Below are 56,376 nucleotides of genomic sequence, written 5' to 3'. Positions count from 1 at the left end.
AGACATGGACAGTGGCGCCATCATCCTTGACGCGAAATTGCATAATCCACCTCCTTCACCATTCCACCCTGGCGCGTGCACGCACAGCGCCATATATCGCCATCATTTCGCAAATGTCATCACAAGTGTTCGTCCGCCGTCCTCGGTCAGCAAGGACGAGCAGATCCGGTTGATCAGGCCGAGCCCGCGGCCCCGCTTGGCATCGCAATCCACGGTTCGGCTAAGCTGCTCGGCCAGGTCGAAGCCGCGCCCCTGATCCGAAACCAGCACGGAAATGTAGCCGTTGCCCCGGGGAACCACATTGATTTCGATCCGGCGGCAGGCCAGGACCGGATCAGCCAAACGTTCCTGCATCACCTGCCGGAACAGCTGGAAGCCCTTGGAGTTGATCCGCAGATGGGCGGGAACATCCAGGTTGCCGTGCATCACGGCATTGCTGATAGCCTCGCCCAGGCAGATATCGACGAAATCGGCCGCTTCGCCCGCCGCCAGCAGCGGATTGGTCCGGATGGCCTGGCTGACCAGTTCGAGGGTGCTCAGCGCATAGACCGAACTGGTCTTCAGCGACAAGGCCAGACCGCCCGCGCGAGCCGTCTCGAAACAGCGAAGCCCCACCCCCAGCAATCCCTCGACACCCAATTCGATGAACCCGCCATAAGGCGAAGCCAAACCGGCGCGCACATTGGCCTCGTCGGCGTTGCCCATCAGCAGGAGATCACCGTCCACCCCTTCGGGAATACTCGCCAACCGCAATCCAAGGGCGGCGCATTGCGCCCCCACATCCTCCGTGCCCCCCCCCTGACAGACAAGGGTGAGGGGCCGCTGTGGACTGCAAATGGAGACGGCATCCAATCCGGATGAGGTCCGAGCAACCATGGTCAGCCTCCAAGCCGCCGGATGCAGACCGCGGTCAGGTCGTCCTCCAAGGGCGTCCGGACCCGTTCGTACAAACCGTCGATCAGATGTTCAACCCGAAGCCCGCCATCAGCGCCCAGGATATCGCGCATCAGACGCCCTAACCCTTCTTCGCCAAAAGTCTTTTCATCGCCCACCGGCGCATCGGTAATGGCGTCGCTGTACATGAGCAAGCTGGCGCCCGGCGGAAATTCCTCGCGATGCTCGGAATATTCCGGCGTGCGGCTGAGCCCGAGGGGAACGCCGCTGGCGTCCAGGAAACGGAAATCGCCCCCCGTCAGCAGCACGGGGGCCGGTGCTCCGGCCGAGGCCCACTCGATCTCGCCCCGCTCGGTATCCACCGTGCAGATAAACATGGTGGCGAATTGGCCGCGACCCAAAAGGCCGCGCAGCGCCATCCCCAGGATCTTCAGCAGAAAGCCCGGCTTCAGCCTGGGATCCCAGTGGTCGCTGATCAGGGCATGCAGCCGGAAGACGTTCAGGGCGGCACCGATTCCATGGCCGCTGAAGTCGAAACTGTAGAAGCTCATGCGGTTGTCGCCGCAATCCATACACCCCCACAGATCGCCGCCAATCCCGGAAGACGGTTCGAAAAAGGCCTCGACCTCGATGCCCATTTCCTCCAGCCGGGGATCGACGCGCTCGGGGCGCGGCAGCAGATCGAACTGCATCCGCCGGGCGGCCTCCACCTCCTCCACCAGATGGCGCTGCTGATCCGCGATGCGCTCGATCAGGGCCTGGCGCTCCAACTGGCTGGCCATGCGGGAAATGGCATAGCGAATGGCGCGTCCCACCGTCTTTTCGGGATCATCGCTCTTGATCAGATAGTCCTGGGCGCCGACCTCCAGCGCATAGGTGGCGAAACGCGGATCGTCCATGCCGGTCATGATGATCAGCGGCGTCTTGGGCGCCGCCTCCTGCATGCGCGACACCGTGGAAATCCCCGAAGAATCCGGCAGGCTGAGATCCAGCAGCACCACATCCACCTCGGCACCACTGGCGATATGGGCGATGGCGGCCGCCAGGGTGGTGACATGGGCGACCAGGAACAGCGGCGCGGAGGACATCCGCAACGCGAATTCCACCAGCTTGGCGTCGCCGGGCTCGTCTTCCACCAGCAGCACCTGCAGCCGGTCCTTGTTGGGACGCCAAACCGTCAACTGGGGGACGAAGGAGGACTGGCGAAGAATCTGGTCCACACCCCAGCCGACGGATCGACTCGGCAATTTGACCAGACGCCCCCCCACCTTTGGCGCCAAGGTGCCCGCCAAATCATTCATTTCGCCATCCCCGTCAGACCCCGAAAGCGTATAATCCCTTCGTCATACATCTAATCCTAACGCATAGGCATGACAAAGGTCCATTCCATGCATCAACCGATCGTAAATGACTGACGAACACAGATGAATTCAGTCTCGTCCCGACCCCGGCTGGTCAAGTTGCGAACCGTCGGTCAGATGCAGATCACGCTCGTTGACCAGGCAGCCGACAGCGGCAACCCGACGCCCCCCCAGCGGCTCCACCACCGACTGCACCATGCAGGCCTGTGAGCAGACCTCGGCGCAGACCAGCGAACGATTCTGCCATTGCTCGGAGGCCGCCAGGTCCACATAGCCCTTCATGGCCGTGATCTCCGCCGCAGAATAGCGCCCTCCCAGGGTCTGCGCGTAATCGGCGCGCATGCGATCGGGCGTGATATCGGAACAGCCACAATTCGCCACCAGTCCGACAAAGCGCCCCATTCGGACGAAATGGGCGGGCTGGTCCGGCGGCGGCAAGGCACAACCCGCAAGCAGCAGAAGACAGGCGGCAAGGACAGCTTTCATGATCACCGTCTTTTTGATCTTGTCCAATGATCATATCCCCGTTCGCCTCGTCCGGCAAAGTCCGTTGCGCAGTCTCACCCCTGGGATTAAGGCGTGAAATCCGCACACGGCAGGACTATACTTTCGCACCCGGTTTCGTAGCCGCGACGCAAGACGCGGGCGGGAGTGGGGTGCCGCGGGGCGAGGAGCCTTTCGGGTAATCTCAGCGATCCGGTGTGTCCTCTTTCATGATCCTCAGCAAGCCCATCCTGTCGACCATCGGCCTTGGCCTTGTCGCCGTCGTGAGCATCGTGACGCTATCCCTTCCCGATCTTCCGCTTCATGCCATCGGCGCCATGGCGCTGGTGATGCTGGCCCTCCTTTACCTGACGGCGCGCTCGCTGTCCGGGGCCTTCAAGGCGCTGCGTCAGATGGAGGAGGAGCGCGATTCCCTGAAGGCCCGCCTCGCCACCCTCGAGGAAAGCGAGTCCCGGTATCGGGAACTGTCGGAAACCATCGCCGACTGGTACTGGGAGACGGATTCCGAGCAGCGTTTCACCTGGATTTCCGACGAATTCGAAACCACCATCGGCATCCCTCCCACCAACCTGCTGGGCAAGCGCCGCTGGGACGTGGCCAGCGAGCGAATGGAGATCGATTCCGAGCAGTGGCAGGCCCATATCGCCGATCTCACCGCCCATCGCCCGTTCCGCGACTTCAAATACTGGCTGGAGGATGGCGGCCGGCGGCCGCGCTGGGTCAAGGTCAATGGCATCCCTCGCTTCCATCCCGATGGCAGTTTCGCGGGCTATCGCGGGACCGGCACCGATATCACCGCCGCGGTGGAAACCGCCCATCGCATGCACATGCTGAACCGGGCGGTGGAACAAAGCCCCGTCTCCATCGTCATCACCGACCTGTCGGCCAAGATTCAGTATGTGAACAGCGAGTTCATCAAGATCACCGGCTATGACGCCGACGAAGTCATGGGCCGCAATCCACGCATCCTGAAATCCGACAAGACCCCGCCCGAGACCTACGCCGCCATGTGGGCGGCGCTGAGCGCCGGGGAAAAATGGGAAGGGGAGTTGATCAACCGGCGCAAGACTGGCGAACTCTATTGGGAACTGGCCTCGATTCAGCCGATCCAGAATGTGGAAGGCGAAATCACCAACTTCCTCGCCATCAAGACCGACATCACCCAGCAGAAACTGAACGAAGCCCGTCTCGCCGACCTGGTCGAGGAACTGCACCGCTCCAACCAGGAGCTTGAACAGTTCGCCTATGTGGCGTCGCACGACCTGCGCCAGCCGCTACGCATGATCAGCGGCTATCTCGGCATGCTGTTCAAGACCCTGCAGCCCAGCCTCAACGACGACACCCGCACCTTCTTCGGTTTCGCCATCGATGGCGCCAAGCGGTTGGATCGCATGATCATCGACCTGCTGGAGTATTCCCGCATCGGCCGCCAGAACGATCCATTGGAACCCATCGACCTCAACCAGGTCCTGCAGGACGCCACCCGACATCTGGAAGTGGCCATTGCCGAGCAACAAGGTGACGTGGTGGTGGCCGCCCACCTGCCCACCGTGTCCGGCGATCGCTCCGAACTGGTGCGGCTGTTCCAGAACCTCATTGGCAACGCCATCAAGTATTGCGCCCCCGACCGGCCGCCCCGGGTCAAGGTCTCCTGCGCCGACACTGGCGCCGAATGGGTCATGAGCGTGACCGACAACGGCATCGGCATCGCCGAGGGCGACCTGCAGCGGGTCTTCGGCGTCTTCCAGCGTCTGGTCACCCGCGAACAGTACGAAGGCACCGGCATCGGCCTAGCGGTCTGCCGCAAGATCGCCGAGCATCATGGCGGCCGCATCTGGGTGGAGTCGGTCCCCGACCAGGGCAGCACCTTCCTGGTGGCCTTTCCCAAGGGCGGTCCGGTTCACCAGGCCGACAAAAGCGGCATCAACGCTCACATCTAGACGCGGTACCCAGGTACCGCAACAATAAGTCTTTGAATTTAAATGATTTAATTGGCATTGACAGAATATCCCCCTGTGGCATACTCCGCGCCCTCGACGCCGGGGATTCGCTCCGGCATCGCCAACTGGTTTTGCCGTGGGTGCCATGAAGACCTATAACGCCAAACCGTCCGAAGTTGAAAAGAAGTGGGTTGTGATCGACGCGGACGGCGTCGTGCTCGGCCGCCTCGCCAGCATCGTCTCGATGCGGCTGCGCGGTAAGCATCTTCCCACCTACACCCCGCATGTGGACATGGGCGACAACGTCATCGTCGTCAATGCCGAGAAGGTCAAGCTGACCGGCAACAAGCTCGCCGACAAGCGCTTCTACTGGCATACCGGCCATCCCGGCGGCATCAAGGACCGGACCATGGGTCAGCTGCTGTCCGGCCGCTTCCCCGAGCGGGTCATCGAAAAGGCCGTCGAGCGCATGATCACCCGTGGTCCGCTCGGCCGTCAGCAGATGAAGAACCTGCGCGTCTATGCCGGCCCCGCCCATCCGCACGAGGCTCAGGCGCCTGCCGCGCTGGATGTCGGCGCGCTGAACCCGAAGAATAAGAGGTAGTCCCATGGCCGATCTCTCCAGCTTGGCCGATCTGAAGGCCGCGACCCCGGCCCAGGCCCAGCCTGTCCACGTCCGCAAGGTCGATGCCCAGGGCCGCGCCTATGCCACCGGCAAGCGTAAGAACGCCGTCGCCCGCGTCTGGGTGAAGCCCGGTTCCGGCAAGATCATCGTCAACGGCCGCGAACTGCCGGTGTATTTCGCCCGGCCGGTGCTGCGCATGATCATCAACCAGCCGTTCCAGACCGCCCGGGTCGAGGGTCAGTTCGATGTGAACTGCACCGTCACCGGTGGTGGCCTGTCCGGTCAGGCCGGCGCCCTGCGCCACGGCATCAGCCGCGCCCTGACCTTCTTCGACCCGGCCCTGCGTCCGGCGTTGAAGGCTGGCGGCTTCCTGACCCGCGACCCCCGCGTGGTCGAGCGCAAGAAGTACGGCAAGCACAAGGCTCGCCGCTCCACCCAGTTCTCGAAGCGCTGATCGCGCTTCGTCCCCTGGTGGACAAGAAACAAGGGCCTGGAGGAAACTCCAGGCCCTTCGTCTTTGGGACATCGGAAAAGAGACGGTCAGTAGCCGACCTGATGCCCGTGCGAAAAACGGAAATAGGGGCACTCGCCGGTCTTGGTTTCCTGCTCATCCAGCCGCGCCGATGAATGGCTACAGCGGTCGTGGAGGAAATAGCGGCAGGCGCCGCAGCGAAGCTGGACGTTGCGCGGTTCCGTCAGCGCGATACGGGTGGCAAGCATAGTGGTCGGTCCTCTCCCTCTCCGGGGCTTGATCTAGGACAATTCCCCCGGCTCCGCAATACAGAGAACCCCTGAAACGGGCATAAATACTGGTTTTGATACCAATGAACCGCGCATATGCCAAAGCTTGGGCAAGGCGGTTCCATCGCGCCGAGGACCGTGTTACCAGTGGAGCATCATCATCCGCCGGAGAGGGATATGGGCATCGTCTACGTCGCCAGAAGCAAGGGGCTCCAGGCCTGGGGGGCCGATGTCGGGCTGGGCAAGAACACGCTCTACAAGATCGGCTATGCCGAGGACGCCGACCCGGCATCGATCCTGGCCGCCGGCCTGGCCGGTTTCTCCGACTGGGAACTGATCAAGGCCCAGGAGGTGGAGGATACCACCGAGCAGGCGCTGCTGGACCGCCTCGCCCGCAAGGAAAAGCTGGTTGACCCCAATTACTACCCGAAGATCAAGGGCGCCAGGGGCCTAGTTAAGATCGACCTGATGAAGGTGGAAAATTCCATGCGCATCCGCATCGCGCTGGAAACCAACCAGGAGCCCAAGACCTTGAAGGTCAAGCCCGCCGATATCGCCCAGTACCTGATTTCCAACGCCCTGGGGTGACAGGAAGAAGGGGCGGGACGGTCCGTCAATGGCCACCGTCGCCGCCGCAATGGCAAGGCCGAGTGTAAGTGCTATAGATTTACATCATCGTCATGGCCGGGCCTAACCCGGCCACCCACGTCTTTCCGTCTGGCGCGATACCGCCCGAATCACGTGGATGCCCGGAACAAGTCCGGGCACGACGCCTTCCATATTTATCGCGAACGCCCCCTACCCCACCAGTTCCGGTTCCGGAGTCTTGGTGGGCTTGGGCGGGGCGGAGATGCAGTCGAAGGCCAGCTTCTTGCTGGCCTCGTCCACCTTGACCCGCACGATACCGCCCTTGGCCAGCTTGCCGAACAGCAGTTCCTCGGCCAGGGGCTTCTTGATGTATTCCTGAATCACCCGGGCCAGTGGCCGGGCACCAAAAGCCTTGTCATACCCCTTGGTCGCCAGCCAGGCGCGCGCCTCGTCGGTGAGCTCGATGACCACGTCGCGGTCGCCCAGCTGGGTCTCCAGCTGCATGATGAACTTGTCCACCACCTGCGACACGATGTCCGGCGTCAGATTGGCGAAGCCGATGATGGAATCCAGCCGGTTGCGGAATTCCGGGGTGAACATGCGGTTGATGGCCTCGGTGTCGTCGCCTTCGCGGGAGTCCCGCTCGAAGCCGATGGTGGGCTTGGCCAGATCGGAGGCCCCGGCATTGGTGGTCATAATCAGGATGACGTTCCGGAAATCCACATTCTTGCCGTTGTGGTCGGTCAGCTTGCCGTGATCCATGACCTGCAACAGGATGTTGAACAGGTCGGGATGGGCCTTTTCGATCTCGTCGAGCAGCAGGACGCAATGGGGATGCTGGTCGATGGCGTCGGTCAGCAACCCGCCCTGGTCGAAGCCGACATAGCCGGGCGGGGCGCCGATCAGGCGCGAGACCGAATGCCGCTCCATGTATTCCGACATGTCGAAGCGAGTCAGCTCGATGCCCATGATCTTGGCCAACTGGCGCGCCACTTCGGTCTTGCCGACGCCGGTGGGGCCGGAGAACAGGTAGCAGCCGATGGGCTTTTCCGGTTCGCGCAAACCGGCACGGGCCAGCTTGATGGCCGAGGCCAGGGCGTCGATGGCCTTGTCCTGGCCGAACACCAGGGTTTTGAGGTCGCGGTCCAGGGTCTTGAGCGCGGCCATGTCGTCGGTCGAGACGCTTTTCGGGGGAATGCGGGCGATCTTGGCCACCACATCCTCGATATCCTTTACCGTCACGGTCTTGCGGCGCTTGGATTCCGGCAGCAGCATGCGGGACGCGCCCACTTCGTCGATGACGTCGATGGCCTTGTCGGGCAGCTTGCGGTCGTTGATGTATTTGGCCGAAAGCTCCACCGCCGCCTTGATGGCGTCGGGGGTGTAGCGGACCTTGTGGTGGCTCTCGTAATAGCTCTTGATGCCGTTCAGGATTTTGATGGTGTCGGGGATGCTGGGTTCGTTGACGTCGATCTTCTGGAAGCGCCGAACCAGGGCGCGATCCTTCTCGAAGTGATTGCGGAATTCCTTGTAGGTGGTCGAGCCGATGCAGCGCAGCGACCCCGCCGCCAGTGACGGCTTGAGCAGGTTGGACGCGTCCATGGAGCCGCCCGAGGTGGCCCCCGCACCGATTACCGTATGAATTTCATCGATGAACATGATGGCGCCGTCATAGTTCTCCAGCTCGGTCACCACCGCCTTCAGGCGTTCCTCGAAATCGCCGCGATAGCGGGTGCCCGCCAGCAGCGAGCCCATATCCAGCGCGAAGATGGTGGCGTCCTTCAGCACGTCGGGCACCTCGCCCTTGACGATGCGCAGCGCCAGGCCCTCGGCGATGGCGGTCTTGCCGACGCCGGGGTCGCCCACATAGAGCGGGTTGTTCTTGGAGCGGCGGCACAGGATCTGGATGGTGCGGTCGATCTCCTCGTCGCGGCCGATCAGCGGGTCGATCTTGCCCTGGGTCGCCTTCTTGTTGAGGTTGACGCAATAGGCGGTCAGGGCCTCCTGCCCCTTCTTCACCACCTTCTCGCCGCCAGAGTCCTCATCGGCGCCGTGCACTGTGCGGCTCTGGCCGCGTCCCGGCGCCTTGGCGACGCCATGGCTGATATAGTTGACGGCGTCGAGCCGGGTCATGTCCTGCATCTGCAGGAAATAGACGGCGTGGCTTTCCCGTTCCGAGAACAGCGCCACCACCACATTGGCGCCGGTCACTTCCTCGCGGCCCGATGACTGGACATGGATGGCGGCCCGCTGCACCACCCGCTGGAACCCGGCGGTGGGCTTGGGCTCGGTGGCCCGCGGGCTGACCAGATCCACCAGACTGGTGTCGATGAATTCGGTCAGGTCGCGCTTCAGCTTGTCGATATCGACGTTGCAGGCCCGCAGCACCGCGACCGCGTCCTGGTCCTCGGTCAGCGATAGCAGCAGGTGTTCAAGGGTGGCGTATTCGTGCCGCCGATCAGTGGCGTAGGACAAGGCACGGTGCAGGCTCTGCTCCAGGTTGCGCGACAGCATGGACCGCTCCTTTCTGGGTCATTCCTTCTCGATCGTACACTGCAGCGGATGTTGGTTCTGACGCGCCAGGTCCATGACCTGGGTCACCTTGGTCTCCGCTACCTCGTATGTGTAGACGCCGCAAATTCCCACGCCACGGGTATGAACGTGCAGCATGATGCGGGTCGCCTCTTCCCGGTTCTTGTTGAAGAACCGTTCCAGGACGTGAATGACGAATTCCATGGGGGTGTAGTCGTCATTCAGCATCAAAACCTTGTACATGGCCGGCTTCTTGGTCTTCGGCCGGGTCTTGATGACCACGCCCGTCTGATTGCCGTCGTCATGTCGCTTGTCGTTGCCGTCGTCGCTCATGGCCTCGCGTGCTCAGGAATTGTCCTCGTCACACCCTAATCATATTGGGTGTTTCAGGCCAAGGAAAAGGGGGGCTCTTGCATGGAACCATTCTAAACCGGCATTGCTGGCCGGGCTTGAAAAGCGAAACGGCCCGCCGGGGCATCCCCCGACGGGCCGTCCTGCAGACTGCGAAGGATCGCCGATCAGGCGGCCGACTTCACCAGCTTGTCCACGGCGACCTTGACCCGCTCGCCGATGGGGGCCAGGGCCTCTTCCACCAGCTTCAGCGACTGTTCCGACAGCTTGGTGGCCTCGGCGACGGCCTTGTCCACGTTGGACTTGGCGATGCCGGTCTGGACGTCGATCAATTCCTGCAGGGTCTTGACGCCCAGCAGGGCCTTGGAGGCGGCGACGTTTTCCTCGATGGCGGACTGGGTCAGGGCGATGAACGCCTTGGAGATGTCCTGGAGGCCCTTGCCGAAGATGTTGGAGGCCTTGACCACCGCTTCGACATTGTCCTTGCCGAGCGCGATGAAGTCCTCGTAGCCCTTGTAGGCGACGGACTGGGCCTTCACGGCGGCCTCGACCTGCTCCTTGGACAGGGAGACGGCCTTGTCGTAACCCTTTGCGGCGGCATCGGCCGAAGCCTTCACCACGGTGTCCAGGGTTTCCTTGCCAGCGGCGACGGCGGCGTCAACCTGTTCCTTGCCCAGGGCAATGGCCTTGTCGTAGCTCTTGGAAGCAACGTCGGTCGAGGCCTTCACCACGCTCTCGATGGTTTCCTTGCCGACGGCGACGGCGGCTTCCACATGTTCCTTGGACAGGGCCACGGCCTTGTCGTAGCCCTTGGCGGCCTTGTCGAAGCCCTTGGCGGCGGCGGTGGACGACGCCTTGACCACGGTCTCGATGGTTTCCTTGCCGACGCTGACCGCTTCCTCGATGCTCTTGACCGCTTCGGCCTGGGCGGCGACGACGGGAGCAATGGCGGTGGGGGCCTTGGTGGCCTTGGGGGCCGGGGCGGGGGCCTTGACGGCGGGAGTGGCGGCGGCGGTGGCCGGCTTGGCCTTCTGGGTGGTCATGGTCAGGTGGCTCCTGGGCTTTGGGGTGATGCAGCGATCCCGACCGGGATCATGCCGCAATGCAACATGACCTCAATATGCTCCACTGGCACGAGCAGAGTCAATGCCGTTTTTTGCGCTGCAACATAAGCATCATTTTCCCAAGACCGGGGCATCCACCCGAAGGGTGAATTCCATCACCGCACCACGCCTTTTGTCGTATTCGTACATCACGTCCATGGGGATGGCGGCAGGCGGACGAACGGTGTCGCGCCCCGGGTCCTGGGCGAACAAGGCGGCGGGAAAGCGGGCGGCGTCGAACTCGACCGATGGATAGGCCCAGCCGGTAAAGGTGAACCGGCCCTGGTAGCAACTGGCCGACGCCCAGTAATACGAGCGTGACGGCAGTTCCAGCCCGACCGCCGGGGGGCCGAAGGCCTTGGCCTCGGCCAGGGCCCTGACCAACCCGTCGCGCGCCGTCCGGTCGAGAGGCACCGAGGCCTCGGCCGCACGCCACGCCGCCAGGGGATCTCCCAGGGTCATGTCGCGCAGATTGCCGCCGCCAACCACCCGAATCCGCAACGACTCACGGATGGAATCCCACTCATAGACCCTGACCTGCTCGCCCCAGATGGCGTTGTAGACCAGGCGGAATCGATCGGGAGCCGAAGCATCGCAGGTCTGGGCGATATCCTCGCCCTTGACGAACGACGCCCAATGGAACTTCCGGTGAAACGGATCGCCGATGTCGCCGCCCTTGTACGAACACCCCGCCAGCGCGGCAAGCGCCGCAAACAGAATCGCCATTCGTGAATGATACACCATCATGAGTCCTTAGGGTTGCAATCCCGAGACTGAATCCTTGCCCACCCCGTGGAGAATTTCATTGCCTGGGGGGTGGAATCGACCTTGTAGCAGGCCAAAATGGCCGAAATTTGGCTGCTCCAAGGCTGGACACCGATTCGTAATTTCTTTAGGATTCCCCGGCTAGCATAATCCTGATCCGCAGCTGAACGGAAGGTCGAGACGTTGCACCTGAATCGAACCGGATTCATCAAAGCCCTTCGCCTCGCCCTGATCGGCACCACGATCGGTCTGGCCACTCTGCTGGGCTCAACCAATCCGGCCGAGGCCGGCCGCTACGCCTCCATCGTCATCGACGCCGACAATGGCGCCGTCCTTCATGCCGCCAGTCCCGATGCCCGGAGCTATCCGGCGTCGCTGACCAAGGTCATGACTCTGTTCTTGCTGTTCGACGAAATGGACAAGGGCCGCTTCCGGCTTGATTCCATGCTGCCGGTTTCGGCCCATGCGGCGGCGCAGGCCCCGTCCAAGCTGGCCCTGGACCCCGGCGACCGCATTTCCGTGCGTGACGCCGTCCTGGCGCTGGTCACCAAGTCGGCCAACGACGTCGCCGTGGTGGTGGCCGAGGCGGTGGGCGGCTCCGAAGCCAATTTCGCCCAGATGATGACCCGCAAGGCCCGGGCGCTGGGCATGCGCTCCACCACCTATCGCAATGCCTCGGGCCTGCCCGATACCGGCCAGGTTTCCACCGTGCGCGACCAGGCCCTGCTGGCCCGGGCGTTGATCGAACATCATCCCGGCTACTACAGGTATTTCTCGACCCGGCAGTTCGTCTACGAGGGTCAGCCCATCAACACCCATAACCGCCTGATGCTGAACTATCCCGGCGCCGATGGCATCAAGACCGGCTATATCCACGCCTCGGGCTTCAATCTGATCGCCTCGGCCAAGCGCGGTGACAAGCGCATCATCGGCGTGGTGTTCGGCGGCACGACCGGCGCGTCGCGCGACAAGCACATGGCGCAGTTGCTGGACAAGGGCTTCGCCCGGGTCAAGAAGGGCGAGACCGTGGAAATGGCCGAGGCCGAAGCCTCGGATGACCTGCCCAATATCGACGAACTGGTCGCCGCCGCCCAAGTCGCCAAGGCCAAGGCGCCGAACAAGGTCACCAAGGCCAAGCCCCAGAAGGTCGCCATGCGCGGCGCCGCCAAGCCCGCCGCCAATAATGACGACGATGACGATGACGAGGCGGTGGGCGATGCCGACCCGCCGACCTGGTCCATCCAGGTGGGAGCCTTCAACGAGTACCGCCCCGCCCATAAGGCCGCCACCGATGCCGCCAAGAAGTTGGGCGGTCTGGTGGCCAAGGGCTCCATCGACATCGACAAGACCGGCGCCAAGAAGAAGCTGGTCTATCGCGCCCGCATTTCCGGCTTCAACGAGGACCAGGCCCGCGCCGCCTGCAAGCGGCTGGAACGGGCGGGCAAGGCCTGCAAGCTGGTCAATCCCAACAGTTGAGTTAGGGCGGCGAGCCCCATATGTGAGTTTCTCATGGGGCTCGACGCTCTAATGGCGGCCGGTTAGAACCGGCCGTAGCGGGCCATGGTCTGGGCCACCTGAACCAGGGCCTCGGGCTTGTACTTGCGTTGCCACAAGTCCAACTTCCAGTCGCGGGTGGAGTCGGGCAACACGCCGGACGAAGCGGTGAACATCTCGGTCGCCACCTCGCGCCCCGCCAATGTCCGCACGGTGACGGGATCGGTGACGTATTCCCAGCCCTCGTAATAGGCCAGACGCTCCACATCGGCATCGCTGAGCCCGTTCACCAGCAATCCCTCGACCCGTCCCCCCTGTTGCGGCACCAGCATGGGATAGGGCTTGCCCGCCACGAAGACCCGGCGCTGGCCCCGCAGGAATGCCACCTCGCGCTGGGCGGTATCCGGCCTGCGGCCCAGCACCAGCGCCAGCAGATCCAAATCCATCAGCGTTCCGAAAAAGAACATGCCGCGTGTGTGCAGATCGTCAGTCATGCCCGTCCCTCCTCCCGCAATTTACCATCCCCGGAGACGGGCGCAAGCTGGCCTTGTGGCTCCTAGTAGCGGAGGGCGGTGGCGTCGAGGGACCGGGCCACCAGAATGGCGAAGGCCTCGGAATAGGTATCCAGGACATCACGGACGGCAGCATCGAAATAGTTGGCGGCCGAGGCCCCAAACATCACGAAGCCCAGGAACTCCCCCTCCCAATGGAGGGGAACCGTCATGCAGGAGCGATATCCGGCGGACCGCGCATTGGCGGACTGGAACCGCCCCGGCTCGCTGAACTCCGCCAGATCGGCAATCACCCGCGGGCTGCGCTGGTCGGCCAGCAGGACCAAGGACGGCACGTCGACCATGTCCACTTCCTGGACCTCCACCGCCTCGTTGTCATCCTCGGTGACGCTGAAGGACCAAAGCATATCCGTCGCCGGTTCATGCATGGAAAGGGAGACGTGGCAGATATCCGAGCAGCCGGGAATGCTCCGCAGCATCCGCCGCAACCGCCGCGCCGGTCCGCTGACCCACGCCACCGCCGGATCCATGCGCCGGATCGCTTGGGGGGTGAAAGCATCGACGATGGCGAGCTGGGATACGGCCTGGGACATGGGACCCTGCGATTTCAGGGCCGAAACGACCCGGGAGACATACTATATTCAGTGTCCCGGGTTGTCCGATCCACCCACTTCGGGTGATTCTCTGTAACGAATTCTGATTCGTCAGGCCGCCACCGGCTCGGGCGTCAAGCCGCGAACCAGGGTCAAGGGAACAGGAATGCCCTCGATCCGCCCCTGTATGGGGGATATGGACGGACAGATCGCCCGAGGCCAGGGCCAGTTCCCCACACAGGGGCGATCACGCCGGTCGCCGAATGAAATGACCTGTCATACCGACGACCATCGGGCGGAGGGAGCACCCCGTCTGGCAAGACCATGTCGCCAGTCCTTTGCCGTTCACAGAGTCAGCGTCCGATCACCAGGGTGGCCCAGCCGTCGATGACCACCCGGCGCTTGAGGGTGAGCCCCTGCTTCTCGTGATTGGCCATGACCATGCGTTCCTGGCGTTCCAGCAGGCCCGACAGCACCGCCAGTCCGCCCGGCGCCAGATGGGCGGCCAGATCGGGGGCGAAGCGGCACAACGGCCGCGCCAGGATATTGGAGAAGATCAGGTCATAGGGACGCCCCTCGCCCACCACCCGGTTGCGGTAGCCGTCGCTGACCACGGCGGTGATGCGGGCGGCCTCGCCATTATTGGCGGCATTGCCGGCGCAGACCTTGACCGCCGCCGGATCGATATCGGTGCAGACCACCTTGGCCGACCAAACCTTGGCCGCCGCGATTCCCAGGATTCCCGAGCCCGAGCCCAGATCCAGCACCCGAATCCGCCGTCCCTGCTTGGCGATGGCGTCCAGCGCCAGCAGGCATCCCCGGGTGGTGGCATGCTCGCCCGAGCCGAAGGCGGTGCCCGCGTCGATCTCGATGCCGAAGCTGCCCACCGGCGGCCTGCCCTGCCAGTGCGAGCCATGGACGAAGAAGCGACCGGCGGCGATGGGCGGGAAGTCGCGCAGATTCTCCAGCACCCAATCCACATTGGGCAGCCGCTCGATCTCCAGGGCGGGCGCGTCCATGCCGTTGGCGGCGGCCACGGCGGACAGGGCCGAGACGATGGCCACCCGTTCCGGCGGCGTGCGCGAGAAGCCTTCCAGGAACCAGTCGCAATCACCATCGGAAATGCCCGAGCGGTCCTCCATGAACATGGTCACCGCCTCGGCGAAGCGTTCGAACACCTCCTCGAACACCGGCACGGCCTCCATGGAGATGGTCAGGCGCAAGCGCCAGATTTCAGGAAAGACGGGGGGCATAACAAAGCTCCAGAATGGAAAGGCAGCTTAACCTTCCTCAGTTTAACCCTCGTCACCCCCGGCCCCCGGATCAAGTCCGGGGGTGATCCGGGAGTCCATGGATGGCCGGATCAAGTCCAGCCATGACGACTACATAAATGTCAAACCGCCACAACGAAACTGTCCAATACCTTCTTGGTCCCGGCCTTGTCGAAGGCAATTTCCAGCTTGCCACCGTCCGAGGCGAGAACGGTGCCGTTGCCGAACTTGTCGTGGAACACCCGGTCTCCCGCCTTGAAACCGCCGCTTCCGGCCTCGGGCCGGGGGGCCGTCCAGGCGGGAACCTGCGCCCGCACCGCCGCCGCGCCGCCGCGCCGGGAACCGCTCCAGCCCGGATCGTTCCAGGCCGCCCGGGACTCCTGCAATCCGCCGCCACCATACAGACCGCGATCGGCCGAGCGCTCCACATGGGCCTCGGGCAATTCCTCGACGAAGCGAGACGGCAGTTGCGACTTCCACTGGTTATAGATGCGGCGATTGGCGGCGAAGGTCACCAGCACCCGCTTCCTGGCGCGGGTGATGCCCACATAGGCAAGGCGGCGTTCCTCCTCCAATCCCTGGGTGCCGGTCTCGGCCAGTGCGCGGGCATGGGGGAACACCTCCTCCTCCCAGCCGGGCAGGAACACCGAGTCGAATTCCAGCCCCTTGGCGCCGTGCAGCGTCATGATCACCACCCGGTCGGCCTCGGCCTTCTCGTCGTTCTCCATCACCAGGGCGACATGCTCCAGGAACTCGGCCAGGCTGGAATATTCCTCCAGCGCCGCCACCAGCTCCTTCAGGTTTTCCACCCGGCCGGGAGAATCGGGCTGCTTGTCAGCCTTCCACATCTCCACATAGCCGGATTCGTCCAAGATGGTGGCGGCCAGTTCGGCATGGGGCATGGTGTCCAGCAGCGAGCGCCAGCGGCCCACATCCTCGACGAATTTGGCCAGGGCCTGGCGCGGCTTGGGCTTCAGTTCGGTTCTGTTAGAAAGAACTCTTGCTGCGTCCCAAAGCGATATATCCAATTCCCGAGCATGAATATGGATGCTTTGCACCGCCGCCTCGCCCAGGCCGCGCTTGGGCGTGTTGACGATGCGCTCGAACGCCAAACCGTCGGCGGGCGAGGCCACCAGACGCAGATAGGCCATGGCGTCGCGGATTTCCAGGCGCTCGTAGAAGCGCGGCCCGCCCACCACCCGATAGGGCAGGCCGGTGGTGATCAGGCGTTCCTCGAATTCGCGGGTCTGGAAACCGGCGCGCACCAGGATGGCCATGGAGGCCAGCCTTTCACCCTTGCGCTGAAGCGCCTCGATCTCCTCGACCACCAGCCGGGCCTCGGCCTCGCCGTCCCATACCGCGTGGGTGCGTATCTTCTCCACCGTCTCGGGATCGAAGGACAGGCCGGGCCGCAGCGTCTTGCCCAGCCGCCCGCCATTATGGGCGATCAGGGCCGAGGCCGCCCCCAGGATATGCGGCGTCGAGCGGTAATTGCTTTCCAGGCGCACCACGCGGGCGCCGGGAAAATCCTTATCGAAGCGCAGGATGTTGCCCACCTCGGCGCCACGCCAGGAATAGATGGACTGGTCGTCGTCGCCGACGCAGCAGATGTTGCGGTGCTTCTGGGCCAGCAGCCGCAGCCACAGATACTGGGCGACATTGGTGTCCTGGTACTCGTCCACCAGCAGATAGCGGAACTGGCCCTGCCAGTGGTCCAGCACCGAGGCGTCGGACAGGAACACCGTCAGCGTATGCAGCAGCAGATCGCCGAAATCGCTGGCGTTGAGGCCGCGCAGCCGGTCCTGGTACAGCCGGTACAGCTCGCGCGCCCGACCGCCCGCCAGATCGGCGCCGCTCTCGCCCGCCACCTTGTCGGGGGTCAACGCCCGGTCCTTCCAGCGCTGGATCACCCCCATCAGCGCCTGGGGCGGCGTCGCCTTGGGGTCGATACGCTCGGCCTCCATCACCTGCTTCAACACGCGGAGCTGGTCGTCGGCGTCCAGCACGGTGAAGTCGCTTCCCAGCCCCACCAGGGCGGCGTGGCGGCGCAGGATGCGCAGGCACAGGGAATGGAAGGTGCCCAGCCACAGATCCTGGGCCGGTGGCCCGACCAGGGCGGCGACGCGGTCACGCATCTCGCGCGCGGCGCGGTTGGTGAAGGTCACCGCCAGGCATTGCCAGGGCTGGGCCCGGCGCGATGCCAGAAGCTGTGCCAGCCGCGCCGTCAGCACCTTGGTCTTGCCGGTTCCCGCCCCCGACAGCACAAGTATCGGGCCGTCGAGGCTGGTGACCGCCTCCAACTGCTCGGGGTTGAGGCCTTTCAGCCAGGGGGCATCGGGAGCCACCGGCAAGGGGCCGCTGGCGAGGCGCGATGGCGGAACGACATCGTCATTCAGGGAGAATGGATCAAGATCGGACATGGCGGGATATTGGCCGAAGCAGGGCCGGGCCGCAGCAGCTATTTTCGCTCCGGCCCGGCGGGTGGAATGGTGTTGACCAAGGTCAATGACCTGGAATTGAATTACGCCCAGGTTTCAGTGCTGGATTAGGCATGGAGATGGGTATGGCCGACGCCATTGCAAAACCCGCCTCGGTGCGGCGTGAGCGTCTATTGCGCAACCGCTCCCTGGCCAAGACCGGCATGGCGGTTTCCATGGGGGCGCTAGTGCTGACCGGGTTCCTGCGTGGACGCAATGCCGGATTGGCCCATGTGGTGGCCGGGGTGGCGCTGTTGGGGCTGTCCTACTGGCACCACACTCTTTACACCAACGACCCAGTGAAGCGTCCGGGATGAGGGCGGTGGATTTGGCGCGAAAGCGCGTGCTACATTAGGAATTCCTATACCGCCCATGGCGGCAATGTGGGGTTTGATGGTTTCGTTCCAGGGTAACGCATCGACGGCTAGGAAGCGGGGGAACTGCCTCGGGCGGATTGCCGCTTGGGCGGGCGTGCTTGCCTTGGTGCTCCAGATCCTGCTGCCGATGGCTCCGGCCCAGGCGGCCTTGTCGATCGATCAGGAACTGGCGGCGTCCATCTGCCATTCCAACTCGACCGACAGCATTCCCACCCCCGCCAAGGTCACGCACGACCATTGCCAGTTCTGCCAGATTAACGCGGGTGCCAAATTACTGCTGCCGGCATTGGCGTGGAACGTGGCCCCCACTCCGGTGCCGCTGTACACCGTCATGCCGCCCGCCGATCGCGGTGCGGTTGGCAATCCAGGGCATCTTCCCCATCCCCAACGCGGTCCGCCCTCTTTCTCCTGACCCTTTAGGGCTCGGCCTTGGCCGATTCCGTCTGTCATGGAGATTGGAGGACGAGACATGAGCGTTTCCACCGTCAAAAGCACGGCCAAGACCAATGAGGTCGGCCTGGGATCACTGGTCTTGGGCACCGGCCTGACCGTTGCGTCCTTGATTCTGGTTCCCGCCCTGTCGCAGAGCCTTGGGGTCGGGCCCAGCCTGACCGGCGCGCTCCGCGTCGTGCTGATGAAGGCGGCGGCCCGAGTCTGATGCGCCGATCCGACGCCTTTTTGACTTTCACCGTGGCGTTACTGGGCCTGCTCGGCGCCAGCTTCGCCGATGCCGTGCGCGGTGTCGGCGCGGCGCAGCAGAGCTTGGCGGCCAAGGCGGATATGGTGGAGCAATTGGGTCTGACCGATCTGGTGCTGTTCACCGAGGCCCGCTACACCCGCCATCCCAGCCAGGCCGATCTGCATTCCGCCTTCCAGGATCATCCCTTCGCCATGGATCACTTTCCCTCGGGGTCGTTGCTGCCGCCGCCCATTTGGAAGGGACGGCCATGAGACTATGGCTCAACAAGCAGCGCAACCTGCTGGATTTCAGCCTGTCGTCGCTGTCGCGGCGACGGGGCAAGACCCTGGGCATGCTGGCGGTCTACACCAGTATCGTTTTCCTGCTGGCTTCGGTGATGCTGTTCTCCCACGCCATCCGGCGGGAAGCCGCCACCGTCCTGGCCAAGAGCCCGGAAGTGCTGGTCCAGCGCATGGTGGCGGGGCGTCACGATCTGATTCCCGCCCGCCATCTCGACGCCATCAAGGGTATCCGGGGCGTGCAATCGGCGGAAGGGCGGCTGTGGGGCTATCTGTTCGATCCCGCCGCCGTGGCCAATTACACCTTGATGGTGCCGACCAATCCCCGCATCGAGCCGGGCAAGGTGGTGATCGGGGACGGGGTGGTGCGGGCCCGCAGCGCCGACCCCGGTGACCTGATGAGCTTCCGCGCCCATGACGGTTCCCTGGTTCAGTTCAAGGTGGATCACACCATCTCGCGGGACTCGGCCCTGGTGTCGGCCGATCTGTTCCTGGTGGCCGAGGAGGATTTCCGCCGTCTGTTCGGTATCGCGCCGGGCCTGTTCACCGATCTGGCCGTATCCGTGCGCAATCCGCGCGAGGTCATCAAGATCGCCGAGAAGATCGACGCCGCCCTGCCGGACACCCGCATCATCCTGCGCGACGAGATACTGCGCACCTATGAGTCGGTGTTCGACTGGCGCGAGGGCATGCTGCTGGTCTTGTTGGCGGGTTCCATCCTGGCCTTCGCCATCTTCTCCTGGGAGAAGGCTTCGGGCCTGTCTGCGGAGGAGCGGCGCGAAATCGGCATCCTGAAGGCGGTGGGCTGGGAGACCGGCGACGTCATCCGCCTGAAGATGCTGGAAGGCCTGGTGGTGTCGCTGTCGGCCTTTCTGGTCGGCTATCTGCTGGCCTATGCCCATGTCTTCCACTTCGGCGCCGGGCTTTTCGAGCCGGTGCTGAAGGGCTGGGCGGTGCTGTATCCGAAATACAAGCTGACACCCTTTGTCGATGAGTTGCAGGTGGCGACCCTGTTCTTCTTCACGGTGTTTCCCTACACCATCGCCACGGTGGTGCCCATCTGGCGGGCGGCGATCGTCGATCCCGATACGGTGATGCGATGATCCATCTCAGCGATGTGAGGAAGGCCTTCAACCAGGGCAAGGCCAACGAGTTCTGGGCCTTGAAGGGAATCGACCTGTCGGTCCCGGCGGGGAAGGTGACGGTGTTCCGGGGCCCATCGGGTTCGGGCAAGACCACGCTGCTGACCCTGGTGGGCTGTCTGGCGCGGCCGACCTCGGGCCGGGTGCGGCTTAAGGACCGCGATATTTCCGGCCTGCCCGAGCGGTTCCTCACCGATATCCGCCGCTCGACCTTCGGCTTCGTGTTCCAGCAGTTCAACCTGCTGAAGGGGATCAGCGCCCTGGAGAACGTCATGATCCCGGCCTATCCCCTTGGGCATGACCGCAAGGACCTGAGCCGCCGCGCCCATGGCTTGATGGAAAGCCTCGACATCGGCGCCAAGGCCCAGTCCATGGCCGAATGGCTGTCGGGCGGCGAAGCCCAGCGGGTAGCCATCGCCCGCGCCCTGATCAACGACCCCGAGGTGGTGATCGCCGACGAACCCACCGCCAATCTGGACAGCGAGCGCTCCAGACAGTTCCTCGGCATCGTCGAGACCCTGAAGGCATCGGGCAAGACAGTGCTGATGACCAGCCATGACCCACTGGTCTGCGACACCGCCGTGGTGGACCATGTGGTCACGCTTCATGATGGCCAATTGGTGGACAGCGGCGCATGATCTTCCAACCGGCCATCATCGCCCTGCTGCTGGCCTCCCTGGTCGGCACCATGATGGTGACCGCCTCGCTGCCGTTCGCGGTGCGGGTGCTGCGCTTTTGGGACACCGCCAGCGGCTCGGAATCCCAATTGGAGATGGAAAAGCGCACCTATCTGGTCTCCACCCTGCTGGTGGTGGTGCTGCTGTCCGAACTGGCGTCACTGATCCTGTTCGTCTTCAACGCCGATCGCATGTCCTCGCTGTTCGTCGGCGCCATGTGCGCGGTGGGCACGCTCAACGTCAACGAGTTCGGCTTTCCCACCCTCTATCTCAAGATCATCGTCTTCTTCGCCGCCAGCGCCTGGCTGGTGCTGAACCATGTGGACTCGCGCGGCTTCGACTATCCCCTGGTGCGGGTGAAGTATGGCGCGTTGATGATCCTGGCACCGCTGATGGCGGTGGCGGCAGGCGTGCAACTGGCCTATTTCCTGGGCCTGCGTGCCGATGTGATCGCGTCGTGCTGCTCGACCCTGTTTTCCGGGGCGACCCAGGTCACCTCCGACAAGCTGGCGGCCATCGCGCCGGAAGCCTCGCTGGCCGGGTTGGTGGCGGCATTGGGGCTGGTGATGGTGGCTGGGCGCCGGGCCCTGGCCACCGGTAAGGGAGCGGTGGTCTTCGCCCTTCTCTCCCTGGTCGCCTTCGCCATGGCCATGGAGGCGGTGGTGGCGGCCATCTCGGTCTATGTCTATGAGCTGCCGCACCATCATTGCCCGTTCTGCATCCTGAAGGGCGAGTACGGCCATGTGGGCTATGCCCTCTATTTGCCGCTCTTCGCCGCCGCCGCCCTGGGGCTGGGGGGAGGCATCGCCCAGCCCGCCGCCCGCATCCAGAGTCTGGCCGAGGCGGCGCCTCGGATCATGCGGCGTTGCGTCGGCTCGTCCATGGCCGGATTCGGCCTGTTCGGGGCGGTGACGGTCTGGCTGATCTGGCGCTCGCACCTGATCCTGATCGAGCCCGAACGGCTCTTGTTCTTTCTGCCCGGAGGCCAGCCATGAGAGTGATCCGCCTGTTGGCCATCCTGCTGCTGCTGGCCGGGTGTGGCGAGGAGGGGGGCAAGGCCCCCCATGTGGGCGATGCGCCGCCGCCATTCAAACTGACGGCCATGGACGGAGCGGCGGTGGATTATCCCGCCCAACTGTCCGGCAAGGTGGTGGTTCTGCGCTTCTGGGCGACGTGGTGCCCGTTCTGCAAGGACGAGATGAAGATGATCCAGGCGGTCTGGAGCCAGTCCCGCGACAAGGGGTTCGAGGTTCTGGCCATCAATGCCGGACAGGACAAGGGCGACATCGACGCCTTCATCGCCAAACTGGGCGTCACCTATCCGGTGCTGCTGGACCCCGGCTCCAAGGTCACCCGCCAATACGGCGTCACCGGCCTGCCCATGACCCTGTTCGTGGGGCGTGATGGCAGGATCAAGGGCCGCATCCTGGGCGAGACCGACGAGGCCACCTTCCGGCGCAAGCTGGAGGAATTGCTATGAGCGAGGCGGAGACCTGCGACCTTTGCGGTCTGCCGGTCCTCAACGACGGCCTACACTTGAAGACCGGGAAAAAGGAACTCGCCTTCTGTTGTGAAGGCTGTCGGGGCATCTGGGTGATGTTGAACCCGGACGCCGCCACCAAGGACAAGGGGAACAAAAATGATGACCAATGAAACCAACCATCTTGGACATGAACTTGGAAAGGGGGCTGTCATGGCTGTCGGATATGTTGCGGGACGGAGTCTGTTGGGTCGTTTGCTGCTCAACCCGGTGGTGATGCTGGGGGCGGGAATCGCCATCGGCTATTACGGCTACAAATACCGCAAGGAGATCACCGCCGCCGTGGCCAAGGCCAGTGACATGGGCAAGGACATGGTGCTGAACGCCAAGGAAAACCTGGCCGATCTGGTCGAGGAGACCCGCGAGGCCGAGGAAGCCAAGGCCAAGGAATAGCGGGGGAGAGTCCGCCATGATCGCCATAAGGGGGAAGGCGGCCAAGGCCGCCCGCGAGGCCCGCGCCAAGGCGCTATGGCAGGCGATGGCCGTGCGGTATCGCTCGGACGGCCATATCCGCTTCGATCTGCCCGATGCCCTTCGCACACCTGGGGCAGCCCTGGTCCTGGAAAGCGGCCTGGGGCGGATCGAAGGCGTCTACCGCGTTCATGTCTTCCTTGGCGCGGGCAAGCTGTCCATCCGCTATATGGAGGATGTTTGCGGCCTTGCCGACATCGCCAAGGCCTTGGCCGCCCTGGTGGTCGATGCCGTGGACATGGATGTTGCCGCGCCACCGCCCTCGGTTCCCATGGTGATCGAGGGTGAGGTGGTGCCGCCGGGCTGGCTGGAGCGGATCAAGGCCAGCGCTCCGGTCCAGGCGGTTCGCAGCCGCTATGACGATCTCAAGGCCAAGATCGACGTGGTTTCCAAGATCGTCGCCATCAAGACCGGCAAGCCGGTGCCCGGCGGCGTCGACGTCCAGGAATGGCTGATCCATTTCTGCAACGATCTGGTGGCTTTCTATCTCATCCGCCAGCACTGGGACCGCATCATCGGCCAATGGCTGCCCAAGCCCTGGACCCATCGCTACCAGTGGCTGACCGTGGTCTATCTCACCTTCCTGCTGGTGCGCTATCGCAAGGGCGCATTGCCGAAGAAGGTGGCGAAGTGATGGAGGCCATCCAGGTCGTCCACCGGTTGCGGCGCCGGGTCCGGGTGCTGGTCCCGGCCCTGAAGGGCGAGACCGAACGGCTGTGCCTGCTGGAAATCCTGCTGCGCAAGCACGCCGCCATCCGCGAGGTACGGGTGGTCCCCGCCCTGGCCTCGCTGGCGGTGCGGTTCGACCCTCGCCAACTGCCGACGGACACCCTGCTGCGGCTGCTCGATACCGTGGCCGGCAACCTGGCCCGCGCGCCGAAACAGCCCCCTCTCCCATCGCCAGTCCTCGACGGCTCAGAACTGGCCGAGGTCTCGGTGGCGGTGGAGGGCATGACCTGCGCGTCTTGCGCCGCCCTGATCCAGATGAGTCTCAACCGCGACCCCGCCATCCGGTCCGCCAGCGTCAATTACGCCACCGGCACCGCCACGGTGGTGGGCAGTCTGGACCGCCCGGCCCTGGAGGCCCGCGTCAATGCCCTGGGCTACGAGGCGCGGCCCATGGATACACTCAGCCAGCGCCGCCTGATCGTCGAGCGCGAGCGCCAGCATGAGCGAGATGCCAAGCGCCGGGCCATTTCGGCCTGCCTGCTCAGCCTGCCGGTAATGGTCATCGGCATGGCCATGCCGCGCTCCCGGCTGTGGCATCTGGTGGAATTCGCGCTGACGACCCCGGTGGTGCTGGGGGCGGGGCGTCAATTCTTCACCCGCGCCGTCAAGCTGGCCAGGAACCGCACCGCCAACATGGATACCCTGATCGCGCTGGGGGCCGGATCGGCCTATGGCCATTCGGTGAGCTCCATGCTGGCAGGAAAGCATCACCTCTATTTCGAGGCGGCGGCGGGCATCGTGTCCTTCGTGCTGCTGGGCCGCTGGCTGGAGGAACGCGCCAAGGGCAAGGCGGGCGATGCCATCCGCCGCCTGCTCGACCTGCAACCGCCCACCGCCACGGTCATTCGCGGCGAGATCGAGGTGGTGGTTCCGGTCGATGACCTCGTCGTCGGCGACATCCTGGTGGTGCGCCCCGGCGAGCGGGTGCCGGTGGACGGTTCCGTCGTGGGCGGCCGCACCACCTTGGACGAGTCCATGGTCACCGGCGAAAGCATGCCGGTGGTCAAGGGACCGGGCGATTCGGTGATCGGCGGCTGCATCAACGGGGCGGGAAGCTTCCGCATGCGCGCCAGTGCCGTGGGCCAGGATACGGTTCTGGCCGGCATTGTGCGCATGGTCGATCACGCCCAGGCCACCAAGCTGCCGGTGCAGCGCATGGCCGACCGGGTGTCGGCGGTGTTCGTGCCGGGTGTGGTGGCGGTGGCGGGCGTGACCTTCGCCACCTGGCTGGCGGGGGGGGCAAGGGTCTCCACCGCCTTGGGCAATGCCGTCTCAGTGCTGCTGATCGCCTGTCCCTGCGCCCTGGGGCTCGCCACGCCCACCGCCATCATGGCCGCCACGGGCCAAGCGGCACGGCGGGGGATCTATATCCGCAATGGCGAGGCGTTGGAAACCGCCTCGGGCTTGACCGTCCTGGTGTTCGACAAGACCGGGACGGTGACCGAAGGCCGTCCGGTGGTGTCTCATTTCGTTTCCCAGCCCGACTTCGACGCCAACGATGTTCTTGCCCTGGTCGCCGCCGCCGAGGCGGGGTCCGAGCATCATCTGGCTCGCTCGGTGGTGGATTACGCCCGCTCGCGCGGGATCGAGCCCCAGCCGGTCGATGATTTTTCGGCGGAAATTGGACGCGGTATTCGCGCCCGCATCGGCAGGCATGTGGTGCTGGTGGGCAGCGCGTCCTATCTGGCGGAAGAAGGCGTGGCGGTCCAGGTTCCGTCCCTCGACGGCCAGACTCCGGTCCTGGCCGCCATCGACGGGACCTTCGCCGCCCTGTTCGGCATCTCGGACCGGCCCCGTCCCACTTCGGCCGCGGCCATCGCCCGTCTGCACGATTTGGGCATCCGCACCATCATGGTCACCGGCGACGTGGCGGCGGCGGCGCATCCTATCGCCGCCGAAGTGGGCATTCCCGAGGTGGTGGCCCAGGCCTCGCCTGCCCGCAAGCAGGAGATCGTCGCCGAGTTGCGGGCGGCGGGCGAATCGGTGGGCATGATCGGCGATGGCATCAACGACGCGCCCGCCTTGGCCGCCGCCGATGTGGGCTTCGCCATCGGCACCGGCACCGATGTGGCCATCGAGGCGGCGCCGGTCACCCTGGTCAATGGCGATATCGCCAAGGTGGCCGAGATGATCGAACTGTCGCGCAAGACCATGCGCATCATCCGCCAGAACCTGGTCTGGGCCATGGGCTACAACACCATCGCCATTCCCGGTGCGGCGCTCGGCGAACTCAGCCCCATGGTGGCGTCCTCGGCCATGGCGCTGTCCTCGGTCTCGGTGGTGACCAACTCGCTGCGGCTGCAGAAGGACCGTTAAGTGGACGTCGAGATCGACTACACGCTCGCCTTCATGGCCGGCATCCTAGGGAGCGGCCATTGCGTCGGCATGTGCGGCTCGCTGGTCTCGGCCTGCTTCGTCCGCATGGGTGAAGCGGGCAAGGGTGCGGTTCCGGCCATGGCCTATCACGGGTCGCGGGTCGCAATCTATGTGCTGGTGGGCTTCGTCGCGGCGGCGCTGGGCCTTGCCTTGGTGTCCACCGGCATCGTCGGCAAGGTCCAGGGCATCCTTCAGATTGTCGCCGGATTGATCGTCATCTTGCTGGGCCTCGACATCTTGGGGCTGCTGCCCCGGCGGCTGCCGCTGATCGGCATCCCCATGGCCGTCTTCGGCAAATACTACTTCGCCGCCGTCTCCAAGGGACCGGTGCGGGGCGCCGCCATGGCCGGTCTGATGAACGGGCTGATGCCCTGCGCGCTTACCCTGGCCGTGGCGGTCAAGGCGAGTGCCGCGCCGCAGGTCTGGCAAGGCGGCCTGCTGATGCTGGCCTTCGGGCTGGGCACCCTGCCCTCCATGCTGTTCGTGAGTTTCGTGCTGGGGCGCCTAGGGGCGCAGGCGCGGGGCTGGCTGCTGAAAGCGGCCGCGTTGGTGGTGATCGCGCTCGGCGTCGCCACCCTCATGCAGGGGCTGAGATTCTTCTGGGTCATGAAGAACCTGGCCAACTGGTGAGTTCAACAAGAGGAGAGAGAGAGATGAAGCGTCGTCAATTCCTGGCCGCCGGTAGCACATTGGGCCTGGCCGCCACCGTGGCCGTTCCCGCCTTCGCCGCCGAGGGCGACGGCACCCCCATGCAATTCATGCCCAAGAAGCCCAAGGACCCCACCCCGCTGGTGGATGACATGACCAAGTATCCCAAGTGTCCCTATTGCGGCATGGACCGTAAGGAATACCATTTCAGCCGCCACCTGATCCATTACTCGGATGATCTGGTGGACGGGACCTGTTCGCTGCACTGCGCCGCCATTTCGCTGTCGCTCAATCTCGACCGGATGCCCAAGGCCATCTACGCCCCCGACAACGGTTCGGGCGAGGCCCTCAAGCCGCTGACCAATGCCGAGGCCGCCACCTATGTCATCGGTGGCGCCCACCGCAATGTCATGAGCAAGAAGGCCAAGACCTCCTTCGCCTCCAAGGTGGCCGCCGAGGCCGCCAAGGGCGACGGCGAAATCGCGGATTTCAACAAGGCGCTGATGGCCACCTATATGGGCATGGCCGAGGACACCATGATGATCCGCATGAAGCGCGACGAAAAGCGCCGCAAGATGATGGGCGAGATGCAGCACAAGGGCTGAGGGCCCAAACCTGTCATCCCGAGCCTTGGCGAGGGATCTCCGTCGGCACTGGCAGTGCCGAACCGGAACCGTTGGAGCAGGCGGGGATTCCTCGCAATGCTCGGAATGACAGTCTGTACTCGGAGGATTCGTCATGCGTCTGGTCACCACCTTGCTGTTGATCCTGTTCCTGCTGGCCGCCCCCGCCCAAGCGGGCGAGGTGGTGGTGGCGCCGCCCGGCCCCAACAGCGTCTGTCCAGTCTGCGGCATGTTCGTGGCCAAATATCCGGAATGGGTGGCGGTCGTGGTGCTCAAGGACGGCCATACCCACTATTTCGACGGCGCCAAGGATCTGTTCAAGTTCCTGCGCGAGGTGAAGCGCTACGATTCCGGCCATTCCGAAGCCGATATCGTCACGGTGGCGGTCACCGACTATTACGCCGTCAAGACCATGGACGCCCGCTCCGCCTTCTTCGTGGTGGGCTCGGACGTGCTGGGTCCCATGGGCCATGAACTGGTGCCGCTGGCCTCTCGCCAGGATGCCGAGGAATTCATGGCCGACCACAAGGGCAAGCGCATCCTGACCTTCGATCAAGTCGGCGCCGAATTGCTCAACGGCCTCGACAAGGGCGGGGTGAAGTGAGGGCGATTTCCTTCGCCGAGGATGATCTTTGGGCGGCCATCGAAACCGATCTGGCCGAGCCGGGCCTGAGCGGTGCCCTGCGCCAACGCCACGGCCTTTTGTCGCCTTGCGCCCTCTTGCTGTCCCGCGAGCAGGAGGAGGCAGTGCGCCGCGCCGTGCGCGACCTTTATGCCGTCCTGCGCCACCCGGCCGTGGCGGCGGCGGTGCTGGTCCTGGCGGGGGGCGAGGGCTTGGCCGATCCCGGAGCCGGGGAGTGGATCCTCGGATTCGACTTCCATCTGGAGGCCGATGGCCCCCGGCTGATCGAGATCAATACCAATCCTGGCGGCATGCTGGCGGTGGCGGTGCAAGGACGCGCCCTGACCGCCCTTGATCCGAGATTGGCGCCGCCCACCGAGATTGAAGGCACGATCCTGGCCGCCTTTCACCAGGAATGGCGCCAGCAGCGCCCGGATCGGCCTCTGGCCTCGGTGGCGGTGGTGGATGACGATCCGCCGGCCCAATATCTGTGGCCCGAGTTCCAGTTGTACCGCCGCCTGTTCGAGAGGGCGGGCATCCGGGCCGAGGTGCAAGATGCCGCCGCCTTCGCTCCCGGATCGAGTGATCTGGTCTATAACCGGCTGGTGGATTTCGCCCTGGAGGCGCCCGGACATGCCGCCTTGGCCCAGGCGTGGCGGAGCGGCGAGACGGTGTTGACTCCCGGTCCCCGCGCCCATTTCCAGTATTCCGACAAGCGTGCCATGACGTTGCTTTGCGATCCCGATGCCCTGACCGGACTGGGAGTGGCCCCCGATCTGGCGCGTTCGGTGGCGCGGGTTGTCCCTCCCACTGTCTTGGTGAGGGCGCAGGATGAGGAAGCCCTGTGGGACCGGCGGCGCGACTGGTTCTTCAAGCCCGTCCGGGGGCATGCGGGCAAGGCCGCCTATCGCGGCGAGAAGCTGTCGCGGAGCACCTGGGCGACCATCCTGGCCAGCCCCTACGTGGCCCAGCGCTATGTTCCGCCGTCACGGATCCACCTGGATCACGCCGAAACCTCCCTGAAGCTGGACATCCGCGCCAATGCCTGGCGGGGCGAGGTCGCGCAACTGGCGGCCCGGCTGTACCAGGGCCAGACCACCAATTTCCGCACATTGGGCGGTGGCTTCGCGCCGGTCTTCGCGGCCTGACAAGCCCGGCAGGGTGCATCAACCGAATCGCAATGGGCTCTAAACACCGACACGGCACCATATTGGTGACTCATTGAGCTCCACCGGCTTGGTCGAGAAACTCCTTCTTCTTCGCCAAATCCATGTCGGAATCCGCATACTTGGCCGCGATGGCGCGGAACTCGTCCTGAATCTCCATGAAGGCATCGACCATGTCCGGGTCGAAATGCGAGCCCTTGCCCGCCTGGATGATCTGCACGGCCTTTTCGTGGGGCATGCCATCCTTGTAGACGCGGCGGCTGATCAGGGCGTCATAGACATCGGCCACCGCCATCAGCCGGGCCGCGACCGGGATATCATCACCGCCGATGCCATCGGGATAGCCGCTGCCATCCCACTTCTCCTGATGCCATTGGGCGATTTCCTTGGCGCAGGTCAGGAAGTCCACCGACATGCCCAGCGACTGTTCGGCATGCTCGATAGCCTTGCGCCCCAGGGTGGTGTGGGTCTTCATGATCTCGAATTCATGAGGCTCGAAGCGACCGGGCTTCAACAAGATGCGATCCGGAATGCCGACCTTGCCGATGTCGTGCAACGGCGCCGACTTGAACAGCAGGGTGATGGTGGAATCGTCGAGGTCGGCGGCGAAGCGGGGATGGGTCCTCAGCCGTTCAGCCAGCGCCTTGACGTAGAACTGGGTGCGGCGAATATGGTTGCCGGTGTCCGAATCTCGGGTTTCCGCCAGGGAGGCCATGGCCAGGATGGTGACGTCCTGGATCGCCGCCAGTTCACGGGTCCGCTTCTGGACTTCCTGTTCGAGGAAGGCGGACTTGTCGCGCAGAAAGTCGGCGCTGGCCTTGAGCTTCAGGTGTGTTTCCACCCGCGCCAACACGACCGGCGGACTGATGGGCTTGGTGATGTAGTCCACCGCCCCGCATTTCAGGCCCTTTTCCTCGTCCTCGGTTTCCGCCTTGGCGGTGAGGAAGATGACGGGAATGTCACGGGTGGCGCGGTCACGTTTCAGACGCTCGCAGACCTCGTAGCCGTCCATCTCGGGCATCATGATATCGAGCAGGATCAGATCGGGCGGTGTCTCCGAAGCGGCGATGGACAGCGCCTTCTCTCCACTATTGGCGATCTTGACCCTGTAGAGATCCTTGAGCAGACCGCTCATCAGTTTCAGGTTGTCCGGGGTGTCGTCCACCACCAGGATCGTGGCCCGTTCGGGTAAGGTGCTGGCGTCCATGCGAGGAGCTCCGTTAGGGCAACGTGATCTTCAAGGCACGTTCGATCGCCTTCTTGACCGAGGCGATGGAGACCGGCTTGACCAGATAACCATCCACATGAAGGTTCTTGGCGGTGGTCACGGCCTCTTCGGTGCTGTCCGAGGTCAGCATGACAACCGGGATGGCCGCCACATTGGGCAAGGGCGCCTTGCGCAACTTGGCGACATAGACCAGCCCGTCATCGCCCGGCATATGGATGTCGCACAGCACCAGATGGGGCTGGGTCCGCATGGTTTCCTTGATGGCGGCTTCCACATCCCCGGCCTCGTAGATATTGTTGAGGCCGATCTGGATCAGAATCTGGCGGATGGTCGAGCGGACGAACCACTCATCATCGATCAGCAGAACCTTAAGCCGCTTCAAGTCGATTTCTGCCATGGTGATCCCTATGGGGTGGGAGTGAGGAAGGGCGCGAGGGACTCGCGGAGTTCGGCGAGGGTGGATGCCAACAGCGGCACCAACATGTCTACCGCTTCCGTATTAGCGTCAAGCACCATCGCCTCGATATTCGCCGATAGAGTGCCAAGCCGGGTGGCCCCCGCCGTGTTGGCCGAGCCCTTGAGGCCGTGGGAGAGCTGTCTGATCGCTGCCTGATCCCCCTTGGCCTGGGCGGCTTCCAGTGCGCTGACCTTGCCTTGGGTATCGCCGAGAAAGCCGTTCAGCACCCCCCGCAGCTTGGCCACGTCCCAACGATAGATCGGCCCCAGCACATCGAAGTCGAAGATATCGGGGTCCATGTCGGGAAGTGCCGGGCGCATCGGTTCCTTGTTCCTGGCCCCCATCCTTTCGGCGACAGCCTCGTTCAGTCGAACCAAGGCCTTGTCGAAGTCGAAATCCCGGATATGGCGCGCGATTGTATCGTAGCGGTCGGGGAAGGCGGCCCTCAGCAGATCGCCATAGGCCTCCATCAGGTCTTCGGCTTCGGAATCGCTATCGGCCAGCAGGCCGGACAGACGGTCGCAGATTCGTCCCAGGGCGTCGGGATCGATGGCAATGGCGGCGGTCGGCTTTGGCGGTGCTTCCGGTGGAACGGCAAACTTGCGGGGGCGAACCCATTTCAGCAAGGCCGCGAACAGGGCATCGCAATCAATGGGCTTGGAGAGGTAATCGTCCATGCCCGCCGCCGAACACAGATCCCGATCCACCTGCATAGCGTTGGCGGTCATGGCGACGATGGGAAGATCGGCGAATCCCAGCTTGCGGATTTCGGTGGTGGCGGTAACGCCGTCCATCACCGGCATCTGCATGTCCATCAAGACGATGTCGTAGGATGTCGCCAGAACCTTGTCCACCGCAACCTGGCCGTTTTCGGCGATATCCACGATGAAGCCCGCATCGCTCAGCAGCTCCGAGGCCACCTGCTGGTTGAGGTCATTGTCCTCCACCAATAAAACCAGGGCCCCGCGCAGGGAGCTGAGGTCATAGCTGGGGGTCGCGTCGTCATTAACGACCTCGCCCTTCGCATCGGCGCTGAAGACACGCATGATACTGTCGAACAAGACCGAGGGCGTCACCGGCTTGATCAGCACCTCGCCGACATCCAGGGCTTCGGTCCCCTTCATCACCTCCTCGCGGCCATAGGCGGTCACCATGATGAAATGCGGCAGGAATGGCAGCCTCAGTTCCTTGATCCGGTCGATGGTCTCCAGGCCGTCCATGCCCACCATCTGCCAGTCCATGAAGATCACGTCGTAGGGTGTGCTCAGAACGGCGTCACGAATCGCGTCGATGGCGGCCTTGCCCGACTCGGCGGTATCGACCTGGAACGACATGGCGGTCAACATATCAGCCATGATGGTGCGGGCGTTCTCGTTGTCGTCGACCACCAGCATGCGGCGGCCGCGAAGGTCAGGATTGGGCAACAGGGGGCGGCGCGGCGTGCCCTTGCCCAAGCGGGCGGTGAACCAGAAGGTCGAGCCCTTGCCGGGAATACTTTCGACCCCCACCTCGCCCCCCATCAACTCGGATAGTTTGCGGGAAATGGCCAGCCCCAGACCGGTGCCGCCAAATTTGCGGGTGGTCGAACTGTCGGCCTGCTGGAAGCTTTGGAACAGACGCCCCATCTGCTCCTCGGTCAGGCCGATGCCGGTATCCTTGACCTCGAAGCGCAGCATGACCTCGGAACCGAAATCCTCGACCAAAGACACGGCCACGACAATCTCGCCCGTCTCGGTGAACTTCACCGCGTTATTGCCGTAATTGACCAGAACCTGCCCCAGCCGGAGGGGATCGCCAATCAAGTCGTGGGGCACATCGGGGGCCACCAGGAACGACAGTTCCAGCCCCTTGGCGGCGGCCTTGTCGGAAATCAGGTTGCCGACATTTTCCAGCACCTTGTCGAGATACAGTTCGGAGGATTCCACCGCCAGCTTGCCGGCCTCGATCTTGGAGAAATCCAGGATATCGTTGATGATGCCCAGCAAGTGCTGGCCAGATTGCTGGATCTTCTTGACGTAATCCCTTTGACGCGGATTGAGGTCGGTCTTCAACGCCAGATGGCTCATGCCGATGATGGCGTTCATGGGGGTCCGGATTTCGTGGCTCATATTGGCCAGGAAGTCGGCCTTGGCCTGGGAGGCGGCCTTCGCCGTCTCCATGGCTTGGCGGATCGAATCCTCGGCGACCTTGCGCTCGGTGATGTCCAAAACCCAGGCGAGGACGCCGTCTTCACCATCGAAGGGGATGGGCAGATAGGTGATCAGCATGTCGCGCACACGTTTGAGGCGGTCGTATGCCTTGACTTCGCCGTTCAGGACCACCCCCTCGCGCTGCAGGCGGGCGAGCAGCAGGTCGCGGTCCTCGGCATTGACGTAGAGCTGCGGCACCATGTCGCCAGGCCCTGCGCCAAAGGTCTCGATGAACAGGGGATTGGCGAAGCGGATCTGCCCCTTGGTGGTGAAGGCGATGCCGATCGGAGCGCGGTCCAGAATATTCTGCAACCGCTCGCGCTCGGCCACCAGCGCCTCGGCGGCGGCCTTGCGCTCGCTGATATCGCGGAAGGTGATGACCGAGCCGACGATTTTGCCGTCCTTGATGACCGGTGTCGTGGCGTATTCCACCGGTATCGCGGCGCCATCCTTTCGCCACAGAACCTCGCTATCGACCTTGCGCGCCTCGCCATCGCGAGACGTCATGTACATGGAACATTCCGCCCGGGGAAATTCGCGCCCATCGGGATAGGTGTGGTGCACCAGGGGATGCATCGCCTTGCCGATCAGTTCGTCCTCGGCATAGCCCAGCATGGCGGGCACGGCCGGGTTGACGAAGCTGATCCGCCCATCGATATCCATGCCGACGATCCCGTCACCCACGGCGGTCAGGATCAAGCGTGAACGCTCCTCCAACGCAGCCAGAGCGGCTTCGTTCTGCTTCCGCTCGGTGATATCGCGCACCGAGGCGCAAACGCACAGACCGCGAGCGCCCAGGGCGGGCAAACGGGACAGCCCGACTTCAACTGGAAACTCAACGCCATCGCTGCGGATTCCGCGAAGCTCCTTGTTCAAGGCTCCCATGGTGCGGGCTGCGCCGCCAAGGGTATAAGCTTCGCGTTGTCCCACATGGAGAGAACGGGCGGAAGCTGGAACCAGCTCCTCGATCGCCCTGCCGACCAAGGCACCGGCTTCATAGCCGAACATGGCGTCGATTTTCGGATTGGCGAGAATGATGATCCCGCGTTCATCGGCCACCAGCATGCCATCCGGGGCCGATTCGATGATGCCGCGATACCAGGCTTCGGTTTCCTGCAAATAGTCCTGCTGCCGTTGCAGGGCCTCGGCCTGACGCTCGGTGCCGAGATTGCGTTCCAGAATCTCAAGATTCATCGCCACCATGGGCAGCATGGCGTCCAACAACGCACGCTTATCCGCGTCGAAGCATCGCAGCGCCGCCAGGACGGCCACACCCAACAAGCGGTTCGACTGCACGATGGGCAGGATCAGGATGGATTTCGGAGTTGCCTTGCCCTCCCCCCAGACAATGCGAATATCGGTTTCGGGTGAATCGGGAACAACGAGTGTGGTCATGGTCTTGGCACATTGGCCGACCAGCCCTTGGCCGATGGCGACCTTCTCCAGGGATTGGGGTAAAGCGCCATACCCCCCCACCGGGACCAGCATCCGGCTCTCGTCATCCAGAACGTAAAAGGCGCCATACTCGGCATTGATCCGGGGGGCGATGTCTTGCAGGAATGTCCGGGAGAACTCCGCCAAGGAACCAGCCCGGTGAAGCGCCGAGGAAACCTCCGCCAGATACGACTTGGTTGCGGAATCGACCTCCAGCTTGCCGGTGTAGGCCTTCAATTCCTCTTCAGCGCGCAGACGTTCCCTGTTGGCCTGATGCAGCCGGCCTCGCCAGGCCAGGAACAAGGCGCAGAGGCCGAACACCAAGACGCAGGTCGCCCCGCCGATACTGACCTTCCGGGAGACGGGCATCACCTCGGCGAGGTCGCCCAGCAGCACGAGCCCCCATTCGCCATTGGGATCGTTCCACTGCACCGGCGCACGGGCGACGGCGTAGCGATGACCATCAAAGGCGACCAGATCCGTCGTGATGTCGAAGGGAAGAACCTCTGGCGTTCCGCTTTCGAAGACCTTGCCAAACTGCTTGAGCGCCCGGATTGCCTCCAATTGCTGAGGTGTCCGTTGCCCAGCCACATGGGCCACCCAATCGCCCCGGTTGCTCGCGAAGGTCACATTCTGCGGCGACAAGAGCAAAGCCGGCCCCGCCCAGGCCTTCAGCACGGAATCGACCCGACCGAGATCAAGCCGGGCCACCGCCGCTCCGATGACCGGCGAATGGACCGAAGCCTCGCCATGGACGGGGGCTGAGAAATAGAGAGCCCTCTCGCCGGTGGTGAGGCTGACGGCGGCATAGATGTTCTGTTTGCCTTGCATGGCGATTTGAAAATACGGGCGAAACTTGATGTCCAGGCCCGTACTGGATTTGCCGGAATTATCCCAGGACGAGCGAACAATCCCACTTCCGTTCACCACGAACACGCCGCTGGCCTGGTAGGCGCCGCCGATGGCTTGCAGGGCATCCATGACGACTGGATCAGCCGGAGGCGCGGCACCGGTTACAACACTTTTGATCGGTGGATTGACCAGCCCCAGGACAGCCACCGCCCCCATGATGTTACCGTTGAGAGTCTGGGCCGTAACCTCGATGGCGCGGCGCCTGACCTCCGTCTCCAAGACATCCTTGTAGCCATGTTCAAGGGAGACGCGCATCACCTCGACGGCCCCGAACGCCGCGATCAGCGATGTCAGGACGGCAAGTAACCACGTGACGAGGGGGCGGGCGGATATGGTCATGACTGTTTCGCCCCTCCTGACGACAATGCGACATGAAGGACGTCCGCCAATTCATTCAACCGCACCCGCGCGGCATCGAAGTCGCAGTCATCGACCGCCTGCAAGACCCCCTCGGCGATCTTGCCGTGACCCAATGCCCGCAGCCGGTCAGCCAGACCATCCGCCACGGCTTCGGCATCGGAATCGGAATCGGCCAGCAAGGCATCCAGTCGGCGGAGGTCCGCCGCCAGGACGTTCATATCCACCGCGACGGCCGGAGCACTGACCGCGGCCACCTCTCCCAACCCGGCAGCGATACGCGCCCGCAGATCGGCCAATTCGGTCTCCATGAGGAGAAGGGCGTCGGCGAGCCCGTCCGTCTCTCCATTCTTCAGCATGGTCTCGACCGTGGCGGCAAGTTCGGCCATGCGAGGCGCCCCGATATTGCCCGCCAAACCCTTGACGGTATGAGCCTCGCGGATGGCGGTTTCGGCATCGCCGCTGTCATGGGCGGCCCGGATTCGCGCCATCACCTCGGCCTGGGCGTCGCGGAAACTCAGCAACAGCTTACGCAGCAGCTTGGTCTTGCCGGCCACCCGCGCCAGGGCGGCTTTTAATTCCAGGCCGGGAATATGGGGCAGTTCATCATCGCCAAGGATCTTGGCCGGGGGAGCTTCGGGCGTGGCGATATCCGGTTTGGGCTTGATCCACCGGGCCAGGGTCAGGAACAACTGCGCCACGTCGATGGGCTTGGCGATATGGTCGTTCATGCCGCTTTCGATGCACTTTTCCTTGTCGCCCGCCATGGCGTTGGCGGTCATGGCCAGGATGGCAAGATCGGCGAAGCGCGGATTTTGACGAATCCTGCGGGTGGCCTCGAAGCCGTCCATCACCGGCATCTGGCAATCCATCAAGACGCCGTCATAGGCGTTTGCCGCCACCTTCTCCACCGCTTCGGCGCCATTGGCGGCCACGTCCACCCGCAGGCCAGCGTCTTGCAGGATCTCCAGCGCCAGTTCCTGATTGACCGCATTGTCTTCCACCAGCAGCAGATGCGCCCCCTTCACCATTCGGGCGGCATCCTGGTAACTGGCCTGCTTTTCGTGCTTGCGGGTGCGCTGCGCCACCTCCTTGCCCAATGCGTTTAGAATGCTGTCGAGCAAGGTGGACGGACTGACCGGCTTGACCAGGACGCCGTCGATATGGACACCCTCGGCCTGTTGCAGCAGTTCATCGCGGCTATAGGCGGTAACCATGACAAAGGCGGGGGTTTCAGACAGCTTGGTATCGGAACGAATGCGCTTGATGGTCTCCACCCCGTCCATGCCGGGCATCATCCAGTCCATCAGCACCAAACCATAGGGCTTGCGTTCCAGTTGGGCCTGTTCCAGTTCGCCGATGGCTTCGCCTCCGCTGCTGACCGCCGAGGCATCGAATCGGAGCGAGGCGAGAATATTCTGGAGGATTTCACGGGCACTGGCATTGTCATCCACCACCAGAATGCGCAAACCCTGGACGTCCTCGGCATTGACCGACAGACGTCGCTGCTCGCCCTGGACACCGAACTTGGCGGTGAAGTGGAATGTGCTGCCCTTTCCCGCCTCGCTGTCGACGGCGATGGCACCATCCATCATTTCCACCAGCTTCTTGCTGATGGTCAGCCCCAGCCCGGTACCGCCGTATTTGCGGGTGGTGGAAGCGTCGGCCTGGGAGAAGGCGCTGAACAGCTTGTTGCGCTGCTCCTCGGTCAGACCGATACCGGTATCCTTGACATCAAAGCGCAGCCGCACGCCATCAGGCTCGTCGGCAAGTTTGTGGATTCCGACGGTGATCTCGCCCTTCTCGGTGAACTTGATGGCGTTGTTGACCAGATTGATGATCACTTGGCCCAAGCGCAGCGGGTCACCGACCAGGGCGGTGGGAACATCGGTTCCCACATCGAACAACAGCTCCAGCCCCTTGTCCTGGGCTTTTATCACCGACAGGTCGGCCAGGTGCTCCATGACGTCTTCGAGATAGAAGTCCACCCGCTCGAACTGCATCTTGCCGGCTTCGATCTTCGAGAAGTCGAGGATGTCGTTGATGATCCCCAGAAGATTCTTGGCGGCGGAATCCACCTTCTCGATGTAATTGCGCTGCTTGGTATTCAACTCGGTTTGCAGCGCCAGATGGCTCATGCCGATGATGGCGTTCATGGGCGTGCGGATTTCGTGGCTCATATTGGCCAGGAAGTCCGACTTCGCCTTGGTCGCCTGTTCCGCGACTTCCTTGGCCTCGCGCACGGCGTCCTCGGCCATTTTGCTCGTCGTGATATCCATGGTCACGCCGTACATGTCGGTCGGCGTGCCGGAGGCATCGCGGACCACATGTCCCATGGCGTGAATCCACACAACCCTTCCATCCACCGGGCGCTTATAGGCGTAGGTCGCATCGTAGCGCGGGGCGCTGCCGTCGAGGGCGGCAGCGTAGTTTTTCAGCGTCGCCTCGGCGGCGGTCTTGTCACCGGCCTCCACATTGGCGAACCACTCGTTCATCAGGTGATAGCGCCAGTCCGCGCGCGGTGGATCGCCAAAGATCGCCGCGGCGCGTTCCGACGAGTTGTAGTACTCGTCGCCGGTATTGAGCGGGATATGCCAATACCCAGCCTGGGAGAGGTCGAGCGCCTGATCGCTGAGGAAGTTGGCAAGGCGCAGCTTCTCCTCGGCCTGCTTGCGCTCGGAGATGTCGCGGAACACGATCACCGTGCCGACCAGTGCCCCGTCCTTGAAAATGGGCGTCGTGTCGTATTCCACCGGGAAGGAGGTCCCGTCCTTGCGCCACAAGACCTCGTCGGCCACCTTGCGGACCTGCCCATCCTGGGCGGACAGATACATGTGGCACTGCTCGATGGGATAGGTCGATCCGTCCGGGCGGGCGTAATGGACCAGGGCATGCATGGGCTTGCCGATCAGTTCGGCTTCCGAATATCCCAGCATGGCCGCCGCCGCCGGGTTGACGAAGGTGGTCAGGCCTTGGCCGTCGAGTCCCCAGATCCCCTCATTGACCGAACCGAGGATCAGGCGGGTCCGCTCCTCCGACTGCGACAGAAAGGCTTGGGCGCTTTCCAACTCGTCGCGCCGGGAGATCAATTGCAGTTCCGAAGCCGCCAGCGCCTGGGCCTGAGCCTGGGTTTCGACCAGCAGGTCGCGGGTGGCCACATTGCCGGCCAGAATCTGTATTTTCGCGGCCAGGACCGGCAGCAAGGCATTGACAATCTCTGTCCCGCGACGATCGAAGGGAGCCAAGGCCCCGACCTCGAGCACGGCCAGAACCTTGTCACGATCCACGATGGGAGAAATCAGCACGGCGCGCACCGCCAGGGTGCCAAGCCCCATGGACACGACAACGAAGTCGTCTTCCGAAAGCGACAGGGCGATCTGTCTTTGGTCCTGCGCCGCCTGACCGACGAGGCCCTGTCCCAAGACAAAGCTGCCGGTATGGATGGAATCGTCGCAGCCATAACCGCCAACCCGCCGGAATGTCGCCCCCTGGGCATCGGCCACATACAGCGCCCCGTAGACCAGCCCCAGGACAGAGGCCAACTTGGCTGACAGGGCATCGCCGAATTGCTCGAAGGTCGCGGCCGACTGTACCGCCTGATCGACCTCCGCCAGCACCTGCTTGATCCCGCGTTGGAGTTCGTTGGCCTGGGCACCACGCTGGAGAACTCTGAGGGAGTTCGCCATGACGCCGATTTCGTTGTGATAGTCGGTGTGCGGGATCGCGATATCCAGACGGCCCGCAGCCAGATCCTCAATGCAGGTCCGCAAGTCGTGCAATGGCTGGCGCAGCGAGGCGCCAATCAGCAATCCGAAGCCGAGACTTGCCGCCAAGCCGAGTGCCAACAAACCGACAGCGATGAATTGGGAGGAAGCCGCAAGCTCCGCGCTTTGCTGGGCAGACAGCCGGGCACCTGCTTGCTTTAGCTTTACAATGGCATTGAGGGCTCGATCTACCGTGACTATCGCCGCATCGTATTCGGGACTGGCAAGGAACTTGATTGCCTCACCATCAGCAAAGGCATCATTCTTATCAAGCAGGGCAATGACATATTCTACGCTCTTTGAATAGCTAGAGAACGCGGTATTGAAGGCACTTAAGGCCTCTTCCACCTCGCGACGAAAGATATGCTTGCGCCCCTCGGCCATATTGCGCAGGAGCGAAGCTTCGGCATCGACGATACTTTTTCTGGCGGCGGCCCGTTCGCTCCCCGTCGAACTCATGGACATCCAGCGCAAGTCACGCCCCATGCGCGTCAGATTTACCTGCCCTTCCAGAAGATGGGAAATTCCCAGCAGATCCTGCTCATAGGTTTGCTGTATCGCCGCGCTCAGCGTGCGAATCCCTGAGAGGCTGGCCAGTCCCACCATCAAAGTGATCACAAAGCCCACCCCCATGGCGAGCAGCAACTTTGTGTTAAGCGGCAAGCGACCCAATAACGTCACGACTTTATTCATGGATGTCTCACTATCGGGAAGACTGTTCACCGGGCTGCATGGCCTTATATTCCGCCGATTCCCGAATTTTCTCGATCATCGACCAAAGATCATCGACTGTTTTTCTATTCTTATCGTAGTAGCCGCGGCCAAATATGAGAAAGTACGGCTTTTCCGTCAAAGGCGGGGAGACGATTTCAACCCTGTCTGCCAAATACGGCTTTCTCATCGCGAACTGGGCCTCGCCTGTCAGCAATGCAATGGCCTGCAACTGTCCGGCACCAAAACGCCTCAGCAGCGTCTCGGGTGTGTCTGAATTGCTGTCGACGCTCACACCCCATCTGACAAGATCGGACGCGATCGAATACGCGGCCTGAGTACCGATCGGCCCGGTGAGATTACTGAACGTGTTGCCATCCCAGCCAACGCTGCTGCCCTTGAGGCGAAGGAGCGTATAGCCATCGGTATGAAGGCGGCGGGTCCGGTCGAGTTTACCTTCCGCCATCGGATAGACAGCGTATTTTGCCCGCTCATCGGTGTAGCTGGCAGCAAACGCACCGGCAATATCGCCTTTTTCAACACCCTCCAGGCAGCGTTTCCATGGCATGCCGGTCAGTTCCAGCGTCTCGCCCGTTCCTGCCGCGACCATTTCCAGGAGACGGATATTCAGGCCGTTTCCGTTTTTTATAATCCATGGATATTGCTCACCATCATCATGGCACAGCGTTATTGCATGGGCGGAAAAGCTCAGAATGCAGAGAGTAAGTGTCGTTGCTCCCCGCCAAAAAACAGCACGAGCAAATTTCATTGGCAGATATCTTGTGAACAGGTCTACTGACAAGTAGGCGATGGCTTTAATCGCGTGTCTGCGCCCCATTCCAACATTCCCTATGTCAACGGATGCTGCCGGAAAACAGTCTCGGGCAGTGAGTGGATGATATGGGCAGTGGCTGTCCACCGATAGCGAAGTATCATAGGGCGGTCGCAGGTGAAACTCCACTTTCGAGAGGACATCCCCTGCCCGAGTCATTTGAGAGCAATGATGAAACTGCGACGCAGAAAAAGATCGCCTCCCTGTATCTCCGCGAAACACAAGCGATGAGCAGATAATCCGTGTTGCGCGTCCAGTATATCATCGGCGAGCCGGACTCCGACCGCTTCGTCATCTATCGGGTGATGAACAAGGCCAAGCAGACCCCAGAACACCGCCCCGGCCGCGCGACCGCTCCAGCCCCGGCCTCATTGATATCCGCAAACGGATCTACAGGGAGTTCTTCAAGGAAGCGGAAGCTCCCTTCGCTTACGTGATCCAACTTTGACCCCACCCATCATTAATAAGTTGACGGCTCCGCCACGCTCGATCAATCTCATAACTAGTAGATTTATGATAATTTAGGAATCATCCCATGGCTCGACCGGCTCCGGGTCGCCTGACCCTCATCACCGACCAAGCCCGCGACCTAACCCATTTCGCCGATACCGTCTGGGCAGAGTTGCGACGCGAGGCAGAAGAAGCCCTCGGCAAGGCCCCTCAATTGGCCTCGCTGTTCATTGAGTCCGTGCTGAACCAGCCCTCGTTCGAGGCTGCGGTGTTCTACCGCGTCTCATCGCGCCTAAAGAACGATCTGGTATCGTTGCCGCTGCTGGCCGAGACCTTTGACCGCGCCGCCAAGGCCGATCCCGGCCTGGGTGAGGCACTGCGCGCCGACATCGCCGCGGTGGTCGAGCGCGATCCCGCCACCGAGCGCTTCATCGAGCCCTTCCTCTATTTCAAGGGCTTCCACGCGGTCCAGACCCACCGGCTGGCCCACTGGCTGTGGGGCAATGGCGAGCGTGACTTCGCGCTCTACCTGCAAAGCCGGTCCTCGGATGTGTTCCAGACCGACATCCACCCCGCCGCCCGCTTCGGCAAGGGCATCTTCCTCGACCACGCCACCGGGCTGGTGGTGGGCGAGACCGCCGTGGTGGAAGACGATGTCTCGCTGCTGCAAAACGTCACGCTGGGCGGCACCGGCAAGGAAAGCGGCGACCGCCACCCCAAGGTGCGCAAGGGTACCATTGTCGGGGCCGGGGCCAAGATCCTGGGCAATATCGAGGTCGGCGCCTATTCCCGCATCGCCGCCGGTTCGGTGGTGCTGAAGGCGGTGGACCCAAATTCTACCGTTGCCGGAATTCCCGCCCGCACCATCCGGACCACCAACGATCCCGAAGCCTTGCGCAGCAAGGAGGAAATCCTGAAGGCGCTGTCCTACGAGAGCTTCGACTACTCCATCTGACGCGAGCAAAGACAGGGGGCGCCACCGTCACCGGCGACGCCCCCTTCTTTTCCAGCCTTACGACCAGATATCCTTGCTGATATTGGCGTACCAGCTTTCCGCATAGGCCGCTTCCAGGGCGCGGAACTGCTCGGTGGCGCCCTTGGGGCTGACGCCGCCGGAATTGGGCACCTCGCCCAGCTTGCCGTCGATCACCCGATAGACCCCGGCCACGGTGATGCCGTAGACCGGCGATAGCAGCGAGTAGCAGGTATTCATCCACAGCGGCTCGGGCGAGTCCACCCCGCGCATGGACGCCACCACAGCGGCGGCGGCGACCTTGGCCTGGGCATTGGCGACAAAGCCCGACTTGGGCATGGGCGCCGCCACGGTGGCATCGCCGATCACATGGATATCGGGGGCCTTGGTGGACTGGAAGGTCCGGGGTACCACCGGCACCCAGCCGCTGGCATCGGTCAGCCCGGCATCGATGGCAAGCTTGCCGGCCGTCTGCTGGGGAATGACGTTGAGCACCGCCGCCTTGTGCTTGGTGCCGAGGTCGCTTTCCACCGTGCGGGTCTTGGCGTCGACGGCGACGATCTTGCCGTCCTTGGCGGCGGGCACCCATTCCAGCACCCCCTTGTACAGCTTGTCCCAGCCTTCCTGGAACAGCCCCTGCTTGGAGAAGGCATCCTTGGAATCCAGCACCAGCAGCTTGGATTTGGGCTTCCTGATCTTGAGGTAATGGGCGATCAGGCTGGCGCGCTCATAGGGGCCGGGCGGGCAGCGATAGGGATTGCCGGGAACGGTGATGACCACTAGGCCGCCATCCTCCAGCGCTTCCAGCTGGCGGCGCAGCAGCAGGGTCTGCGCCCCCGCCTTCCAGGCGTGCGGCACCAGTTCGCTGGCCGCCTGGTCATAGCCCGGCGTGTTCCACTTGAAGTCGATGCCGGGCGACAGCACCAGCCGGTCATAGGACAGCTTGTCGCCATCGGCCAGCACCACCGATTTGGCGGCCACGTCCACGGCGGCGACCTCGGCATGGATCACCTGGACGCCCAGGGCGCGCAGCCCGTCATAGCCGTGGGTGATGGTGGAGATGTCGCGCAGCCCGGCGATGACGGCATTGCTGAACGGGCAGGTGACGAAGCGCTGGTTGCGCTCCACCAGAGTCACCCGCAGGCTGGGATCGAGCAGGCGCAGATACTTGGCGGCGGTGGCGCCGCCGAAGCCGCCGCCGACCACCAGCACGCGCGGGCCGGTGCCGGACGGGCCGGAGGCGCAGGCGCCGGTGAGCGAGGCCAGACTGGCGGCACCGGCCAGGGCCAGGAAGGAACGGCGATCGAAGTGAGTCATGACGGCATTCCCCCTAGCGGATGTCGGCGAAGTAACGGGCGACCTGGTCGATCTCGGCCTCGGTCAGGCCCTTGACCAGGCGCGGCATCACCGTGGCGCCGGAGACCCGATCGGCCTTGAAGTCGCGCAGCCGCGAGGCGATCACCGTGGCGGGCTTACCGGCGATGGCGGGAATGGGGCCGTCGATGCGGCCGTCGGTGCCGTGGCAGTTGGCGCAGACCGCGGCGGCGGCGGGAAGGCTCAGCGGCTCGGCCTGGGCCGTCCCCGCCAGGATCGCCACGGAAACCGTGGCTAGAATCAGTTGGGTGCGCATGTCTGTGGTCTCCGGGAACAGGATATGGCACCCTTGTAATCTATTAGTCTAGTGATGTGTAGTTTTTTGTTTACAGCGACGCGATCCCGCCCCACCATGACGGCATGTTGACCCCACCCACCAGGAGATCGCCATGACCGCCTCTCCCCTCCCGCCTTCCGAAATCGACCTGTCCGGCCGCCTGATCCTCTATGTGGGCGGACGCCACCAGCACGTGGCCCATCTGCGCCGCATCATCGAGGAAAAGGGCGGCGCCTTCGTCCACCACGACGGCGGCGTCGAGCAGTCCATGACCAAACTGTCCAACCAGTTGGAACGCGCCGACGCGGTTCTGTTCCCGGTGGGCTGCGTCAGCCATCAGGCGCAAAGCAAGGTCAAAAGCCTGTGCCGCCGCTTCGACAAGCCGTTCCGGCCGCTGCGCAGCACCGGTATCGGCGCCATCACCGAGGCCTTGGCCTCTGTCGCCCGTCCACAATAGCCAAGCCGCCAAGATAGTCGCCGCTCCTCCGCTATGACGGAGGAAAGCGCAGCCGGGACTGAGCCGGGACTCGGCAAGCAGGCCCCGCCACTTATGATCTTCCCCATGGAACACCCTCCCCTAAGGAGACGACTGAATGTCCGAGGATACCGAGGTTCGCCGCACCCTGAACGAGCAGGCGGCCCGCCAACTTGCCAACGCCACCAAGACCCGCGCCCAATGGTCGGGCATCACGCCGCGCTGGCTGGTCTCGTTCCTGCCCTGGACGCCGGTGGAAGCCGGCATCTATCGCCTGAACCGGGTCAAGGAAGGCGCCATCGGCACCAGTTCCGACGTCAAGTGCAGCCCCACCAATGACGCCGACCTGCCGGAAAGCTATGTCCCCTACGAGGAAAACCCTCGGGAATATTCCCTGAACGCGGTGACCACGGTGCTCGACGTCCAGACCCGCGTCTCGGACCTCTATTCCCACCCCATCGACCAGATCCAGGAGCAACTGCGCCTGTTGATCGAGAAGGTGAAGGAAAAGCAGGAGTTCGAGCTGATCAACAACGCCGAATACGGCCTATTGACCAACACCGCCAAGTCCCAGCGCATCAAGACCCGCAAGGGCGCCCCCACTCCCGACGATCTGGACGAGCTGATCTCCAAGGTGTGGAAGGAGCCGTCCTTCTTCCTGGCCCACCCAAAGGCCATCGCCGCTTTTGGCCGCGAATGCACCAAGCGCGGCGTGCCGCCGCCCACAGTCAACCTGTTCGGCACCCCGTTCCTGACCTGGCGCGGCCTGCCGCTGGTGCCCAGCGACAAGCTGACCATCTCGGCCGAAGGCAAGAAGACCGGCAAGACCAACATCTTGCTGGTGCGCACCGGCGAGAAGCGCCAGGGCGTGGTCGGCCTGTTCCAGCCGGGTGTGCCCGGCGAGGTCTCACCGTCGCTGTCGGTGCGCTTCATGGGCATCAACCGCAAGGCCATCGCGTCCTATCTGATCTCGCTGTACTGCTCGGCCGCCATCCTCACCGAGGACGCCATCGCGGTGCTTGAGGATGTCGAGGTCGACCACTACTTCGACTACGATAAGAAGTTCGCATGACGCGCGGCTTCCCCACCGACCTGTCGGAACCGGCGGGATTCGCCGGGGCGCCCGATGCCCGCCTGATCGCCCAGATGGCCAATGCCTTCTTCCAGGCGGCACCCGGGCAATCGGGAGGGGGTCAATCAGCCCCCAGCATCGGCGTCGCCCCGCCTTCGGTTCCGCTGATCGAGGCCGCCCCCAGCGGTGGCCTCGTTCCCCCCGGCGTTCCGGCGCCACCCTCGGTGGGCACGATCACCACCGTGCCCGCCCTGCCGCAGGTGGGGCCGCTGGCGGCCGCCCCCGCCGCGCCGCCCGTCAATCCCACCTCGGCGCCGCCGGTTCCCGTTCCGGGCGAGGCCGATCTGCGGGTCATTCCCAACCTGCTGGGCGCGGCCATCTCCTTGGTGCCGCCGGATCATGCCTCCGGCCCCGCCATTCCCAATGGGACCCCTGAAGTCCCGCCGACGGCCTTGCCGAACCTTCCCGGACCACCCGAGCCCTTCGCCCTGCCCGCGTCATCACCGTCCGCGCCGCTGTACTTCCTGGACGAGGCCCAGGGCGTCTCCAGCCGGGCCGAGCCCGCCGCCCCCCGCTCGCCCTCGGTCGATCCCGGCATCCTCGGCATCGAGCTGCGCCCCGAGCTGGTGCCCGACCTCCGGGGGACCAGCGCGCGCACGGGGGCGTTCGATGCCCATGCCGTCAAACGCGACTTCCCCATCCTGCAGCAGCAGGTGCACGGCAAGCCGCTGATCTGGCTCGACAACGCCGCCACCACCCAGAAGCCGCGCCAGGTGATCGAACGCCTGAGCCGTTTCTATGAGCATGAGAACTCCAATATCCACCGCGCCGCCCATGCCCTGGCGGCGCGCTCCACCGACGCCTACGAGGCGGCGCGCGAGAAGACGCGGCGCTTCGTCAATGCCGGCTCGACCGAGGAAATCATCTTCGTGCGCGGCGCCACCGAGGGCATCAACCTGATCGCCAAGGCCTGGGGAGCGCGCAACGTCAAGGACGGCGACGAGATCGTCGTCACTTGGCTGGAGCACCACGCCAATATCGTGCCCTGGCAGCAGTTATGCGCCCAGACCGGCGCCCGGCTGCGGGTTGCTCCGGTGGATGACAGCGGCCAGATCATCCTGGAGGAATACGAGAAGCTGCTGGGACCGCGTACCCGCCTCGTCTCCCTGACCCAGGTGTCCAACGCGCTGGGCACCGTCACCCCGGCGGCCGAGATGACCGCCATGGCCCATCGCCACGGCGCGGTGGTTCTGGTGGACGGCGCCCAGGCGGTCTCCCACATGCCGGTGGACGTCCAGGCCCTGGATTGCGACTTCTACGTCTTTTCCGGCCACAAGGTCTTCGCCCCCACCGGCATCGGCGCCGTGTTCGGTAAGAAGGCCATCCTGGACCAGATGCCGCCCTGGCAGGGCGGCGGCAACATGATCGCCGACGTGACCTTCGAGAAGACCGTCTATCAGCCCGCCCCCGCCCGCTTCGAGGCGGGAACCGGCAATATCGCCGACGCGGTTGGGCTTGGCGCCGCCATCGACTATGTGGAAAGCATCGGCATGGCCACCATCAGCGCCTGGGAGCAGGAGTTGCTGGTTTATGGCACCGAGGGGCTGTTGAGTGTGCCCGGGCTCAGGCTGATCGGCACCGCCAAGGACAAGGCGGGGGTGCTGTCCTTCGTGCTGGATGGCTGCCGCACCGAGGATGTGGGCAAGGCACTGGACCGCGAAGGCATTGCCGTGCGATCGGGCCACCATTGCGCCCAGCCCATCCTGCGCCGTTTCGGCCTGGAAGCAACGGTGCGTCCGTCACTGGCCTTCTACAACACCTTCGAGGATCTGGACGCCCTGGTGAACGCGCTGCTGCGCATCCAGTCGGGACGCGGCCAGCGATGAGGCGGCTCAGGGCGGCCCCCGGCTGAGACGGCCATGATGGGTTCAGATATCAGTTGCCACGAAGCCGTGGAAAGGAGGCCGCCATGGACAATGTTCATATCAAATATCTTGAGCACTTCGTGGACCTGCCCGGAGCGATGGCGGTGGATATGGGCTGCCGGGATGGCTCCCTGGTCCGTCTGCTGGCTGAACACAAGGCCAAGGTCATCGGCATTCCCACCGGAGATCAAACTCCAGGTCCCGATGGAGAAAACATCAGCTTCCTGCCCGGCAGCAGTGGCACTCTTTCCCTGGAGAATTCCAGCATCGACCTTGTGGTTTACATCTTCAGCTTTCACCACATTCCCGCCGAGTCCCAGAAAGATGCGCTGGTCGAGGCGCATCGGGTTCTGCGTCCGGGCGGACGGCTGCATATCGTGGAGCCGTTTTCGGAAGGCTCTTATTTCGAACTTCTGAAACTGATCGACGACCAGACCCAGGCCCGCGCCAAGGCCATGGAAGCCATTTCATCGGCCTGGACCTTGGGTTTGAAGCCCATCATCGCGGGCAGCTACCTCCATGTGGAGCGGTTCGATACGTTCGACGACTTCCGCCGCCGGATCATCACCGTCAGCCCTGCCCGCGCCAAGGCCTTCCAGATCAATGAACGCGCGGTGCGAGAAGCCTTCGCCCATCACGGCATCGTCGAGGATGATGGGCGCATCCTGTTTCGCCAGCCCTGCCGCATGTACCACTTCGCCCGCGTCCAGACTGCGGAACAGGCGGCATAGCCGCCACGACAGCCTCATCCGGCATAAATCATCACCAAATAGATCAGGGCCTCGCTCGAACTGGCATTGCGGTAGAGATGAGGCTGGTCGGCGAGGAACTGAATCGAGTCGCCCTTCGCCAGAAGATAGCGATCGCCACCAGTCTCAATCTCCAAGCTCCCCTGGGCGACAACCATATTCTCGATCGTGCCGGGAAGATGCCCATCCGCCTCCTCGACGGTATGAGGGGCAATCCTCAATTCGTAGAATTCCACCCGCTGGGACGATTCGGTGGGAAAGAGGGCCCGACTGGAAAATCTCCCGTTCAAGGACGCCAGGACCTTGGTGCGATGCGCCCTGAAAACCATGGCCTTGCCGCCTCCATCAGGGGAGGTGAAGGCCGTGAGCGGCACATCAAGAGCCCGGGCGATCTTCCACAGGACGCTGATGGTGGGCGCTGAACGGCCAAGCTCGACCTGACCAAGCATGGCTCGGCTGACACCGGACGATTTAGCGAGGCGCTCCAGCGACAGACCTTTGCGGATACGGATGCGCCGCAGGTTATCACCCACGACCTGCTGGATTTCCTCGCCGTCAACCGAAGCCGGGGCATGCAGCGCCACCACCTGCGGAGAACCGGACCCAGGCATCAGGCCGCCCTTGCGGCACCAGAGCAAAGAGGCCTGTCGAGGCGGCTTTGCGCCTCCCTGACCACCGGCCAGACCTGGTCGGCGACCAGCCCGTCGCGGCGCATCAGCAGATGAACGATGGGGTCGTTCATCACCTCCGCCAAACTCGGCTCGCCATGGCGCCAGGGATCGAAGGCCCGCTTGGCGACCAGTTGAGGGCCGGGGGATACACGCTTGGAATGGGTCATGGTCTTCACCTCCAGGAGGCGGGGTCCCGGCTGGACGAAAAGCCAACCGCTTTAGCCGCATTTGTTAAGCGCCCGCAAGCTGATGCCTCAAATCGGCGCTCTCCGGGACCACACTAGCAAAGCCCGAAACGGAGTCAATCTAATTTCTACAATTTTAGTAGACTAATAGATTGCAGTGGCGCTATACCCGTTTTCAGCACAACGGAGCGACAGCGCGACCATGAGCGCCCCACCTGGAAAAATCGACCTCACCGGCCTTTGCCACCGCTTCAGCCGCCATGGCCCAACCATCCTGTCCGAGATCAATCTGACGGTGGATGGCGGTCAAGCCCTGGCGCTGGTCGGGCGCAGCGGCTGCGGCAAATCCACCCTTTTGCACATCATTGCCGGCCTGCTCCACCCCACCGCGGGCAGCGTCCACATCAGCGGCCAGCCGGTCGGAAAGCCATCGGCCAAGTGGAACATGATGTTCCAATCGCCGTCGCTCTTCCCCTGGATGAGCGCCGCCGAGAATATCGCCTTGGGCCTGCGCTACGCCCATCGCCCCAAACCCGAGATCCGCGAGCGGGTCGAGGAATTGCTGGCCCTGGTCCATCTCTCGGAGCATGGCGAGGACAATGTCCAGCAACTGTCCGGCGGCCAGCAGCAGCGGGTCGCCCTGGCCCGATCCCTGGCAACCAGGCCGGAAGTCCTGCTGCTGGACGAGCCCTTTTCCGCCCTCGACCCGTTCACCCGCTCCGGCCTCCAGGAAGAGGTGCGCGCCATAGCCGCCCAATTGGGCCTGACCCTGGTCATCGTCACCCATGACGTGGACGAGGCGCTGATCATGGCCGAGCGGGCCGTGGTCATGGCGCCCAAGCCGGGTCGGGTGGTGGCCGACATCGCCTTAACCTGCACCGACCGTGCCGCGCTGCGCGCCCAGGTGCTGGAACCGTTCGAGGCGGCGCAACCGCTGCCCGCTCATTCCGCACCCGACACAGCACCTGCCCGCCACTTTCTTTCGCTTTTCCCCCTCCCCGCCTTCAAATCCTGACGGAGGACATCCTTCATGTTCGACACCCCCATCAGCCGCCGCCGCTCGCTGGACTTCATGGCCGCCGGAGGCCTCGCCGCCGTGATGGCCGCCAAGGGCGGCCTGGCCCGCGCCGCCGAGGACGAGGTGGTGCGCATCGGCCACCTGCCCATCACCGACGCCACCGCCCTGCTGGTGGCCCATGCCCTGGGCGCCTTCGAGGAAGAAGGCCTGAAGACCGAGCCGCCGGTGCTGATCCGGGGCTGGGCGCCCCTGGCCGAGGGCTTCGCGGCGGGCAAGTTCAATCTGGTCCACCTGCTCAAGCCCATCCCGGTATGGATGCGCTACAACAACAACATCCCGGTCAAGATCGTCGCCTGGGCCCATACCAACGGCTCGGGGCTGGTCGTGGGCAGCAATACCGGCATCACCTCCTTCGCCGATCTGGGCGGCCGCCAGATCGCGGTGCCGTTCTGGTATTCCATGCATAACATCGTGCTGCAGATCGGCATCCGTTCGGCCGGTCTGACCCCGGTCATCAAGGCGGCGGGCGAGCCCCTGGCCAAGACCGAGGTCAATCTCCAGGTGCTGCAACCGCCCGAGATGCCCCCGGCCCTGGCGGCGGGCAAGATCGACGGCTATATCGTCGCCGAGCCCTTCAACGCCCTGGGCGAGCTGAAGGCGGGCGGGCGCATCCTCCGCTTCACCGGCGACATCTGGAAGAACCATCCCTGCTGCGTTGTCGCCATGCACGAGGCCGACACCGTCAAGCGGCCGGAATGGTCGCAGAAGGTGGTCAATGCCGTGGTCAAGGCCCAGATCTATGCGTCCAAGAACAAGAAGGAGGTGGCGCGGCTGATCAGCCAGGACGGCAAGGGCTATATTCCGCTGCCCGCCGCATTGGTCGAACGCGCCGTCACCCATTACGACGACCCCGACTACGACAAGCTTGGCGCCAACCGCCACAAGAAGGAATGGGGCAACGACCGCATCGACTTCCAGCCCTGGCCCTATCCGTCCGCCACCAAGCTGATCGTCGAGGCCATGACCAAGACCGTGGTCAGCGGCGACAAGACCTTCCTGGACAAGTTGGACCCCGATTTCGTGGTCAAGGATCTGGTCACCACCGACTTCGTCAAGAAGGCGCTGGTCAAGTATCCCGAATGGAAGGACGACCCCAGCGTCAACAAGGGCGATCCCTTCAACCGGGTGGAGCAGGTGGTGGTATGAGGCGAGGCCTCGCCCACGCATTAATCGGCATCGCCCTGCTGGTCGCCCTGTGGCATCTGGCGAGCCTGGGGGCGGCGGCGAATCCGCGCACCGCCGCCTTCGCCGGACTAGCTCCCGGCCCGGCCTTCGCCGCCCTGCTGGCCATGCTGGGCGGCGGCGAGTTGTGGCGGGCCATCCAGCCCAGCCTGATCCGCATCGGCCAGGGACTGGCCTGGGCGGTGGCACTGGGCGTGCCCACGGGCATCGCCATCGGCCATTTCAAGACCCTGGAAGCCCTGACCCATCTGCCGTTCCAGTTCCTGCGCATGATCAGCCCCCTGGCCTGGATGCCGGTGGCGGTGATGGCCTTCGCCACCTGGGATGGCGCCATCGTCTTCCTGATCGCCGCCGCCGCAATCTGGCCGGTCACCTTTGCCACCGCCGCCGGACTGCGCAAGCTGTACCCGCAATGGTTCAAGGTGGCCCGCAATCTCGGCGCCGGTCCGCGCCATGTCCTGGTCACCCTGATCGTGCCCGCCATCGCCACCGATATCCTGACCGGTATCCGCCTCGCCCTGGGCGTCGCCTGGATCGTGCTGGTCCCGGCCGAGTTCCTGGGGGTCACCTCGGGGCTGGGCTATGCCATCAACGACGCCCGCGACACCTTGTCCTACGACAAGCTGGCCGCCATGGTCATCATCATCGGAATCATCGGCTTCGGCCTCGACGCGGTCTGCCTGGGGCTGATCCGCCGCTTTTCCTGGCGGAGGACGGCATGAAGATCGCCATGGCGGGCAAGGGCGGCGTCGGCAAGACCACCCTGGCCGGGCTGCTGGCCCGCACCCTGGCCGAGGAAGGCTATCGGGTGCTGGCCATCGACGCCGATCCCGACGCCAATCTGGCCTCGGCCCTGCCCCTGGACGAAGACCGCCGGGTGACTCCTCTGGCGGCCCGGGCCGATCTGGTGGATGCCCTGTCCGGCCGGGGCGGCCTGCCCGGCGGCATGATGCTGCTCAATCCCGATATCGGCGCCATCTTGCCGGAAATCCGCCAATCCTGGGGCGGCGGCCACGCGCTGCTGACCCTGGGCTGGCACAAGGGCGGCGGCCAGGGCTGCTATTGTGCCGAGAACGCGGTGCTGAAGCGGGTGCTGTCCTCGGTGATCCCCGGCGCCACCGACGCGGTGGTGGTGGATTCCGAGGCCGGGCTGGAGCATCTCAGCCGGGGCACGGCGGCGGCGGTGGACGCGGTTCTCGCCGTGGTTCAGCCTGGCAGCCGCAGCGTCGAGACCGCCTTCGCCATCCGGGGTCTCGCCCGCGATCTCGGCATCCGCCATGTCTTTCCCGTGCTGGTGGGTGATCGCGGCGATGCCGATCTGGAAGCGGTACAGGCCGCCCTGGGCGACTGGCCGATCCTGGCGCGCCTGCCCTGGGACGATTCGATCCGTCGCGCCGACCTGGACGGTCGCCCGCCGGACATTCCCGAGTCCTTCCGCCCGGCGTTGCGGCGCCTGGTCCTGTCGCTGGCCTGCCTGTGTCCCATGAAAGGTGCCCCATGACTCCCGAGGAATTGAGAGCCCACCGCGCTTCCTATCCGTCGCGCGCCCAGGTGCGCGAGACCACCCCCGACCCGGCGGTACGCGCCCTGCTCGACCTTGCCGCCGAGAAAGGCATATCCACAGTCTTCGACCGCTTCGACAAGCAGAAGAACCACTGCGGCCACGGACTGACCGGGGTGTGCTGCAAGGTCTGCCACATGGGGCCATGCCAGATCACCGCCAAGGCACCGCGCGGCGCCTGCGGTGCCGATGCCGACGTCATCGTGGCCCGCAACATCCTGCGCTGGCTGGCGGGGGGCGTCGCCTCGCACGGGGCGCGGGGCCGCGAGGTCATTCTGGCCCTGAAAGCCGCCGCCCAGGGCAAACTGGGCCAGCCCATCCGGGGTGTCGAGAAGCTGAAATCCGTCGCCAAGGCGCTGGGCCTGTTCCACGAGGCCAAGAGCGTCGAGACCCTGGCCGACGAGGTCGCCGACGTGCTGCTGGAGGACCTGGGCCGCACCCTGCCCGGCGACCACAAGACCCTGCACGCCATGGCGCCGCCCGAACGCATCGCCTTGTGGCGGGAGATGGACATCCTGCCCATCGGCTCGCAGCAGGAGGTGTTCGAGGCGCTGCACCGCACCGGTGTCGGCACCGATGGCGACTGGCAGAACCTGATGAAGCAGTTCCTGCGCTGCGGCCTGGCCTTTTCCTGGAGTTCGGTGGCGGGCTCGGCCATCGCCATGGACATCCTCTACGGCCTGCCCAAGCGCTCCACCATCACCACCAATGTGGGCTCGCTGGCGCCCGGCTTCGTCAATATCGCCATCCACGGCCATTCCCCGGTTCTCGCCACCGCCATCCTGGAGGCGGGCGACGATCCCGACCTGATCGCCAAGGCTCAGGCGATCGGCGCCGAGGGCATCCGCTTCTACGGCATCTGCTGCTCGGGTCTCTCGGGGCTCTACCGCCACGGCGAGGTCCATCCCCTGGGCAATGCGGTGGGTGCCGAGCTGATCCTGGCCACCGGCGCCATCGACCTGTGGGTGGCCGATCTCCAGGACGTCTATCCCGGCATCATGGACGTGGCCGAATGCTTCCACACCAAGGTGGTGACCACCAGCGATTCCGCCCGATTGCCCGGCGCCATCGCGCTGGGCTACGACCATCGCCACGCCAATATCGACCAGACCCGCGCCATGGCGCGGCATATCGTCGAACTGGCCATCGCCAACCAGCCGCTGCGCCAGGCCGCCAATGTCACCATTCCCGCCGTATCCGCCGAGGCCGAGATCGGCTTTTCGGTGGAGAACATCGCCGAGGCCTTCGGCGGCCTCGACCAGTTGGCCGAGGCGCTGCGGAGCGGCCGGGTCAGGGGCATCGTCAATCTGGTGGGCTGCAACAACCCCAAGGTGCCCTACGAGGTCGGCATCACCCGGGTGGCCGAGGCATTGCTGGCCGCCGACATCCTGGTGCTGACCAATGGCTGCGCCTCGTTCCCACTTCTGAAGCAGGGATTCTGCTCGTCGGCTCGCCGCGACCGCGCCGGGACCGCCCTGCGCGGCGTGCTGGACCGGCAAGCCCTGCCGCCCGCCCTGCATATGGGCGAATGCCTGGACAATGCGCGGGCGTCGGGCCTGTTCCGCGCCCTGGCCGATCTGGCGGGCCAGCCCATCGCCGCCATGCCCTTCGCCTTTTCCAGCCCCGAATGGTCCAATGAAAAGGGGGTCGGCGCGGCCCTGAGCTTCCGCCTGCTGGGCCTGGATTCGTATCACTGCATCCCGGCCCCGGTCAGCGGCTCGGCCAATGTCCAGCGCTTCTTCGAGCACGACACCCGCGCCACCCTGGGTGGCGGCATGGTGGTGATCCCCGATCCCGGCGAACTGGGACGGCGCATCGTCGCTGACCTTGCCGCCAAGCGCGGTCGGCTCGGCTGGCCCGTTTTCGATTCCGAGGAGATGCCATGACCGCCCAGACCACCCCCGGCCGGGGACGCACCTATGACGACATCACCCAGACCATCGGCAACACACCGCTGGTGCGCATCAACCGCCTAGCCCATCATGCGGGGGCCAGGGCCTCCGTCTTCGCCAAGCTGGAATTCTTCAACCCGCTGGCTTCGGTCAAGGACCGCATTGGCAAGGCGATGATCGACGCCGCCGAATCCGATGGACTGATCACGCCGGGAAGAACCGTGCTGGTGGAGCCGACCTCGGGCAATACCGGAATCGCCCTGGCCTTCGTGGCGGCCGTCAAGGGCTATCGCCTGATTCTGGTGATGCCGGACAGCATGTCACTGGAACGGCGCAAGATGCTGCTGCTGTTGGGAGCCGAGCTGGACCTGACCCCGGCGGCCAAGGGAATGACCGGTGCGGTGGCCCGCGCCCGCGAACTGGCCTCGGAGTTACGTGATGCCGTGATCCTGCAGCAGTTCGAAAACATCGCCAATCCCTTGATCCATCGCGCCACCACCGCCGAGGAAATCTGGAACGACACCCAGGGACAGGTCGACGTGATCGTCGGCGGCGTGGGGACCGGCGGCACCCTCACCGGCATCGGCCAGGTCCTGAAGCCACGCCGCCCCGTTTTGCGCATCGTCGCGGTGGAGCCGGAAGCCAGCCCGGTCCTGTCGGGCGGCCCGCCCGGCCCCCACAAAATTCAGGGTATCGGCGCCGGTTTCGTGCCGCTGATCCTGGATCGCGGCATCATCGACGAGGTCTTGACCATTTCGAACGAGACCGCCTTCGAGACCGCCCGCGCATCGGCTCGGCTGGAGGGTATCCCGGTCGGCATCTCATCGGGCGCGGCCCTGGCCGCGTCCTTGGAAGTGGCGGCAAGGCCAGAGATGGCGGGCAAGAACGTGGTGGTGATCATCCCCTCCTTCGCCGAACGCTACCTGTCCACCGCCCTGTTCGAAGGACTTTAGGACCGGCACCTCCCCTTTGGCATCCCCACCGTCAAGACGGCAGCAAAACAAAATACTTGATCCGGAACAACACGAAGTATGGATTGATCTGGCTTCCGGTACTGGCGACTCCGGAAATAGGGACGAACTATAGCCAAACTGCGCCAACGATCGCCTTGGGATTTGCTGACATGGCGCTGACATGACTTTCGAGCCATTGCAGCCCCAAAATCAAAAAGCCCGCAAGTCGTTGGACTTGCGGGCTAATTTGGTTGCGGGGGCCCGATGCCACTTATACCGAACGCGGATTTACGGCTGAGAAGGGACCTCATCGGCCGGTGCCTGCACCGAGCCGCACCGATGCGGAGGGCAGCCCTCAGCCCGGCGGGGAGAGCAACACCTTCCCGCTCATACCGGCGGAGAGTTCGGGGAAATGGCCGCCGATGGCGCCGGTGACCTTGACCGACTGGCTGATGGGGTCGATGCGGGCGCCGATTCGGACCATCTTGACCGGATAGGTCTTGCCGGTCTCGTCGATGGCCACCTGGAAGGCGTGGCCGGGCTTCAACCAGACCAGCCATTTGCTCGGCACCACG

Annotated in this window: 54 protein-coding genes and 2 pseudogenes (1 of these 56 only partly in view); 32 read left to right on the top strand and 24 right to left on the bottom strand. The window is 64.1% G+C overall.

Features of this window, described 5'->3' with window-relative positions; all coding sequences use genetic code 11:
* From A6A04_RS08155 to A6A04_RS08140, 4 genes are all read right to left on the bottom strand, one after another.
* Positions 1 to 43 carry the beginning of an STAS domain-containing protein gene (locus A6A04_RS08155; RefSeq protein WP_068491733.1) on the bottom strand. Its footprint begins 263 nt before the window's first position, so 43 of the gene's 306 nt are visible here — the first part of the coding sequence; it begins with the start codon at positions 41 to 43; the stop codon falls past the left edge of the window.
* 59 nt (positions 44 to 102) lie between these two features.
* On the bottom strand, positions 103 to 747 hold the full coding sequence (locus A6A04_RS08150) for an ATP-binding protein (RefSeq protein ID WP_172822746.1): 645 nt from the start codon (positions 745 to 747) through the stop codon (positions 103 to 105).
* 131 nt (positions 748 to 878) lie between these two features.
* Positions 879 to 2,195 carry a PP2C family protein-serine/threonine phosphatase gene (locus A6A04_RS08145; RefSeq protein ID WP_068491729.1) on the bottom strand — a complete coding sequence of 439 codons (1,317 nt, stop codon included), beginning with the start codon at positions 2,193 to 2,195 and terminating at the stop codon, positions 879 to 881.
* Between the two features lie 129 nt (positions 2,196 to 2,324).
* Complete coding sequence (locus tag A6A04_RS08140) at positions 2,325 to 2,768, bottom strand: hypothetical protein (RefSeq protein WP_068491727.1); 444 nt, start codon at positions 2,766 to 2,768, stop codon at positions 2,325 to 2,327.
* A gap of 200 nt (positions 2,769 to 2,968) precedes the next feature.
* Between A6A04_RS08140 and A6A04_RS08135 the strand changes: the two genes are divergently transcribed.
* The 3 genes from A6A04_RS08135 (at position 2,969) to rpsI (ending at position 5,778) form a co-directional block, all read left to right on the top strand.
* On the top strand, positions 2,969 to 4,699 hold the full coding sequence (locus A6A04_RS08135; protein WP_068491760.1) for a sensor histidine kinase: 1,731 nt from the start codon (positions 2,969 to 2,971) through the stop codon (positions 4,697 to 4,699).
* A 145-nt stretch (positions 4,700 to 4,844) separates the two neighbouring features.
* Positions 4,845 to 5,303: a 50S ribosomal protein L13 gene (gene rplM / locus A6A04_RS08130; RefSeq protein WP_068491725.1), complete on the top strand. Its 459-nt coding sequence runs from the start codon at positions 4,845 to 4,847 to the stop codon at positions 5,301 to 5,303.
* 4 nt (positions 5,304 to 5,307) lie between these two features.
* The gene (gene rpsI / locus A6A04_RS08125; protein ID WP_068491723.1) at positions 5,308 to 5,778 is read left to right on the top strand and encodes a 30S ribosomal protein S9; all 471 of its coding nucleotides are present in this window, start codon (positions 5,308 to 5,310) and stop codon (positions 5,776 to 5,778) included.
* A gap of 86 nt (positions 5,779 to 5,864) precedes the next feature.
* Here rpsI and A6A04_RS08120 read toward each other — a convergent pair whose 3' ends face one another.
* Positions 5,865 to 6,044 (bottom strand): Rieske (2Fe-2S) protein, encoded by a 180-nt coding sequence (locus tag A6A04_RS08120; protein ID WP_068491722.1) that lies wholly within the window; start codon positions 6,042 to 6,044, stop codon positions 5,865 to 5,867.
* 198 nt (positions 6,045 to 6,242) lie between these two features.
* Here A6A04_RS08120 and A6A04_RS08115 point away from each other — a divergent pair, with 198 nt between their 5' ends.
* Positions 6,243 to 6,653 carry a hypothetical protein gene (locus A6A04_RS08115; protein ID WP_068491720.1) on the top strand — a complete coding sequence of 137 codons (411 nt, stop codon included), beginning with the start codon at positions 6,243 to 6,245 and terminating at the stop codon, positions 6,651 to 6,653.
* A 210-nt stretch (positions 6,654 to 6,863) separates the two neighbouring features.
* Here A6A04_RS08115 and clpA read toward each other — a convergent pair whose 3' ends face one another.
* From clpA to A6A04_RS08095, 4 genes are all read right to left on the bottom strand, one after another.
* Positions 6,864 to 9,167: an ATP-dependent Clp protease ATP-binding subunit ClpA gene (gene clpA, locus A6A04_RS08110; RefSeq protein WP_068491718.1), complete on the bottom strand. Its 2,304-nt coding sequence runs from the start codon at positions 9,165 to 9,167 to the stop codon at positions 6,864 to 6,866.
* Positions 9,168 to 9,185: 18 nt separating this feature from the next.
* A complete protein-coding gene (gene clpS, locus A6A04_RS08105) occupies positions 9,186 to 9,518 on the bottom strand; it encodes an ATP-dependent Clp protease adapter ClpS (RefSeq protein WP_068491716.1) in 333 nt (110 codons plus the stop codon).
* A gap of 185 nt (positions 9,519 to 9,703) precedes the next feature.
* Entirely contained in the window at positions 9,704 to 10,579 is an 876-nt protein-coding gene (gene phaP / locus A6A04_RS23405) for a phasin family protein (RefSeq protein ID WP_082914794.1), read from the bottom strand.
* Between the two features lie 132 nt (positions 10,580 to 10,711).
* Entirely contained in the window at positions 10,712 to 11,365 is a 654-nt protein-coding gene (locus A6A04_RS08095; protein ID WP_245651125.1) for a hypothetical protein, read from the bottom strand.
* Between the two features lie 222 nt (positions 11,366 to 11,587).
* Between A6A04_RS08095 and A6A04_RS08090 the strand changes: the two genes are divergently transcribed.
* Positions 11,588 to 12,880: a D-alanyl-D-alanine carboxypeptidase gene (locus tag A6A04_RS08090; protein ID WP_068491714.1), complete on the top strand. Its 1,293-nt coding sequence runs from the start codon at positions 11,588 to 11,590 to the stop codon at positions 12,878 to 12,880.
* A 62-nt stretch (positions 12,881 to 12,942) separates the two neighbouring features.
* Here A6A04_RS08090 and A6A04_RS08085 read toward each other — a convergent pair whose 3' ends face one another.
* From A6A04_RS08085 to A6A04_RS08070, 4 genes are all read right to left on the bottom strand, one after another.
* Entirely contained in the window at positions 12,943 to 13,392 is a 450-nt protein-coding gene (locus tag A6A04_RS08085) for a gamma-glutamylcyclotransferase family protein (protein WP_082914793.1), read from the bottom strand.
* A gap of 62 nt (positions 13,393 to 13,454) precedes the next feature.
* Positions 13,455 to 14,003, bottom strand: coding sequence for a GAF domain-containing protein (locus A6A04_RS08080; RefSeq protein ID WP_082914792.1), 549 nt, complete (start codon positions 14,001 to 14,003; stop codon positions 13,455 to 13,457).
* Between the two features lie 353 nt (positions 14,004 to 14,356).
* Entirely contained in the window at positions 14,357 to 15,256 is a 900-nt protein-coding gene (locus tag A6A04_RS08075; RefSeq protein WP_068491712.1) for a 50S ribosomal protein L11 methyltransferase, read from the bottom strand.
* Between the two features lie 140 nt (positions 15,257 to 15,396).
* On the bottom strand, positions 15,397 to 17,694 hold the full coding sequence (locus A6A04_RS08070) for an ATP-dependent helicase (protein ID WP_068491710.1): 2,298 nt from the start codon (positions 17,692 to 17,694) through the stop codon (positions 15,397 to 15,399).
* 143 nt (positions 17,695 to 17,837) lie between these two features.
* Here A6A04_RS08070 and A6A04_RS08065 point away from each other — a divergent pair, with 143 nt between their 5' ends.
* The 16 genes from A6A04_RS08065 (at position 17,838) to A6A04_RS07995 (ending at position 29,082) form a co-directional block, all read left to right on the top strand.
* Entirely contained in the window at positions 17,838 to 18,068 is a 231-nt protein-coding gene (locus A6A04_RS08065; RefSeq protein ID WP_068491751.1) for a hypothetical protein, read from the top strand.
* Between the two features lie 55 nt (positions 18,069 to 18,123).
* Complete coding sequence (locus A6A04_RS08060; RefSeq protein WP_322096814.1) at positions 18,124 to 18,540, top strand: DUF2946 family protein; 417 nt, start codon at positions 18,124 to 18,126, stop codon at positions 18,538 to 18,540.
* 57 nt (positions 18,541 to 18,597) lie between these two features.
* Entirely contained in the window at positions 18,598 to 18,786 is a 189-nt protein-coding gene (locus A6A04_RS08055) for a hypothetical protein (protein WP_068491709.1), read from the top strand.
* Positions 18,786 to 19,079, top strand: a complete 294-nt coding sequence (locus A6A04_RS08050; protein ID WP_068491706.1) for a hypothetical protein — start codon at positions 18,786 to 18,788, stop codon at positions 19,077 to 19,079. The genes A6A04_RS08055 and A6A04_RS08050 overlap by 1 nt, the downstream gene beginning before the upstream one ends.
* Complete coding sequence (locus A6A04_RS08045; RefSeq protein ID WP_068491704.1) at positions 19,076 to 20,209, top strand: ABC transporter permease; 1,134 nt, start codon at positions 19,076 to 19,078, stop codon at positions 20,207 to 20,209. The genes A6A04_RS08050 and A6A04_RS08045 overlap by 4 nt, the downstream gene beginning before the upstream one ends.
* Complete coding sequence (locus tag A6A04_RS08040) at positions 20,206 to 20,886, top strand: ABC transporter ATP-binding protein (protein WP_068491702.1); 681 nt, start codon at positions 20,206 to 20,208, stop codon at positions 20,884 to 20,886. The genes A6A04_RS08045 and A6A04_RS08040 overlap by 4 nt, the downstream gene beginning before the upstream one ends.
* Complete coding sequence (locus A6A04_RS08035; RefSeq protein ID WP_068491700.1) at positions 20,883 to 21,920, top strand: hypothetical protein; 1,038 nt, start codon at positions 20,883 to 20,885, stop codon at positions 21,918 to 21,920. Before A6A04_RS08040 ends, A6A04_RS08035 begins: the two co-directional genes overlap by 4 nt.
* Positions 21,917 to 22,405, top strand: coding sequence for a TlpA family protein disulfide reductase (locus tag A6A04_RS08030; RefSeq protein ID WP_068491698.1), 489 nt, complete (start codon positions 21,917 to 21,919; stop codon positions 22,403 to 22,405). The genes A6A04_RS08035 and A6A04_RS08030 overlap by 4 nt, the downstream gene beginning before the upstream one ends.
* Complete coding sequence (locus A6A04_RS22270; protein WP_156612526.1) at positions 22,402 to 22,578, top strand: metal-binding protein; 177 nt, start codon at positions 22,402 to 22,404, stop codon at positions 22,576 to 22,578. The genes A6A04_RS08030 and A6A04_RS22270 overlap by 4 nt, the downstream gene beginning before the upstream one ends.
* 40 nt (positions 22,579 to 22,618) lie before the next feature.
* A complete protein-coding gene (locus A6A04_RS08025) occupies positions 22,619 to 22,858 on the top strand; it encodes a hypothetical protein (protein ID WP_245651124.1) in 240 nt (79 codons plus the stop codon).
* Between the two features lie 16 nt (positions 22,859 to 22,874).
* A complete protein-coding gene (locus A6A04_RS08020; RefSeq protein ID WP_068491696.1) occupies positions 22,875 to 23,570 on the top strand; it encodes a Rieske (2Fe-2S) protein in 696 nt (231 codons plus the stop codon).
* Positions 23,570 to 25,981, top strand: a complete 2,412-nt coding sequence (locus tag A6A04_RS08015; RefSeq protein ID WP_068491694.1) for a heavy metal translocating P-type ATPase — start codon at positions 23,570 to 23,572, stop codon at positions 25,979 to 25,981. Before A6A04_RS08020 ends, A6A04_RS08015 begins: the two co-directional genes overlap by 1 nt.
* Complete coding sequence (locus tag A6A04_RS08010) at positions 25,982 to 26,671, top strand: sulfite exporter TauE/SafE family protein (RefSeq protein WP_082914791.1); 690 nt, start codon at positions 25,982 to 25,984, stop codon at positions 26,669 to 26,671.
* A 23-nt stretch (positions 26,672 to 26,694) separates the two neighbouring features.
* On the top strand, positions 26,695 to 27,294 hold the full coding sequence (locus A6A04_RS08005) for a nitrous oxide reductase accessory protein NosL (RefSeq protein WP_068491692.1): 600 nt from the start codon (positions 26,695 to 26,697) through the stop codon (positions 27,292 to 27,294).
* A 133-nt stretch (positions 27,295 to 27,427) separates the two neighbouring features.
* Positions 27,428 to 27,916 carry a nitrous oxide reductase accessory protein NosL gene (locus tag A6A04_RS08000; protein ID WP_068491690.1) on the top strand — a complete coding sequence of 163 codons (489 nt, stop codon included), beginning with the start codon at positions 27,428 to 27,430 and terminating at the stop codon, positions 27,914 to 27,916.
* On the top strand, positions 27,913 to 29,082 hold the full coding sequence (locus tag A6A04_RS07995) for a hypothetical protein (protein ID WP_245651123.1): 1,170 nt from the start codon (positions 27,913 to 27,915) through the stop codon (positions 29,080 to 29,082). The genes A6A04_RS08000 and A6A04_RS07995 overlap by 4 nt, the downstream gene beginning before the upstream one ends.
* Positions 29,083 to 29,152: 70 nt before the next feature.
* On the opposite strand, the gene A6A04_RS07990 is transcribed toward A6A04_RS07995, so the two are convergent.
* The 6 genes and pseudogenes from A6A04_RS07990 to A6A04_RS07970 form a co-directional block, all read right to left on the bottom strand.
* The gene (locus A6A04_RS07990) at positions 29,153 to 30,307 is read right to left on the bottom strand and encodes a response regulator (protein ID WP_068491688.1); all 1,155 of its coding nucleotides are present in this window, start codon (positions 30,305 to 30,307) and stop codon (positions 29,153 to 29,155) included.
* Positions 30,308 to 30,320: 13 nt separating this feature from the next.
* The gene (locus tag A6A04_RS07985) at positions 30,321 to 30,725 is read right to left on the bottom strand and encodes a response regulator (protein WP_068491687.1); all 405 of its coding nucleotides are present in this window, start codon (positions 30,723 to 30,725) and stop codon (positions 30,321 to 30,323) included.
* Between the two features lie 8 nt (positions 30,726 to 30,733).
* Positions 30,734 to 35,659: a PAS domain S-box protein gene (locus A6A04_RS21595; RefSeq protein ID WP_082914790.1), complete on the bottom strand. Its 4,926-nt coding sequence runs from the start codon at positions 35,657 to 35,659 to the stop codon at positions 30,734 to 30,736.
* Entirely contained in the window at positions 35,656 to 39,510 is a 3,855-nt protein-coding gene (locus A6A04_RS07975) for a response regulator (protein ID WP_245651122.1), read from the bottom strand. The genes A6A04_RS21595 and A6A04_RS07975 overlap by 4 nt, the downstream gene beginning before the upstream one ends.
* Before the next feature lie 105 nt (positions 39,511 to 39,615).
* Positions 39,616 to 40,047, bottom strand: a pseudogene (locus A6A04_RS23590) (MCP four helix bundle domain-containing protein); the annotation flags it as partial.
* Positions 40,048 to 40,144: 97 nt separating this feature from the next.
* Complete coding sequence (locus tag A6A04_RS07970; RefSeq protein WP_172822744.1) at positions 40,145 to 40,990, bottom strand: substrate-binding periplasmic protein; 846 nt, start codon at positions 40,988 to 40,990, stop codon at positions 40,145 to 40,147.
* A 529-nt stretch (positions 40,991 to 41,519) separates the two neighbouring features.
* Between A6A04_RS07970 and cysE the strand changes: the two genes are divergently transcribed.
* The gene (gene cysE / locus A6A04_RS07965) at positions 41,520 to 42,389 is read left to right on the top strand and encodes a serine O-acetyltransferase (RefSeq protein WP_082914788.1); all 870 of its coding nucleotides are present in this window, start codon (positions 41,520 to 41,522) and stop codon (positions 42,387 to 42,389) included.
* A 57-nt stretch (positions 42,390 to 42,446) separates the two neighbouring features.
* On the opposite strand, the gene A6A04_RS07960 is transcribed toward cysE, so the two are convergent.
* Positions 42,447 to 43,724: an NAD(P)/FAD-dependent oxidoreductase gene (locus A6A04_RS07960; RefSeq protein WP_068491681.1), complete on the bottom strand. Its 1,278-nt coding sequence runs from the start codon at positions 43,722 to 43,724 to the stop codon at positions 42,447 to 42,449.
* 13 nt (positions 43,725 to 43,737) lie between these two features.
* Positions 43,738 to 44,037 carry a c-type cytochrome gene (locus tag A6A04_RS22265; RefSeq protein WP_068491680.1) on the bottom strand — a complete coding sequence of 100 codons (300 nt, stop codon included), beginning with the start codon at positions 44,035 to 44,037 and terminating at the stop codon, positions 43,738 to 43,740.
* Between the two features lie 133 nt (positions 44,038 to 44,170).
* On the opposite strand from A6A04_RS22265, the gene A6A04_RS07950 reads away from it, so the two are divergent.
* The 4 genes from A6A04_RS07950 to A6A04_RS07935 all read left to right on the top strand — a co-directional run bounded on the left by A6A04_RS07950 (position 44,171) and on the right by A6A04_RS07935 (position 48,261).
* On the top strand, positions 44,171 to 44,515 hold the full coding sequence (locus tag A6A04_RS07950) for a DUF2325 domain-containing protein (RefSeq protein WP_082914786.1): 345 nt from the start codon (positions 44,171 to 44,173) through the stop codon (positions 44,513 to 44,515).
* 136 nt (positions 44,516 to 44,651) lie between these two features.
* The gene (locus A6A04_RS07945) at positions 44,652 to 45,605 is read left to right on the top strand and encodes a family 2A encapsulin nanocompartment shell protein (protein ID WP_068491676.1); all 954 of its coding nucleotides are present in this window, start codon (positions 44,652 to 44,654) and stop codon (positions 45,603 to 45,605) included.
* Entirely contained in the window at positions 45,602 to 47,491 is a 1,890-nt protein-coding gene (locus A6A04_RS07940) for a family 2A encapsulin nanocompartment cargo protein cysteine desulfurase (RefSeq protein ID WP_068491674.1), read from the top strand. The genes A6A04_RS07945 and A6A04_RS07940 overlap by 4 nt, the downstream gene beginning before the upstream one ends.
* 83 nt (positions 47,492 to 47,574) lie before the next feature.
* Positions 47,575 to 48,261, top strand: a complete 687-nt coding sequence (locus A6A04_RS07935; RefSeq protein ID WP_068491672.1) for a class I SAM-dependent methyltransferase — start codon at positions 47,575 to 47,577, stop codon at positions 48,259 to 48,261.
* A 14-nt stretch (positions 48,262 to 48,275) separates the two neighbouring features.
* On the opposite strand, the gene A6A04_RS07930 is transcribed toward A6A04_RS07935, so the two are convergent.
* Positions 48,276 to 48,890, bottom strand: coding sequence for a helix-turn-helix domain-containing protein (locus A6A04_RS07930; protein WP_068491670.1), 615 nt, complete (start codon positions 48,888 to 48,890; stop codon positions 48,276 to 48,278).
* Positions 48,890 to 49,117, bottom strand: a complete 228-nt coding sequence (locus A6A04_RS07925; protein WP_156612524.1) for a hypothetical protein — start codon at positions 49,115 to 49,117, stop codon at positions 48,890 to 48,892. The genes A6A04_RS07930 and A6A04_RS07925 overlap by 1 nt, the downstream gene beginning before the upstream one ends.
* Positions 49,118 to 49,337: 220 nt before the next feature.
* Between A6A04_RS07925 and A6A04_RS07920 the strand changes: the two genes are divergently transcribed.
* The 6 genes from A6A04_RS07920 to cysK are packed head-to-tail and all read left to right on the top strand — an operon-like array spanning position 49,338 to position 55,801.
* Positions 49,338 to 50,150 carry an ABC transporter ATP-binding protein gene (locus A6A04_RS07920; protein WP_068491667.1) on the top strand — a complete coding sequence of 271 codons (813 nt, stop codon included), beginning with the start codon at positions 49,338 to 49,340 and terminating at the stop codon, positions 50,148 to 50,150.
* Between the two features lie 15 nt (positions 50,151 to 50,165).
* Positions 50,166 to 51,359, top strand: coding sequence for an ABC transporter substrate-binding protein (locus A6A04_RS07915; RefSeq protein ID WP_068491665.1), 1,194 nt, complete (start codon positions 50,166 to 50,168; stop codon positions 51,357 to 51,359).
* Positions 51,356 to 52,117 carry an ABC transporter permease gene (locus A6A04_RS07910; protein WP_216636084.1) on the top strand — a complete coding sequence of 254 codons (762 nt, stop codon included), beginning with the start codon at positions 51,356 to 51,358 and terminating at the stop codon, positions 52,115 to 52,117. Before A6A04_RS07915 ends, A6A04_RS07910 begins: the two co-directional genes overlap by 4 nt.
* Positions 52,114 to 52,896: an ATP-binding protein gene (locus A6A04_RS07905; RefSeq protein ID WP_068491662.1), complete on the top strand. Its 783-nt coding sequence runs from the start codon at positions 52,114 to 52,116 to the stop codon at positions 52,894 to 52,896. Before A6A04_RS07910 ends, A6A04_RS07905 begins: the two co-directional genes overlap by 4 nt.
* Complete coding sequence (gene cooS / locus A6A04_RS07900) at positions 52,893 to 54,842, top strand: anaerobic carbon-monoxide dehydrogenase catalytic subunit (protein ID WP_068491660.1); 1,950 nt, start codon at positions 52,893 to 52,895, stop codon at positions 54,840 to 54,842. Before A6A04_RS07905 ends, cooS begins: the two co-directional genes overlap by 4 nt.
* On the top strand, positions 54,839 to 55,801 hold the full coding sequence (cysK, locus tag A6A04_RS07895) for a cysteine synthase A (protein WP_068491658.1): 963 nt from the start codon (positions 54,839 to 54,841) through the stop codon (positions 55,799 to 55,801). Before cooS ends, cysK begins: the two co-directional genes overlap by 4 nt.
* 355 nt (positions 55,802 to 56,156) lie before the next feature.
* On the opposite strand, the pseudogene A6A04_RS22680 reads toward cysK, so the two are convergent.
* Positions 56,157 to 56,376 (bottom strand): annotated as a pseudogene (locus A6A04_RS22680) (efflux RND transporter periplasmic adaptor subunit); the annotation flags it as partial.

It is taken from the genome of Paramagnetospirillum marisnigri (assembly GCF_001650715.1).
Taxonomy (GTDB): Bacteria; Pseudomonadota; Alphaproteobacteria; order Rhodospirillales; family Magnetospirillaceae; genus Phaeospirillum; species Phaeospirillum marisnigri.
Note: the sequence above shows the minus strand (reverse complement) of the source record. Positions and strands in the feature narration are given on the sequence as shown.

Coding starts and splice junctions, on each gene's coding strand:
- A6A04_RS08145 (WP_068491729.1), bottom strand. CDS start 2,195: ATGAATGATTTGGCGGGCACCTTGGCGCCAAAGGTGGGGGGGCGTCTG.
- A6A04_RS08135 (WP_068491760.1), top strand. CDS start 2,969: ATGATCCTCAGCAAGCCCATCCTGTCGACCATCGGCCTTGGCCTTGTC.
- rplM (WP_068491725.1), top strand. CDS start 4,845: ATGAAGACCTATAACGCCAAACCGTCCGAAGTTGAAAAGAAGTGGGTT.
- rpsI (WP_068491723.1), top strand. CDS start 5,308: ATGGCCGATCTCTCCAGCTTGGCCGATCTGAAGGCCGCGACCCCGGCC.
- A6A04_RS08120 (WP_068491722.1), bottom strand. CDS start 6,044: ATGCTTGCCACCCGTATCGCGCTGACGGAACCGCGCAACGTCCAGCTT.
- A6A04_RS08115 (WP_068491720.1), top strand. CDS start 6,243: ATGGGCATCGTCTACGTCGCCAGAAGCAAGGGGCTCCAGGCCTGGGGG.
- clpA (WP_068491718.1), bottom strand. CDS start 9,167: ATGCTGTCGCGCAACCTGGAGCAGAGCCTGCACCGTGCCTTGTCCTAC.
- clpS (WP_068491716.1), bottom strand. CDS start 9,518: ATGAGCGACGACGGCAACGACAAGCGACATGACGACGGCAATCAGACG.
- phaP (WP_082914794.1), bottom strand. CDS start 10,579: ATGACCACCCAGAAGGCCAAGCCGGCCACCGCCGCCGCCACTCCCGCC.
- A6A04_RS08095 (WP_245651125.1), bottom strand. CDS start 11,365: ATGGCGATTCTGTTTGCGGCGCTTGCCGCGCTGGCGGGGTGTTCGTAC.
- A6A04_RS08085 (WP_082914793.1), bottom strand. CDS start 13,392: ATGACTGACGATCTGCACACACGCGGCATGTTCTTTTTCGGAACGCTG.
- A6A04_RS08080 (WP_082914792.1), bottom strand. CDS start 14,003: ATGTCCCAGGCCGTATCCCAGCTCGCCATCGTCGATGCTTTCACCCCC.
- A6A04_RS08075 (WP_068491712.1), bottom strand. CDS start 15,256: ATGCCCCCCGTCTTTCCTGAAATCTGGCGCTTGCGCCTGACCATCTCC.
- A6A04_RS08070 (WP_068491710.1), bottom strand. CDS start 17,694: ATGTCCGATCTTGATCCATTCTCCCTGAATGACGATGTCGTTCCGCCA.
- A6A04_RS08065 (WP_068491751.1), top strand. CDS start 17,838: ATGGCCGACGCCATTGCAAAACCCGCCTCGGTGCGGCGTGAGCGTCTA.
- A6A04_RS08060 (WP_322096814.1), top strand. CDS start 18,124: ATGGCGGCAATGTGGGGTTTGATGGTTTCGTTCCAGGGTAACGCATCG.
- A6A04_RS08055 (WP_068491709.1), top strand. CDS start 18,598: ATGAGCGTTTCCACCGTCAAAAGCACGGCCAAGACCAATGAGGTCGGC.
- A6A04_RS08050 (WP_068491706.1), top strand. CDS start 18,786: ATGCGCCGATCCGACGCCTTTTTGACTTTCACCGTGGCGTTACTGGGC.
- A6A04_RS08045 (WP_068491704.1), top strand. CDS start 19,076: ATGAGACTATGGCTCAACAAGCAGCGCAACCTGCTGGATTTCAGCCTG.
- A6A04_RS08040 (WP_068491702.1), top strand. CDS start 20,206: ATGATCCATCTCAGCGATGTGAGGAAGGCCTTCAACCAGGGCAAGGCC.
- A6A04_RS08035 (WP_068491700.1), top strand. CDS start 20,883: ATGATCTTCCAACCGGCCATCATCGCCCTGCTGCTGGCCTCCCTGGTC.
- A6A04_RS08030 (WP_068491698.1), top strand. CDS start 21,917: ATGAGAGTGATCCGCCTGTTGGCCATCCTGCTGCTGCTGGCCGGGTGT.
- A6A04_RS22270 (WP_156612526.1), top strand. CDS start 22,402: ATGAGCGAGGCGGAGACCTGCGACCTTTGCGGTCTGCCGGTCCTCAAC.
- A6A04_RS08025 (WP_245651124.1), top strand. CDS start 22,619: ATGGCTGTCGGATATGTTGCGGGACGGAGTCTGTTGGGTCGTTTGCTG.
- A6A04_RS08020 (WP_068491696.1), top strand. CDS start 22,875: ATGATCGCCATAAGGGGGAAGGCGGCCAAGGCCGCCCGCGAGGCCCGC.
- A6A04_RS08015 (WP_068491694.1), top strand. CDS start 23,570: ATGGAGGCCATCCAGGTCGTCCACCGGTTGCGGCGCCGGGTCCGGGTG.
- A6A04_RS08005 (WP_068491692.1), top strand. CDS start 26,695: ATGAAGCGTCGTCAATTCCTGGCCGCCGGTAGCACATTGGGCCTGGCC.
- A6A04_RS08000 (WP_068491690.1), top strand. CDS start 27,428: ATGCGTCTGGTCACCACCTTGCTGTTGATCCTGTTCCTGCTGGCCGCC.
- A6A04_RS07990 (WP_068491688.1), bottom strand. CDS start 30,307: ATGGACGCCAGCACCTTACCCGAACGGGCCACGATCCTGGTGGTGGAC.
- A6A04_RS07985 (WP_068491687.1), bottom strand. CDS start 30,725: ATGGCAGAAATCGACTTGAAGCGGCTTAAGGTTCTGCTGATCGATGAT.
- A6A04_RS21595 (WP_082914790.1), bottom strand. CDS start 35,659: ATGACCATATCCGCCCGCCCCCTCGTCACGTGGTTACTTGCCGTCCTG.
- A6A04_RS07970 (WP_172822744.1), bottom strand. CDS start 40,990: ATGGGGCGCAGACACGCGATTAAAGCCATCGCCTACTTGTCAGTAGAC.
- cysE (WP_082914788.1), top strand. CDS start 41,520: ATGGCTCGACCGGCTCCGGGTCGCCTGACCCTCATCACCGACCAAGCC.
- A6A04_RS07960 (WP_068491681.1), bottom strand. CDS start 43,724: ATGACTCACTTCGATCGCCGTTCCTTCCTGGCCCTGGCCGGTGCCGCC.
- A6A04_RS22265 (WP_068491680.1), bottom strand. CDS start 44,037: ATGCGCACCCAACTGATTCTAGCCACGGTTTCCGTGGCGATCCTGGCG.
- A6A04_RS07950 (WP_082914786.1), top strand. CDS start 44,171: ATGACCGCCTCTCCCCTCCCGCCTTCCGAAATCGACCTGTCCGGCCGC.
- A6A04_RS07945 (WP_068491676.1), top strand. CDS start 44,652: ATGTCCGAGGATACCGAGGTTCGCCGCACCCTGAACGAGCAGGCGGCC.
- A6A04_RS07940 (WP_068491674.1), top strand. CDS start 45,602: ATGACGCGCGGCTTCCCCACCGACCTGTCGGAACCGGCGGGATTCGCC.
- A6A04_RS07935 (WP_068491672.1), top strand. CDS start 47,575: ATGGACAATGTTCATATCAAATATCTTGAGCACTTCGTGGACCTGCCC.
- A6A04_RS07930 (WP_068491670.1), bottom strand. CDS start 48,890: ATGCCTGGGTCCGGTTCTCCGCAGGTGGTGGCGCTGCATGCCCCGGCT.
- A6A04_RS07925 (WP_156612524.1), bottom strand. CDS start 49,117: ATGACCCATTCCAAGCGTGTATCCCCCGGCCCTCAACTGGTCGCCAAG.
- A6A04_RS07920 (WP_068491667.1), top strand. CDS start 49,338: ATGAGCGCCCCACCTGGAAAAATCGACCTCACCGGCCTTTGCCACCGC.
- A6A04_RS07915 (WP_068491665.1), top strand. CDS start 50,166: ATGTTCGACACCCCCATCAGCCGCCGCCGCTCGCTGGACTTCATGGCC.
- A6A04_RS07910 (WP_216636084.1), top strand. CDS start 51,356: ATGAGGCGAGGCCTCGCCCACGCATTAATCGGCATCGCCCTGCTGGTC.
- A6A04_RS07905 (WP_068491662.1), top strand. CDS start 52,114: ATGAAGATCGCCATGGCGGGCAAGGGCGGCGTCGGCAAGACCACCCTG.
- cooS (WP_068491660.1), top strand. CDS start 52,893: ATGACTCCCGAGGAATTGAGAGCCCACCGCGCTTCCTATCCGTCGCGC.
- cysK (WP_068491658.1), top strand. CDS start 54,839: ATGACCGCCCAGACCACCCCCGGCCGGGGACGCACCTATGACGACATC.